At 66.1% G+C, this 56772-nt stretch carries 53 protein-coding genes and 1 tRNA gene (1 of these 54 cut by a window edge); 25 read left to right on the forward strand and 29 right to left on the reverse strand.

The genetic code is table 11. The annotated features are described in order from the left end of the window. Nucleotides 1-50: 50 nt before the first annotated feature. Nucleotides 51-752 (forward strand): uracil-DNA glycosylase, encoded by a 702-nt coding sequence (locus GUY30_RS14635; protein WP_167199111.1) that lies wholly within the window; start codon nt 51-53, stop codon nt 750-752. Nucleotides 753-776: 24 nt separating this feature from the next. Here GUY30_RS14635 and GUY30_RS14640 read toward each other — a convergent pair whose 3' ends face one another. Further along, nucleotides 777-2696 carry a threonine/serine exporter family protein gene (locus GUY30_RS14640; protein WP_167199114.1) on the reverse strand — a complete coding sequence of 640 codons (1920 nt, stop codon included), beginning with the start codon at nt 2694-2696 and terminating at the stop codon, nt 777-779. Next, nucleotides 2693-3973, reverse strand: a complete 1281-nt coding sequence (locus GUY30_RS14645; RefSeq protein ID WP_167199118.1) for an amidohydrolase — start codon at nt 3971-3973, stop codon at nt 2693-2695. The genes GUY30_RS14640 and GUY30_RS14645 overlap by 4 nt, the downstream gene beginning before the upstream one ends. Nucleotides 3974-4278: 305 nt before the next feature. Between GUY30_RS14645 and GUY30_RS14650 the strand changes: the two genes are divergently transcribed. Further along, the gene (locus tag GUY30_RS14650) at nt 4279-5184 is read left to right on the forward strand and encodes an SGNH/GDSL hydrolase family protein (protein ID WP_039208477.1); all 906 of its coding nucleotides are present in this window, start codon (nt 4279-4281) and stop codon (nt 5182-5184) included. Beyond that, complete coding sequence (locus tag GUY30_RS14655; RefSeq protein WP_167199121.1) at nt 5181-5945, forward strand: alpha/beta hydrolase; 765 nt, start codon at nt 5181-5183, stop codon at nt 5943-5945. The genes GUY30_RS14650 and GUY30_RS14655 overlap by 4 nt, the downstream gene beginning before the upstream one ends. A gap of 67 nt (nt 5946-6012) precedes the next feature. Here the strand turns inward: GUY30_RS14655 and GUY30_RS14660 are convergent, their stop codons facing one another. Genes GUY30_RS14660 through GUY30_RS14670 form a run of 3 tightly spaced genes read right to left on the reverse strand, consistent with a single transcriptional unit; the run spans nt 6013 to nt 8446 of the window. Then, complete coding sequence (locus GUY30_RS14660) at nt 6013-6933, reverse strand: tryptophan 2,3-dioxygenase (protein WP_167199124.1); 921 nt, start codon at nt 6931-6933, stop codon at nt 6013-6015. Between the two features lie 17 nt (nt 6934-6950). Then, the gene (locus GUY30_RS14665; RefSeq protein ID WP_167199127.1) at nt 6951-7325 is read right to left on the reverse strand and encodes a protealysin inhibitor emfourin; all 375 of its coding nucleotides are present in this window, start codon (nt 7323-7325) and stop codon (nt 6951-6953) included. Beyond that, nucleotides 7322-8446, reverse strand: a complete 1125-nt coding sequence (locus GUY30_RS14670) for a M4 family metallopeptidase (protein ID WP_167199131.1) — start codon at nt 8444-8446, stop codon at nt 7322-7324. The genes GUY30_RS14665 and GUY30_RS14670 overlap by 4 nt, the downstream gene beginning before the upstream one ends. A gap of 118 nt (nt 8447-8564) precedes the next feature. Between GUY30_RS14670 and GUY30_RS14675 the strand changes: the two genes are divergently transcribed. Both GUY30_RS14675 and GUY30_RS14680 read left to right on the forward strand, forming a co-directional pair. Further along, entirely contained in the window at nt 8565-9200 is a 636-nt protein-coding gene (locus GUY30_RS14675; RefSeq protein ID WP_167199134.1) for a winged helix-turn-helix domain-containing protein, read from the forward strand. Continuing rightward, nucleotides 9197-9496 (forward strand): hypothetical protein, encoded by a 300-nt coding sequence (locus GUY30_RS14680; protein ID WP_039208464.1) that lies wholly within the window; start codon nt 9197-9199, stop codon nt 9494-9496. Before GUY30_RS14675 ends, GUY30_RS14680 begins: the two co-directional genes overlap by 4 nt. A gap of 5 nt (nt 9497-9501) precedes the next feature. On the opposite strand, the gene GUY30_RS14685 is transcribed toward GUY30_RS14680, so the two are convergent. Continuing rightward, on the reverse strand, nt 9502-10704 hold the full coding sequence (locus GUY30_RS14685) for a low temperature requirement protein A (RefSeq protein WP_208091433.1): 1203 nt from the start codon (nt 10702-10704) through the stop codon (nt 9502-9504). A gap of 161 nt (nt 10705-10865) precedes the next feature. Here GUY30_RS14685 and GUY30_RS14690 point away from each other — a divergent pair, with 161 nt between their 5' ends. Continuing rightward, nucleotides 10866-12197, forward strand: coding sequence for an MFS transporter (locus GUY30_RS14690; RefSeq protein WP_167199137.1), 1332 nt, complete (start codon nt 10866-10868; stop codon nt 12195-12197). Between the two features lie 118 nt (nt 12198-12315). After that, nucleotides 12316-14328, forward strand: a complete 2013-nt coding sequence (locus GUY30_RS14695; RefSeq protein WP_167199140.1) for an ABC1 kinase family protein — start codon at nt 12316-12318, stop codon at nt 14326-14328. A gap of 417 nt (nt 14329-14745) precedes the next feature. On the opposite strand, the gene GUY30_RS14700 is transcribed toward GUY30_RS14695, so the two are convergent. The 3 genes from GUY30_RS14700 to GUY30_RS14710 form a co-directional block, all read right to left on the reverse strand. Next, nucleotides 14746-14821 (reverse strand) — tRNA-Thr (locus GUY30_RS14700). Between the two features lie 231 nt (nt 14822-15052). After that, nucleotides 15053-15913, reverse strand: a complete 861-nt coding sequence (locus GUY30_RS14705; protein ID WP_062241313.1) for a DsbA family protein — start codon at nt 15911-15913, stop codon at nt 15053-15055. Nucleotides 15914-16186: 273 nt separating this feature from the next. Next, complete coding sequence (locus GUY30_RS14710) at nt 16187-18325, reverse strand: serine/threonine-protein kinase (protein ID WP_167201089.1); 2139 nt, start codon at nt 18323-18325, stop codon at nt 16187-16189. Between the two features lie 65 nt (nt 18326-18390). On the opposite strand from GUY30_RS14710, the gene GUY30_RS14715 reads away from it, so the two are divergent. Both GUY30_RS14715 and GUY30_RS14720 read left to right on the forward strand, forming a co-directional pair. Continuing rightward, complete coding sequence (locus GUY30_RS14715; protein WP_167199143.1) at nt 18391-19980, forward strand: alpha,alpha-trehalose-phosphate synthase (UDP-forming); 1590 nt, start codon at nt 18391-18393, stop codon at nt 19978-19980. 10 nt (nt 19981-19990) lie between these two features. Next, nucleotides 19991-20893 carry a trehalose-phosphatase gene (locus GUY30_RS14720; RefSeq protein ID WP_167199146.1) on the forward strand — a complete coding sequence of 301 codons (903 nt, stop codon included), beginning with the start codon at nt 19991-19993 and terminating at the stop codon, nt 20891-20893. 108 nt (nt 20894-21001) lie between these two features. Here the strand turns inward: GUY30_RS14720 and GUY30_RS14725 are convergent, their stop codons facing one another. Both GUY30_RS14725 and GUY30_RS14730 read right to left on the reverse strand, forming a co-directional pair. Further along, entirely contained in the window at nt 21002-22069 is a 1068-nt protein-coding gene (locus GUY30_RS14725; RefSeq protein ID WP_167199149.1) for a substrate-binding domain-containing protein, read from the reverse strand. Continuing rightward, complete coding sequence (locus GUY30_RS14730; protein ID WP_167199152.1) at nt 22066-23058, reverse strand: LacI family DNA-binding transcriptional regulator; 993 nt, start codon at nt 23056-23058, stop codon at nt 22066-22068. The genes GUY30_RS14725 and GUY30_RS14730 overlap by 4 nt, the downstream gene beginning before the upstream one ends. 191 nt (nt 23059-23249) lie before the next feature. On the opposite strand from GUY30_RS14730, the gene GUY30_RS14735 reads away from it, so the two are divergent. The 4 genes from GUY30_RS14735 to GUY30_RS14750 all read left to right on the forward strand — a co-directional run bounded on the left by GUY30_RS14735 (nt 23250) and on the right by GUY30_RS14750 (nt 27876). Further along, entirely contained in the window at nt 23250-23957 is a 708-nt protein-coding gene (locus GUY30_RS14735) for an ABC transporter ATP-binding protein (RefSeq protein ID WP_228281396.1), read from the forward strand. A 3-nt stretch (nt 23958-23960) separates the two neighbouring features. Continuing rightward, nucleotides 23961-25193, forward strand: a complete 1233-nt coding sequence (locus GUY30_RS14740; protein WP_167199155.1) for a DUF4032 domain-containing protein — start codon at nt 23961-23963, stop codon at nt 25191-25193. A gap of 146 nt (nt 25194-25339) precedes the next feature. Further along, complete coding sequence (locus tag GUY30_RS14745) at nt 25340-26203, forward strand: SDR family NAD(P)-dependent oxidoreductase (protein ID WP_228281399.1); 864 nt, start codon at nt 25340-25342, stop codon at nt 26201-26203. Between the two features lie 173 nt (nt 26204-26376). Beyond that, nucleotides 26377-27876 carry an amino acid permease gene (locus GUY30_RS14750; RefSeq protein ID WP_167199158.1) on the forward strand — a complete coding sequence of 500 codons (1500 nt, stop codon included), beginning with the start codon at nt 26377-26379 and terminating at the stop codon, nt 27874-27876. Between the two features lie 77 nt (nt 27877-27953). Here the strand turns inward: GUY30_RS14750 and rlmB are convergent, their stop codons facing one another. Continuing rightward, nucleotides 27954-28892 (reverse strand): 23S rRNA (guanosine(2251)-2'-O)-methyltransferase RlmB, encoded by a 939-nt coding sequence (gene rlmB / locus GUY30_RS14755; RefSeq protein ID WP_167199161.1) that lies wholly within the window; start codon nt 28890-28892, stop codon nt 27954-27956. A 60-nt stretch (nt 28893-28952) separates the two neighbouring features. Next, nucleotides 28953-30404 carry a cysteine--tRNA ligase gene (gene cysS, locus GUY30_RS14760; RefSeq protein ID WP_167199164.1) on the reverse strand — a complete coding sequence of 484 codons (1452 nt, stop codon included), beginning with the start codon at nt 30402-30404 and terminating at the stop codon, nt 28953-28955. 247 nt (nt 30405-30651) lie between these two features. Here cysS and GUY30_RS14765 point away from each other — a divergent pair, with 247 nt between their 5' ends. From GUY30_RS14765 to GUY30_RS14785, 5 genes are all read left to right on the forward strand, one after another. After that, nucleotides 30652-32199, forward strand: a complete 1548-nt coding sequence (locus GUY30_RS14765; protein WP_167199167.1) for a sodium-dependent transporter — start codon at nt 30652-30654, stop codon at nt 32197-32199. Nucleotide 32200: 1 nt separating this feature from the next. Next, on the forward strand, nt 32201-32314 hold the full coding sequence (locus GUY30_RS14770) for a methionine/alanine import family NSS transporter small subunit (protein WP_167199170.1): 114 nt from the start codon (nt 32201-32203) through the stop codon (nt 32312-32314). Between the two features lie 342 nt (nt 32315-32656). Beyond that, nucleotides 32657-33748 carry an S-(hydroxymethyl)mycothiol dehydrogenase gene (locus GUY30_RS14775; protein WP_167199173.1) on the forward strand — a complete coding sequence of 364 codons (1092 nt, stop codon included), beginning with the start codon at nt 32657-32659 and terminating at the stop codon, nt 33746-33748. Then, nucleotides 33748-34419 (forward strand): MBL fold metallo-hydrolase, encoded by a 672-nt coding sequence (locus GUY30_RS14780; RefSeq protein WP_167199176.1) that lies wholly within the window; start codon nt 33748-33750, stop codon nt 34417-34419. The genes GUY30_RS14775 and GUY30_RS14780 overlap by 1 nt, the downstream gene beginning before the upstream one ends. Before the next feature lie 207 nt (nt 34420-34626). Beyond that, complete coding sequence (locus GUY30_RS14785) at nt 34627-36039, forward strand: amino acid permease (protein ID WP_228281404.1); 1413 nt, start codon at nt 34627-34629, stop codon at nt 36037-36039. 116 nt (nt 36040-36155) lie between these two features. Here the strand turns inward: GUY30_RS14785 and GUY30_RS14790 are convergent, their stop codons facing one another. From GUY30_RS14790 to GUY30_RS14805, 4 genes are read right to left on the reverse strand one after another with little or no spacing between them, the layout of a single operon-like run. After that, the gene (locus GUY30_RS14790) at nt 36156-37142 is read right to left on the reverse strand and encodes a hypothetical protein (protein WP_167199179.1); all 987 of its coding nucleotides are present in this window, start codon (nt 37140-37142) and stop codon (nt 36156-36158) included. A 16-nt stretch (nt 37143-37158) separates the two neighbouring features. Beyond that, entirely contained in the window at nt 37159-37644 is a 486-nt protein-coding gene (gene ispF, locus GUY30_RS14795) for a 2-C-methyl-D-erythritol 2,4-cyclodiphosphate synthase (protein ID WP_167199182.1), read from the reverse strand. Next, nucleotides 37641-38564, reverse strand: a complete 924-nt coding sequence (locus GUY30_RS14800) for an IspD/TarI family cytidylyltransferase (protein WP_323127788.1) — start codon at nt 38562-38564, stop codon at nt 37641-37643. Before GUY30_RS14800 ends, ispF begins: the two co-directional genes overlap by 4 nt. Beyond that, nucleotides 38558-39040, reverse strand: coding sequence for a CarD family transcriptional regulator (locus GUY30_RS14805; RefSeq protein WP_167199186.1), 483 nt, complete (start codon nt 39038-39040; stop codon nt 38558-38560). The genes GUY30_RS14800 and GUY30_RS14805 overlap by 7 nt, the downstream gene beginning before the upstream one ends. Before the next feature lie 353 nt (nt 39041-39393). On the opposite strand from GUY30_RS14805, the gene GUY30_RS14810 reads away from it, so the two are divergent. Beyond that, complete coding sequence (locus GUY30_RS14810; RefSeq protein WP_167199189.1) at nt 39394-39957, forward strand: hypothetical protein; 564 nt, start codon at nt 39394-39396, stop codon at nt 39955-39957. A 150-nt stretch (nt 39958-40107) separates the two neighbouring features. Here GUY30_RS14810 and GUY30_RS14815 read toward each other — a convergent pair whose 3' ends face one another. Then, nucleotides 40108-40791, reverse strand: a complete 684-nt coding sequence (locus GUY30_RS14815; RefSeq protein WP_039208435.1) for a response regulator — start codon at nt 40789-40791, stop codon at nt 40108-40110. Continuing rightward, nucleotides 40788-42182 carry a sensor histidine kinase gene (locus GUY30_RS14820; protein ID WP_228281406.1) on the reverse strand — a complete coding sequence of 465 codons (1395 nt, stop codon included), beginning with the start codon at nt 42180-42182 and terminating at the stop codon, nt 40788-40790. The genes GUY30_RS14815 and GUY30_RS14820 overlap by 4 nt, the downstream gene beginning before the upstream one ends. A 270-nt stretch (nt 42183-42452) precedes the next feature. On the opposite strand from GUY30_RS14820, the gene phoU reads away from it, so the two are divergent. Then, nucleotides 42453-43115, forward strand: coding sequence for a phosphate signaling complex protein PhoU (gene phoU / locus GUY30_RS14825; RefSeq protein WP_167199191.1), 663 nt, complete (start codon nt 42453-42455; stop codon nt 43113-43115). Between the two features lie 81 nt (nt 43116-43196). Here the strand turns inward: phoU and GUY30_RS14830 are convergent, their stop codons facing one another. Then, nucleotides 43197-44141, reverse strand: a complete 945-nt coding sequence (locus GUY30_RS14830) for an EamA family transporter (protein WP_167199194.1) — start codon at nt 44139-44141, stop codon at nt 43197-43199. Nucleotides 44142-44212: 71 nt separating this feature from the next. On the opposite strand from GUY30_RS14830, the gene GUY30_RS14835 reads away from it, so the two are divergent. Then, nucleotides 44213-45130, forward strand: coding sequence for a LysR family transcriptional regulator (locus GUY30_RS14835; protein WP_167199197.1), 918 nt, complete (start codon nt 44213-44215; stop codon nt 45128-45130). Between the two features lie 75 nt (nt 45131-45205). Here GUY30_RS14835 and GUY30_RS14840 read toward each other — a convergent pair whose 3' ends face one another. Continuing rightward, complete coding sequence (locus GUY30_RS14840; RefSeq protein ID WP_167199200.1) at nt 45206-45949, reverse strand: phosphoglyceromutase; 744 nt, start codon at nt 45947-45949, stop codon at nt 45206-45208. A gap of 175 nt (nt 45950-46124) precedes the next feature. On the opposite strand from GUY30_RS14840, the gene GUY30_RS14845 reads away from it, so the two are divergent. Together GUY30_RS14845 and GUY30_RS14850 are read left to right on the forward strand one after the other, a co-directional pair. Further along, on the forward strand, nt 46125-47168 hold the full coding sequence (locus GUY30_RS14845) for a bile acid:sodium symporter family protein (RefSeq protein WP_228281408.1): 1044 nt from the start codon (nt 46125-46127) through the stop codon (nt 47166-47168). After that, complete coding sequence (locus GUY30_RS14850; RefSeq protein ID WP_167199204.1) at nt 47165-47797, forward strand: GNAT family N-acetyltransferase; 633 nt, start codon at nt 47165-47167, stop codon at nt 47795-47797. The genes GUY30_RS14845 and GUY30_RS14850 overlap by 4 nt, the downstream gene beginning before the upstream one ends. A gap of 18 nt (nt 47798-47815) precedes the next feature. Here the strand turns inward: GUY30_RS14850 and GUY30_RS14855 are convergent, their stop codons facing one another. The 7 genes from GUY30_RS14855 to GUY30_RS14885 form a co-directional block, all read right to left on the reverse strand. Beyond that, on the reverse strand, nt 47816-48196 hold the full coding sequence (locus tag GUY30_RS14855; protein ID WP_167199207.1) for an iron chaperone: 381 nt from the start codon (nt 48194-48196) through the stop codon (nt 47816-47818). Further along, nucleotides 48193-48885, reverse strand: a complete 693-nt coding sequence (locus GUY30_RS14860; protein WP_167199210.1) for a YbjN domain-containing protein — start codon at nt 48883-48885, stop codon at nt 48193-48195. Before GUY30_RS14860 ends, GUY30_RS14855 begins: the two co-directional genes overlap by 4 nt. Before the next feature lie 50 nt (nt 48886-48935). Beyond that, entirely contained in the window at nt 48936-50372 is a 1437-nt protein-coding gene (locus GUY30_RS14865; RefSeq protein ID WP_167199213.1) for a glycosyltransferase, read from the reverse strand. A gap of 85 nt (nt 50373-50457) precedes the next feature. After that, a complete protein-coding gene (locus GUY30_RS14870) occupies nt 50458-51267 on the reverse strand; it encodes an alpha/beta fold hydrolase (protein ID WP_167199216.1) in 810 nt (269 codons plus the stop codon). A 30-nt stretch (nt 51268-51297) separates the two neighbouring features. Next, nucleotides 51298-51609, reverse strand: coding sequence for a DUF2516 family protein (locus GUY30_RS14875; RefSeq protein ID WP_025777370.1), 312 nt, complete (start codon nt 51607-51609; stop codon nt 51298-51300). A gap of 190 nt (nt 51610-51799) precedes the next feature. Then, entirely contained in the window at nt 51800-52276 is a 477-nt protein-coding gene (locus GUY30_RS14880) for an AzlD domain-containing protein (RefSeq protein ID WP_167199219.1), read from the reverse strand. Further along, nucleotides 52273-53106, reverse strand: a complete 834-nt coding sequence (locus GUY30_RS14885) for an AzlC family ABC transporter permease (protein WP_167199222.1) — start codon at nt 53104-53106, stop codon at nt 52273-52275. Before GUY30_RS14885 ends, GUY30_RS14880 begins: the two co-directional genes overlap by 4 nt. 66 nt (nt 53107-53172) lie before the next feature. Between GUY30_RS14885 and GUY30_RS14890 the strand changes: the two genes are divergently transcribed. Next, the gene (locus GUY30_RS14890; protein WP_167199224.1) at nt 53173-53826 is read left to right on the forward strand and encodes a helix-turn-helix domain-containing protein; all 654 of its coding nucleotides are present in this window, start codon (nt 53173-53175) and stop codon (nt 53824-53826) included. Between the two features lie 156 nt (nt 53827-53982). Here the strand turns inward: GUY30_RS14890 and GUY30_RS14895 are convergent, their stop codons facing one another. Next, nucleotides 53983-55131: an FUSC family protein gene (locus GUY30_RS14895; protein ID WP_101543764.1), complete on the reverse strand. Its 1149-nt coding sequence runs from the start codon at nt 55129-55131 to the stop codon at nt 53983-53985. An 85-nt stretch (nt 55132-55216) separates the two neighbouring features. Between GUY30_RS14895 and pepN the strand changes: the two genes are divergently transcribed. Beyond that, nucleotides 55217-56772, forward strand: the 5' portion of a protein-coding gene (pepN, locus tag GUY30_RS14900; protein WP_167199227.1) for an aminopeptidase N. Its footprint extends 1492 nt past the window's final position; only the first 1556 of its 3048 coding nucleotides appear in the window; it begins with the start codon at nt 55217-55219; its stop codon lies beyond the right edge, outside the window.

Here is a 56772-nt window from a genome sequence, read left to right on the forward strand (position 1 = left end):
CCACCATCCCAGTACGACCTCGGCCGCAGGGCATGGCTACACTCGTGCCCATGACGTCGACGCCTCCGCTGACCGAGATCATGTCCCACGATTGGGCGAACGCCCTGGCCGGAGTGGAGGATCGCATCCACTCGATGGGCGATTTCCTCCGCGACGAGAACGCCGCCGGCCGCGCCTACCTGCCCGCCGGAGACTTCGTCTTCCGCGCCTTCGCCGAGCCTCTGTCCGAGGTCAAGGTCCTCATCGTCGGTCAGGATCCCTACCCGACGCCCGGCCACGCCATCGGCCTGTCATTCGCCGTCGACCCCGAGGTCCGCCCCCTGCCGAGGTCACTGGGCAATATCTATAAGGAGCTCGAGTCCGATCTCGGCATCCCACCGGCCCAGCACGGGGACCTGCGGGCATGGTCACGGCAGGGAGTCATGTTGCTCAACCGCGCCCTCACCGTCTCCCCCGGCGAACCCGCGTCCCACCGCGGCAAGGGGTGGGAGGAGATCACGGAACGGGCGATCACCGCGCTGATCGAACGCGATCACCCGCTCGTCGCCATCCTCTGGGGCCGAGATGCCCGGAACCTCGCTCCCCTGCTGACATCGGGCACCGCCGAGGTGGCCATCATCGAATCCGCGCATCCGTCACCGTTGTCGGCCCGGCGGGGCTTCTTCGGCTCCCGCCCGTTCTCGCGCACGAATGATCTGCTCGCCCAGAAGGGCATCGAACCGATCGATTGGGCCCTGCCGGATCAGGTCTGAGCCCGGATCCGGACTGAGCTCAGATCAGGTCTGAATAGGGCCGGTCTCGGTCGCGTCTGCGGCTCCTGATCCGCCGAGTCCACTCGACGCGGCCCCCGATCCGCCGGGACCGCCCGCCTGGGTTCCCGATCCGCCGGGACCACTCGACTGTGTCTTCGCCCCACCAGGCTGCACCGAGTCGATGACGGCGGTCGAAGTCTCGCCGCTGCGGACCTCCTCGACCTTCTCCTCGGCCGAACTCTGGCTCTTGAAGTTCTGGCTCTTGAGGTTCTTCAGCGGCAGCGCCAGATAGCTGCCGAGCACGGCGCCGACGGCGAGAGCCGCATTCGCCAGGATCGCGGTGAACAGCGAGGACAGACCCACGGCGAATGAGACGTTCTCCGAGTCCGAGGCGATCTGATAGACAGCGGTGAAGATCGACAGCCCCTGCAGCAGGGTGTAGATGCCGGGAATCATGAGCACGATCGCCGGCGCTCCCAGCCGCAGCGCCAGCGGCCGGGACAGGAATCCAGTGACGGTGGCCGCCAGCAGACTGGCGAGCACATTGTCGATGTTCAGCAGCGTCAGCGACATCATCGTGATGTGCGAGGCGAGGCCGACGAGCGCCGCCGGCAGAATGAACCGGCGCCTGGCCGACATGGCCACGGCACCGGACATCGACACCACGGCCGCCGCGACCATCGACAGGATCGCCGTGACCACATGCGGACTCGTCTTCGGCACGAGGACTTCGATATGGCCGAGCCCGATGGCTTGACCGCACACGATGCCCAGTGCGATTCCGGAGACGATGCCGGCCAGAGTCATGAACACCCCGACCAACCGTCCTGCCGCGGTAAGCGGGAAGTTCGTCAGCGCATCCTGAACCGCCGAATACAGCGACTGTGTCGGCAGCAGCAGCACGATTCCGGCCGCCACCAGGTACTGCGGAGAGTCGATGATCCCGACATCGCCGGCGATGGTGGCGATGAGCGTCGCCGAGGCGGCCTGAAGCGCCGTGATGAAGAACGCCGGCAGGTGGGTGCGCCCGAGCAGCTTGCCGAGCTGGAAGACGACGATCGCCATCGTGATGCCCAAGGGCACTGCAATCGGCCCTCCGCCGAGCAGTAGGACGAGGGCACCGACCATGAAGCCCCAGGCACCGACGGTGAACCATTCGGGAAACGGCCGCCGCTGCGTCCGGATCGCGTCGAGACGGCTGCGTGCCTCATGGAATTCCAGACGTCCGTCGACGAGGTCGGTGACGAGCTTGTGCACCGAGGCGAGCTTCGCGAAATGCGTGGACTCACCACGGTTGACCCGCATCACCGTCAGCAGGCGTCCGTCCGAGGTCGAATAGTGCACGACGAGGGTGTTCGACGTCAGGTCCACCTCGACTGTGGCCAGGCCGCATGCGGTGCAGGCGGCAATGACGGAGACCTCGACATCGCTGGTGCCTGCACCTGCACGCATCATCATCGCCGCGATATCAGCGGCGAGGTCGAGGATCATCCTGGCTTCGTCTTCGCTCGGCTCCTTCGCCTGCACGGGCGCCTGGTACGGGGTGCCTTTGAGTGCGGTGACGATAGGCACCGGCTGGGTGTTCTCCGTCGTGCCCGAGACGAGTTTGCCGACGGTGCGCCGGGCGACCCTCTGGGCGATGCGCTGGGACGCACCGCGGTGGTCGGTGCGGGGCTTCGACCGTCCGCCGCGTTCGGGCTTCGCCGCCTTCGCCGCCGCGGCCTTCGCAACGTCCTCCGGTTGGGGTTCCGGTGAGGATTCGCGCAGTTCGGCCAGTCGCTGCAGGCGAGTGCGCTCGAGCAGTTCGCGCAGAGCCTGGGATCCGGCCTCCGGATTGCCGCCCTCGACCGGCCCCGGGGACGAACCGCGGACGGGGCCCGGCTCGGTCGGATTCTCGACCCGAACCTCGGCGGTGGTGGCGTCTTCGAGTTCTCTGTCGCTCACGGCTCGCTGATGAGTGTCGGGCCGAGCGGGTCGGCGATGTGCGCGGTTCCTGAGGCGGCGTCGAAGTCGAAGACGCGACGGCCGGAGACGAAGACGATCTCGGCGCGAGAGTTGAGATCGAGCGGATCGCCCGACCAGATGACGATATCGGCGTCGCGGCCCACGGCCAGGGAGCCGAGGCGGTCGTCGAGGCCGAAGATCGCGGCGGGGTTGATCGTCAGCGCTTCGATGGCGACGACCGGGTCGAGCCCCTCCTTCACGGCCAGGGAGGCTTCGTGGATGAGGAAGTTGATCGGGATGACCGGATGGTCGGTGGTCAGCGCGATGCGCACTCCCGCCTCGGCGAGGGAGGCCGCAGTGGCCAGGGTGCGGTCGCGCAGCTCGACCTTCGACCGGGTGGTCATCAGGGGTCCGAGGATGACGTCGATGCCCTTGGCGGCGATGTAGTCGGCGATCTTGTGGCCTTCGGTCCCGTGATTGATGACGAGGCGGTATCCGAATTCCTCGGACAGGCGGATGGCGGTGGCGATGTCGTCGGCGCGGTGGCAGTGCTGATCCCACGCGAGCTTGCCGTCGAGGACGTCGGCCAGGGTCTCCTTGACCAGATCCCGGTCGAACGGGGTGCCCTCGGCTTCGGCGTGAGCACGTTTGGCCTGGTAGTTCCGCGCGTCGACGAAGGCGTCACGGATGATCTTGACGGTGCCCATCCTCGTCGACGGGGTGACCTTCTTCTCCCCGTACACGCGTTTCGGGTTCTCACCGAGCGCGGATTTCACGGACAGATCCTGCGTCACGAGCATCTCGTCGACGATCCGTCCCCAGGTCTTGAGGAAGGCGGTGCGACCGCCGATGGGGTTGCCGGATCCGGGCTTGATGAGCGCCGAGGTGACTCCCCCACGCAGCGCATCCTTGAATCCGAGATCGGCAGGGTCGATGCTGTCGAGCGCGCGCAGGCCCGCCCCATTGGGATCGGTCATCTCATTCGTATCGTCACCGGACCAGCCTTCGCCGTCCTCATGCACGCCGAGGTGGCCGTGGGCTTCGATGAAACCGGGCAGGACCCAGCGTCCGCCGGCATCGATGACCTCGGTGTCCGCTGGGAGGGAAGAGGCGTCGACAGCTCCGGGGGCCACCTCGGTGATGCGGCCGTCCCTGACGGTGAGCGTGCCCGATTCGATCGCCTCGGCGCGGTTGCCGGACGCATCGGCCACGGGCACGATCCGCGCATTCGTGATGACGAAATCTGTGGCTGCGGGGACCGGAACTGACCGATACATTCTGCTCCTAGCGAGGGGGTCGGCGACGACGTCTGGCTGCGGTGTCGAGTCTACGCCACTCGATGTTTCCGCTCAGTGACCACAGGACTGTTCGACGCGTTGGCGAAGAGCCTGCGGCGGGGCGGATTCTCCCCTACTCCCCTCCCCAATTACTACCTGACGGCGGCCCAGCAACCTGGCGCGAGGTAGCTGGGCCGCCGTCAGGTAGTTCTGGGGCGGAGGGGGCCGTGTCAGGCTCGGCGTATAGTCTGGGTGAGTCGCCCGAAGAGCACTGAATGAGTCGTCCGAAGAGAGAAGGATCCCTGATGCTTGAGCCGATCACCTCCTACGTCGCCATCGGAGACTCGTTCAGTGAGGGGCTGATGGATTCCGATCCGCGCGCCGAGGACCGGTACCGCGGCTGGGCCGACCGGCTCGCGCTCATGCTCACCGAGTCGCCGGTGGGCAGCCCCGACCTGTCCTACGCCAATCTGGCCATCCGAGGCCGTCTGCTCGACCGCATCGTCGATGACCAGGTGCCGCAGGTGCTCGAGATGAAGCCGGACCTGGTGAGCCTGTGCGCCGGGGGCAATGACTGCCTGCGTCCGAAGGCCGATATCGATGCCCTGGCTGCGAAGTTCGAACGTGCTGTCATCGCCATGCGCGAGGCCGGCATCGAGGTGCTCATGTGCAACGGCTTCGATACCGAGTTCAGCTCCCCGCTCATCCGCGCGGTCCGTCCTCGAGTGGGTATCTACAACGCCCACCTGTGGTCGATTGCGCAGCGGCATGGCTGCCATATGGTCGATCTGTGGGGCCTGCGTTCGCTCTATGCTGCGGAGATGTGGGCCGACGACCGCATCCACCTGTCGACGAAGGGACACCACCTCGTCGCCGAGCAGGCTCTCGCCACACTGGAGAGCGGTCGCTCGCTGCCAGCCAAGGGCTTCGGGGTTCCTGCTCGTCCGACGCGGGCGATACGCGAAGTGATGAGCGAGGAGTCTCGGTGGGCCCGCGAATACCTGGCCCCGTGGGTCGGTCGCCGACTGCGCGGGCAGTCCTCGGGTGACGCCCTCGACCCGAAGCTGTCGGAGCTCACTCGCGTCCGCGACCTCGTCGAACGTTCTCGCGAGGTCGACCGTGCGCGTGATGCCGGCAATGCCAGTGCTGGCGGTGCTGCCGGACAGACCGACTCCGGTGAGGTGGACGAGCCTCGCGGTTCCGAAGGATGAGCGTCGAGTCCGTGCGCATTCCCGAGCTCTCGGCCGCCGGCGCCGAGGCGGTTCCGGCGTTCCGGCACGCCTACGGGGACGCCCCCGAGCAGTTCGTCGAGGTCTATGGTGACCCGGCCGCCGCCTCGGCGACGGTGATCTTCGTCCACGGCGGCTACTTCCGGCCGCGCACCGATCTTGCTCATTCTCGACCTCTGGCCCGAGCCCTGGCCGAGGCGGGAGTGCTCGTCGCATCCGTCGAATACCGAAGGCTCGGCGGTCAGCCGCTCCTGCTCGACGATGTCACCGCGGCCATCGAGTCGGTGTGCGCCGAACTGCCGCACTGGGGTGTCAGCGAACAGGCAAGGCAGAATCTGGTCGTCTCGGGCCATTCGGCCGGCGGCTGCCTCGTCCTCGCCTGGGCATCGCACCTGCCCGCACAGGGACCGCGCATCCGCCTGCGTCCTCTGGCGCCGGTGACAGATCTGTTCCGGGAAGTAGAGGGCCACCTCGGCGATGGAGCGGTCCTCGACTATATGGGCGCGCTCCCCGAGGACGATCTGGAAGCCTACCTGCACCACGATCCCAGGTCACGGGCGGCGCTCATCCCTGCACGAGTCGATGTGCATTCGATCCATGGGGATGCCGATGCCACCGTCGACGTGGAATTCTCTCGTGTCTTTCCTGCCGCTCTGACAGAGCTGGCGGGGGCGAACCATGCCGATGTCATCGACCCCGATTCTCCGTACTTCGCGCAGGTGAGGGACCTCCTGCTCGGCTGACTTGCCGACAGCCCTGCATGCTGCGGGCCTAGGCGCAACGCGCCCTCGCGCTGGGACGGAGGGAAAATCAGACTCCCCTGTCGCCGATGCCGGGTCCGTTCTCGATGCCGGTGCGGATGTCGAAGAGTTCGGGGAAGAACGTCAGGTCGAGCGCTTTCTGCAGGAATCCGACTCCGCTCGAACCGCCGGTTCCGCGTTTCATGCCGATGATCCGCAGCACCGTGCGCATATGCCGGTAACGCCAGAGTTGGAAGTTCTCCTCGAGGTCGACGAGCTCTTCGCAGCTCTCGTACTCCTGCCAATACTTCTGCGGGTTCTCATAGATGATTCGGAAGACGTCGCAGAGTTCCTCATCGAAGGTGTGGGCGACGGACTTGTCCCGGTCGAGGAGCCGCTGCGGCACCGGAAGTCCGCGGCGGGCCAGGCAGGCGAGGAATTCGTCGTAGATGCTCGGTTCCTCGAGGTACTTCTCCAGCGCCGCCCGCGCGTCTGGATCTCCGTCGAAGACCGGGAGCATGGCCCGGTTCTTGTTGCCGAGCAGAAACTCCACGGCCCGGTACTGCCAGGACTGGAAGCCGGAGGCACGGCCGAGTTGGTCGCGGAACCCGACGTATTCGCTCGGCGTCAGTGTTGCGAGCACGGACCACTGCTCGGTCAGGGTCTTCTGAATGTGCTTGACCCGGGCGATGCGCTTGAGCGCGGTCTGCAGCTCATCGTCGGCGATGAGCCGGCGGGCGTCGAGCAGTTCGTGGATGACGAGCCGGAACCACAGTTCCGTGGTCTGGTGCTGGATGATGAAGAGCAGCTCGTCATGATGCTCGGGGCTGCTGACGGGGTGCTGGGCGCCGAGGAGTCGGTCGAGGTCGAGATACGACCCGTACGTCATCGAATCTTTGAGGTCGGTGTGGACCCCGGCTTCGAGGTCTCGTTCGTTCTTCTCTGCCGTCGTCCGAGCGTCGTCGCCCGGGCCGTGGTTCGTGTCAGTCATGACCTCCAGCATAAGGGTCAGCCGGGTTGTCGCCTCTGCGGTTCGGCGACTTCCCGCACCTCGTCGACCAGCTGCTTCCACTCCGGCGGCAACTGACTCTCGCCGAAGCGCACTCGCCCGTACCGGCTTTCGATGAGGTAGGCGAACCGGTCGGCACCCGCCTGCTGCGGCGCATCCTCACTCTGCCCGCTGTCGGACCAGGGAAGTTCGGCGATGCGCGGACCGAGGTCATCCCGCCGAGAGCTCGCGTCGATGTCGACGTCCCAGACGAGCAGCATCCCGCCGATCCCTCCGGACCGTTCGACGAGCAGACGTCCGAACCGCTCGGCCGGCTGGCCAGAGGAGCCGTTGTCACCGGAATCTCGCGGATCCCCGGCCAGGGTGTCGTTCACCAGCTGCTCCCCTGGTTTCCGCGTGCCGAACCTGAGTGGGAGATGCCCACGGCTTCCCACCCGGATACGATCGCATCGTGAACGTCGGATCCGGCTCCGAACTGGTCGGCCGCCTCGGCGATGGTGAGTTCTGCGAACTCCGCGAATTCTGTGCGCTGCGTGATCTCGGCCCCTGTGAGGACCGAGTACCAGACCTGTCCGACGCTTTCCCAGGCCGGACCGCCCACGGCGATGGCCGCGAGCGCGAACGCCCGGTTCGGGATCCCGGAGTTGAGGTGGACCCCGCCGTTGTCGGAATCGGTGGTGACGAAGTCGTCCATATGCGCAGGCTGCGGATCCTTGCCGAGGACGTCGTCGTCATAAGCCGTGCCGGGTTCGATCATGGAGCGCAGGGCGCGGCCGGTCACATCGGGAGTGAAGATCCCGGCGCCGATGAGCCAGTCGGCGTCCTCAGCGTTCTGTCCGGCGTCGTGTTGTTGGGTCAGCGCCCCGAAGACATCGGCACAGTGTTCGTTGAGTGCTCCCGGCTGGCCGAAGTATTCGAGGTCGGCGGTGTGGCTGATGACGCCGTGGGAGAGTTCGTGGCCGATGATCGACAGCGAACCGGTGAAGCCGGTGAACACTTCGTCATCGCCGTCGCCGAAGACCATGAGTCGGCCGTCGAAGAAGGCGTTGTCGTAGTCCTTGCCGTAGTGGACGCTGGCCATGAGCGGCATTCCCGCACCATCGAGCGAGTCACGCCCGAACACCTCGGAGTACAGCGAATACGAAGCGCCGAGTCCGTCATAGGCTTCGTTGACCGGTTCATCGTCGACGGGTCCTTCGCCTTCGGAGCGGACGAGTTCGCCGGGCAGCACCTCGGTGTTCTGCGCATCGTGGATGAGGCGCTGCAGTCCTGCAGGAGCGGGGGCGGCGAGCGCGGATTCGTCCTTGCCGAGATCGGCCGGAGGGGTATAGCGCAGTCCGGCCAGGCGCAGGTTCCGGCAGCTCTCATCGGACATCCGACAGCTGGCTGCGGCGGCCGCGGCCTTCGGGAATCGCTCGGTGCCGCGCTCGGCGATCGCATCGAGGAGATAAGGCGGGACGACACTGTGAAACGGGACGACGCTCTGAGAGACCATGACTCCAGCGTGCCACTTTCACCTCCGATCCGATAGTGCCTCACTGCCGGCAGCGCCCACCTCGAGAAACTGCAAACAAACTATTGCAAAGCGTTCTTTGCAAGTGTATCTTTGCAATATGAGCGAGGAGACCCCTGACGACAGCATCCGCGAGATCTCTCATCCCGATGGCGTCCGTGAGATCAGCACCTCGGCCCTCAAGGGGCTGGCCCATCCCCTGCGGATGGCGATCTACGATGCCCTGTCCACGCAGGGTCCGCAGACGGCGACGAGCCTGGCCAAACGCCTCGGCGAGTCCTCCGGTGCGACGAGCTATCACCTGCGTCAGCTCGCTCGCCATCAGCTCATCCGCGAGGTCGAGGGCGAGCGGAGCGGTCGGGAGAAGTGGTGGGAGAGGATCCCCGGGGCCATGAAGGTGCCGGGCCCCGAGCGCGAACTCGACCCGTCGGCACGGACGGCTTCCTCCTACGTCAACCGGGAGTTCGCACGCAATCAGCATCGCAATTTCGAAGACTTCATCGACGCGGCCTATGACGAGCAGCGGATGTCGAAATCGTGGATCGCAGCCTCGGTCAGCGAGACGAGCAATCTGCGCCTGACGAAGGAACAACTCGCTGAGATCGCCGCCGAGTTCGAAAGGACCACTATGACCTTCATCAACAAGTACCGCGGCCGCAATGATCCGGGCTCCCGCCCGGTGCAGATCCAGTTCAACGCCTTCCCCCTGACCGATGGAGAGGAAACCCCATCATGAGCACTCTCACCGCACCCATCCGCCCACCTCTCGCCGATTTCGGCGGGGCATCTCATCAGCGCCGCATCGTCGAACGCACGGTCACCGTGACCCGGGAGCTCGTCGTCGACGGCGAGCAGTCGACGGCGACCTCGGCCACCGGCCTCGACGGTCTGGTCCTGCGGCTGGCGCTGTGGCTCATCGAGCGTCGCCGCGTCCGGGCCCTTCACGTGCGGGTCGATTCTGCGGAGATGTCACGTCGGGTCGACGAAGCCAAACGGAGGCACATCGACCGCTATCACGGCCTGCCGTTCTGACGCACTCACCGGACGACCGCCTCGGCGGCGGACTTGCCGTTCTCGTCCAGTGGAGGGAACACGACGAGGGTGATGACGATGATGACCATGAAGAACGTCGTGAGGAACGTCGGGACCGGGATGATCGGGTCGAGAAGGACGAGCAGAGCGCAGGCCGGAACGACGGTGTTGACGACTCCGTTGGCGTTGGCGCGGATCGCGAGCACCCACACCCCGAGGACGAACACGGCGATCGGCACCGAGACCGTGAATGTCGCCAGCCCTCGGTCGAGGGCGCTGGCGCCGAGCTGCGAATCGGCTTCGACTCCGACTCCGGCAGAGAATGCCCCTGCCGCAGCGAAGATGAAATAGTGCCCGTAGCCGTACTTGAGCGATCCACCGAGGCTGCCGATCGCGCGGTGATGCGGCGGCCAGAAGTAGATCCACCACATCGAGGCGGTGACGGTCAGGCACAGGACGCCGAGGGAGACGAGCGGAACGATGTCCTCGACTTCGCCGAGGGCCTCGAAGATCGTGTTCGCCGAGGCCAGAAGGCTCTCACCGAGGACGATGATCGTGAAGCAGCCGTAGCGTTCGGTGATGTGGTCGGGGTGCCACGGCGTCGTGCCGCGCGTTTCCGCGATGACGGGCACCGCCACCTCGGCGAGGATGAGCACACCGACGCCCACAACACTGGACACGGGATCATCGATGCCCAGCCATGCCACCCAGAGAACCTGGACGATGCCGATCCCTGCCGCATACACGATCGTCGTCCATCGCGCCCGACCGGCGCCGCGGGAGGCGCGCAGCCATTGCGAGATCATGATGATGCGCATGAGGACGTAGCCGGCGATGAGCAGCCGGAAGTCACGGTCCTCGAAGACCGGCCCGATGCCGGCGGCGAGGATGAGCACTCCGCCCATCTGCACGATCGCGAGCACCCGGTAGAGCCAGTCATCGGTGTCGAACGAGGTCGCGAACCACGTGAAGTTCATCCACGCCCACCAGATCCCGAAGAACACGAGCAGATAGCTCACCACACCGTCACCGATGCGTCCGGCCGTGATCGTGTCATGCAGGTGTGAAGCCGCGATCGACACTGCGATGACGAAGACGAGGTCGAAGAAGAGTTCGAGTGTGCTCGCTGCGCGGCCCTCTTCGCCCGGGTCGCGCGGACGCATCGGGCTGAGGCGGAGTCGAGGTGCGGCTGAGTTCTGTGCGGTCATGCGGATCCTCAACGGTCGGACTGAGTGCTCGGACATTCTATGGCCGCCCAACCGACTCCGATACCCCGCCGCGCTGGCCCGCCCGGTGATCCGCATACCCACGGCCGCTCTCACCTCGGACTCCGCGACCACCTCACGCACAGCCCAACTAGACTTGCCATGTGCTCAAACCCATCCTGTGGCCGGTCCTCGTGCCGTTCGCGCTCTTCGCTGTCGGCTTGGGCGCGATCATGCCGATCCTCGTGCTCGGGGCACTCTCGCTGGGTTCGACGCAGGCGTTCGCGGCTGCCATCGTCGGCATCATGGGAGCCGTGTCGCTCATGGCCACGGTGCCGGCGGGGATACTCATCGACCGCCTCGGCGATTTTCGTGCGATGTTCGTGGCCACGATTGCGGCGATCATCGTTCTCGGCTCCATCGTCGCCGCCTTCATCTGGGATTCGCCGTACTCGCTGCTCATCTACACGCTCGCGCTCATGGTCTTCGGCCCGGTCTCCGATGTGTGGAGCCTGGCCCGGCAGGCCGTCGTCGCCGAGGTGATGCCACCGGCCGACCTCGCCAAGGCGATGACCGCGCTCGGCGGCACGCAGCGGGTCGGCAACCTCGTCGGACCGATGATCGGCGCCGGCCTCATGCTCGTCTTCCCGATCTGGTCCGTGTTCGTCTTCTCCGGCCTCACCGCCGTCGCCGCGATCGCGATCATGGCACTGCCGATCGCGCAGATCCCCGGCTTCGACGACCACCCCCACCGCGCCGAGGCGGCCCCGACCTCCCTTGCGGACGATCACGTTCCCTCCCCCACGGATGGTTTATCGTCCGCCGAGCCGACCGGCCGTGCGCACGGAGACGCCGCCCGTCCTCGGGGGAGGAAGAAGAAGGATCGCCGACCGCCGTTGGACGTGCGGTGGAAATCGGTCGTCCTCACCGGCGTCACGATCATCGCACTGGCGGCGGCCCGCGCCGCTCAGCCGGTCGTCGTCCAGCTGTGGGGCGTCGAGATCGGTCTGCACAAGTCCTCGATCTCGCTCATCATCGCCTTCGGCGCCGGACTCGAACTCATCGTCATGTTCCTCGGCGCGTACATCAAGGATCACCTCGGCCGGGTCCCGACCCTCGTTGCGTGCCTGTCCATCTTCGGCACCGGGTTCGTCATCATGGTCGCGAAGCCGGATCTCGCCGGGATGGTCATCGCCGCCGCGGTCATGGCCTTCGGCAACGGCCTCGGCGCGGGCGTGAATATGACGATCGGCGAGGACCTCTCCCCCGCGGTCGGACGACCGCGGTTCCTCGGCATCTGGGCGATCTTCAACAACGGCGGCAAACTCGGCGGGCCGACGCTGCTGTCCCTCATCATCACCGTGACCACCCTGCGCTTCGGAGTGCTCTTCCCGGGACTGCTCGCCTTCCTCGGCGCGGTGTGGATCCTCATCTGGGCCCGGCAGGTCGGGCTGCCCGGAAGGCGGAGGCGCCTCGATCCGCCGCGCACGGACTGACTCGACGGATTAGGCTGGAGAGGACCGAATCGACGAAGTTCGGCTGACAGCCCGAAGCTGAAGGCCTGAAGTGGCCGGCTCACAGCTGAGAGTCCGAACAGGATCAGGAGAGTCATCGATGGAAGCACTGGACGTCGGTGGATACGTGCTGGTGAGCCTGGCTGCGCTCGTCTTCCTCTTCCTCCAGTCATGGTTCGCTGCCACCGTGGTCCGCCGCGTCGTCGGCGTTCCCACCGGCTGGCCGCGCACACTGGCCGTCGGCCTCGTCATGAGCGCCGTCGTGGCCGTGACCGTCCAATATCTCTACCGGGCCGGCACCGGGCAGAACACCACCGGGCTCGACGTCTCCCCCGGAGTGGCGGTGCTGTTCATGGTGCTCGCCCTCGGGTGGATCTTCGCCCTGGGCGTCGGTGCCCTCGTCATGCTCGAAGCGGCCTTTCCGACCGGATCCCTGCCGAGCCCGCAGTCGCTCTTCTTCGGGTGGAAGTCCCGCCGTCGCCGCGGCCGCCGCTATGCCCAGGTCGTGTCCATTGCCGTGCGACATGGGCTCGGCTCCCAGCTGCGCGGCTTCGGAGGCGATTCGCCGGGTCGCGACGTCAAGACCGCACGAGCGCTCAAGGAATCCCTCGCCGAGGCGGGGGTGACCTTCGTCAAGCTCGGACAGATGCTCTCCACCCGCAGAGACATCCTCCCGCCGGTGTTCGTCCGTGAGCTCGAGACCCTCCAGACGCAGGTCACACCTGAGCCCTGGTCAGTCATCGAACCGGCCATCGCCGAGCGGCTCGGTCGGCCGATCGGAGAGGTGTTCGCATGGATCGGCTCCACGCCGCTGGCGGCCGCCTCGGTGGCGCAGGTCCATGAGGCGACCCTGCTCGACGGCACGGAGGTCATCGTCAAGGTGCAGCGGCCGAAGGCGCTCAATCAGGTCACTCAGGATCTCGACATCATCCTGCGGTTGGCGGGCTGGCTGAACAAGGCCACGACCTGGGGCCGGGATCTGGGTGTGCAGTCACTGGCCGCAGGTTTCGCGAACACGCTCGAGGAGGAACTCGACTACCGGATCGAGCTGGACAATATGGCCAGCGTCGAGGCCTCTCTCAAACGGTCGGGGAAGTTCGACGTCACCGTTCCACACGGCTACCCGGGCCTCAGCGGCGAACGCCTGCTGGTCATGGATCGGCTCCCCGGACAGCCGGTCTCACGTGCGGGTACGCTGTTGACCGGGCTCAGCGATGCCGAACGGTCCCGGTTGGCCACCACACTGTTGGGTGCCACACTCGAGCAGATCATCGGCGACGGGATCTTCCACGCCGATCTGCATGCCGGCAATATCTTCATCACTCCCGAGGGGAAGCTGGGTCTTCTCGATTTCGGCGCCGTCGGCCGGCTCGATCCGGGCACGCAGACCTCGCTGGGTCTCATGCTCTATTCGATCGACCAGAACGACAGCGCCGGAGCCACCGATGCCATCATCGAACTCCTCGGACGGCCTGATGGACTCGACGATCGGGACGTCGAACGCGCCGTCGGCGAACTGCTGCTGCGCTACGGAGGCGGCATCCGTGCGGCGCAGGGGCAGAAGCTCTTCGATGATCTGTTCAATCTCGTGCTCGCTCACCGCTTCTCCGTGCCGGCGCCGATCAGCGCAGCTTTCCGCGCGATGGCCACGGTGGAGGGTGCGCTGCTGACGATCGACCCGAACTTCGATGTCGTCGCCGTGTCCCGGCAAGAGGGCAACAGACTCGTGCGGTCGAAGCTCAAGGGCACGAAGATCACCGATGAGCTGCAGCGTCGGGCGCTGCAGCTGATGCCGATGATCGACCGCATGCCGCGCCGGATCAACAAGATCACCGAGGATCTCGAGCAGGGCCGGTTCTCGATGAACATGCGCGTGCTCGAGAATCCCTCCGATCGCAGCTTCCTCACCAGCCTGTTCCAGCAGCTCATCGTCGCCGTCCTCGCGGGGGCCGCCGTGGTCGGAGCGATCATGCTCATCACCAGCGACGAGGGTCCGCTGCTGACGAAAGATATCCACCTGTACTCGTTCTTCGGCTTCGTGCTGCTCTTCGGCGGCTTCGTGCTGAGCATGCGCTCCCTCATGCTCGTGTTCAGACGCGACGGGCAGGGCTAGCCGGAGCAGTCCGAGCTCGCACTGGCCCGGTGGCTGACTTCAGGCCAGTATCGGATACTTTTCGCCAACGGAAATGTCCGATGGCGACCCAATTCGATTGCGTCACCCTTCTTAAGCGCATTGTTGGGTCGATCCACGGTGTTTTTGACACGAAAACCACCGTGGATCGACCCAACAAACCAATGCGGGCGGGGTTCACGGAACGACTCGCGGGCAGCTTGGGGCCTGGCGGCTGCTGCCTCACGGGCCGGACGACGGCATCCAGAAGGGATGGGGCGGCCGATCACGGTGACCGCAGTGGGCGTGACACGCCTGCGCTGTACACACATTTTGATCATTAACCCTCGGTCGGCCTCTAATGAGCACAGAAAAAGCCCCGCGCTCACTGTTTCCAGCGATGCGCGGGGCCTTCCCGAGTGGAGCCCCCTGTCAGACTCGAACTGACGACCTTCGCTTTACAAGAGCGGTGCTCTACCAACTGAGCTAAGGAGGCGTGGTGCGCACCGAGCGTGCGCGCCTACACGATAGTAGTCCATGGCCGGGCCCGGCTACAAAACCGCGGGGACGAGCCCCGCAGAACGCCATCACCGAGGCGGCTCCCACCTCAATCCTGGCCACACCCGTCCCGCGGGGTATGAAGAAGGCCGGATCCCACCTCGGCGGGATCCGGCCTTTCTCACCTAGCACCGGTACTCACGTGGCACCGGCCGGGAGACTCAGGCGATCAGCCCTTGAATTCTCCGGTGGCCTTGAGAATCTCGGTGGCCAGGGCCTGCGAGTCGCTGGTCTTGTCGGTGTGCTTGCCGTTGATGAGCACCCACGGGGTGGCTTCGACGCCATCGTCCAGAGCGGTCTGGCTCGACTGCTCGACGAACTTGTCGAAGGTCCGGTCGGTGACGCAGGACTTCACGGTCTGCTCAGGGTCGGCCTTGAGCTTCTTCGAGGTGTCGACACCGGCATCTTCGGCCACCTTGAGCAGCTCCTCATCGGTGCGGCCCTCGGTGCCTTCCTCCGGCTGCTGAGCGAAGAGGGCGTCGAACAGATCGACGGCGACTTCGGGCTGGCTGTCGACGACGCAGGCGGCGAGGTTGGCGGCGCGAGTCGAGTACTCGTTTCCGCTGGACATGCGGTCGAGGAACGACACCGGCTTGTAGTTGACGACGATCGAGCCCTCATTGGCGAGCTTGCGCAGCATGTCTGCATTGCCTTCCTCGAAGGCTTTGCAGCCGGGGCACTGGAAGTCGAGGTAGACGGTGACCGTGGCGGCGCCCTTCTTCGCACCCTCATCGGTCGGAGCCGGCAGATCCGACTCCTCACCTTCGGGCATCTTCAGCGGCTGCACGAGCGTTTTGTCCTTGCCCACGGTGATTCCGTCGGCAACATAGTTCGTGGGGCTGACAGCTGGTTTGCTCTGCTGGAAAACGAGCACACCGACCACGGCCAGCACGGCGACGACGACCACTGCGATCCCGGTGTACAGGATCGTCTTGGCGGTCTTCTCCTTCTTCGCTTGATTCGCCGCGATCTGGCGGGCGTTCTCGCGTGCGCGGTTCCGCTTGTCGTCCGCGGAGTTGTTCTTCGCCATTGTTCCTCACGTTGGATCGTCTGACATCGGTGCGGCCTGAGGCCCGATCGGTGCGGGACGGCTTCCACGACCCGCCGGCACCACTGTACCGAAACAGGTGAGTGGCCGACTCCCAGAAACATTCAAGGTTCAACTACAACGTTCAACTACCTCGACACAGCGGCACTGGTTTCCAGGCGTCGACTGAGGACACAGCGACAACGACCTACGGACGTCGGCGGCAGACACAGCGGCGCTGATCTCCCGACATCGGAGGCAGACTCCCCCGCCGGCTCAGACCGGTCCGGGCAGATAGTCGAAGGGGTTCGTCGTCAGCGGCCACCACGACATGGCCGCCCCCGACTGGATGACCATGACGGCCAGGATGATGAGCAGCGCGACCACGGCCAGGGCGATGAGTCGGCCGAGCTGATTGCGAGTGGCCCCCGAGACGAGCAGCCGCGACCCGAAACGCAGACTCGAAGCTCCCGGCCCGACCCACAACACGAGCGAACCGGCGGCACCGGCCGCCCACACCGACCATTGTTCGGAGGCACCGCTGGGCACGATCCCGGCGATGTCGAGCCGGGTGAGCACGAGCGCGGCCGCAGCCGCGATCGCCGGCAGGATGAGCGAGGCCACTGAGGTCAGGATCGATGCCAGCACGGCTCCCGGCGCCGAGGCGAGCGCCCGGAAGAATCCACCGGAATCCGTTCCGCGGTCGAACCGGTACCGCTGAACCTTCCGATCCAGACGTGTGCCGGTGCGGGCGAGCACCGACCAGATCAGCGCGACGAGGCTGATGACCAGCGGGCCGAGGGGCATGACGGCGACCGCCAAGGCGACGAGTCCGAAGACGACCCAGCCGCCGGACTGCACTCGCCGATTTCCCATCGGCGACAGCGGCTGCCTGCCCTGTTGAATCGGCTGCCTGCCAGGCTGTACCGGCTGACCGTCGGGACCCCTGAGCTGACCGCCGTGACCGGACCGGTCGCCCCACTGCCCCTGCGCGACCTGACCATGCGGTCCGCCGGGACCGCTCGGTCCGACCAGACTCTGTCCCTGACCGGGCTGGGTACCAGGCTGCCCGCCGGGCTGGACGAAGCCGGAACGGCCGAAGTCGGCGCCGGCCATCGGGGAGCCCGGGCCTGCCTGAATGCCGCCGTTGGGGTTGCTGATCGGAGGTGCGGTCGCCTGCTGAGGCGGCTGTCCGTGCATCCGCCCGGAACCATAGCTCGGCCCTTGTCCGGGCCCCGAGCCGTAAGCGGATCCGCCATGATTGGTCGGTCGGCTGGATCCGGGGTACTGCGGTTGCCCGCCACCGGGCGTTCCGCCGGAGGGTCCGGCTCCCGGGTAGCCCGTGCCCGCAAAGTCTCTGCCCTGACCGATAGAGCCACCAGAGCCACCCGGACCACCACGGCCGCCGGGGCCCGCAGCCCCGGCCGCACCGAATCCAGCGGCCGCTCCGGCGGCACCGCCGAGGGCCGCACCGCCGAGGGCCGCACCGCCGAGGGCCGCCCCCGCCGCCCCGGCACCGCCGCGACCGCCGGGGCTGTCATCGACAGCGGGCATGACCGCGGTCCCGCTCGGTGTCCGCTGCGGTCCACCCGCACCGCCGCTGGGGCCCGAACCGAGCTGCGGCGGGCGCCCGGACTCGATGTCGACGAGCGCGTCGAGGATCATCTGCCCCGACGGGCGACGTTCGGGCTTCGGGTCGAGACACGCGGCGATGAGCGGCGCGAAGTTCTTCGGCGCCCCATCGAGATCGAATTTGCCCATGGCCACACGCCCGAGCACCGCTTCCAAGGGCCCGGAGCCATAGGGGTTGCGGCCGGTGGCGGCGAACGCCATGGTCGCGGCCCACCCCCACCAATCGGTCTTCTCGCTCGAGGTCTTGCCGTCGGCGATCTCCGGGGACAGGTAGCCGGGCGTGCCCATGACCAGGCCCGTCGCGGTCACGCGCACCTCATCGGCGACCTGGGCGATGCCGAAGTCGATGACCATCGGCTCGCCGTCCATGATCATCACGTTCGCAGGTTTGAGGTCGCGATGGATGACTCCCGCATCGTGGACGGCGTTGAGAGCGTCGAGGAGGGCGTGACCGAAGTGGACGAGCTCATCCTCGGCGAATGGGCCGTTGTCGCGGACATCATCGGACAGGGTCTGCCCGTCGACGAATTCGGTGATGATGAACGGCTGCGCCGCATCGAGTTCGGCGTCGAGAACCTCGGCGATCCGAGGGTGGCGGATCCGGCGCAGGGTGCGGGTTTCGCGAGCCAGACGCTTCCTGGCGGTCTCGTCATTGGCGATGTGCGGATGGAGGACTTTGACCGCGACCGGGTTGTTTCCGCCGTCGACACCGAGGTAGACGACACCCATGCCGCCCGAGCCGAGCTCCTCGATGAGGCGGTAGCCTCCCAGTTCCTGATCCATCACCTGGCCAAGCCTAGTCGAGCGAGTAGAGTTCATTCCAAGGACCGACTCAGGAGGAGGCGCAGATGAGCACCGTCAACTCTGCCGAGCCAAGCACCGACAACCCCTTCGGCGACAGCGATTTCGTCGTCGTGGCCAACCGCCTTCCCGTCGACCGTGATCCCGACGATGAGAACCACGGATGGCGTACCTCACCTGGAGGTTTGGTCACAGCGGTGGCTCCCGTGATGAAGGCCCAGGAGGGTGCCTGGATCGGGTGGACGGGCGTCGCCGATGAGGACTTCGAGCCCTTCACGATCGACGGCATGCACCTGACCCCGGTGACTCTGACAAGTGAGGATGTCCTCAGGTACTACGAAGGGTTTTCCAACGCCACACTGTGGCCGCTCTACCACGATGTCATCGTCCCGCCCGAGTACCACCGCACCTGGTGGGATGCGTATGTGCGGGTCAATGAGCGCTTCGCGCACACGATCGCCGAGGTGGCCGCGGAGTCCGCGACCGTGTGGATCCACGATTATCAGCTCCAGTTGGTTCCGCTCATGGTCCGTCGAATGCGTCCCGACGTGGCGATCGGCTTCTTCAACCACATTCCCTTCCCGCCGTACGAACTCTTCGCCCAGCTGCCCTGGCGCGATGAGATCCTGCGGGGCCTCCTCGGCGCCGATCTCGTCGGCTTCCAGCGTCCAGCGGACGCGGCGAACTTCCGGCGTGCGGTGCGGGGTCGACTCAACTTCTCGACGAAGGGCTCGACGGTCCTCGTCCCGGCGGGCGAGGCCGTGGCCGCGCACGTCGTCCGCGCCGAGGCATTTCCGATCTCCATCGACACTCCCTATCTGGAGGAGCTCGCGAAGGATCCGGACATCATCGAACGGGCCCGGCAGATCCGTGAGGACGTCGGCAATCCGAAGGTCGTCATGCTCGGCGTCGATCGGATGGACTATACGAAGGGCATCCGGCACCGGCTCAAGGCCTACGGCGAGCTCATCGCCGAGGGCCGCCTCGATGTCGAGGACGTCGTGCTCATCCAGATCGCGACCCCGTCGCGGGAGCGGCTCGAGCAGTACAAGATCATCCGCCATGACGTCGAGCTCGCGGTGGGGCGGATCAACGGCGAACAGGCCGATGTCGGTTCGATTCCCGTCCGCTACCTCCACCATTCCTATCCGCGCGACGAGATGACGGCGTTCTTCCTCGCCTCCGATGTCATGTTGGTGACGGCCCTGCGCGACGGGATGAACCTCGTGGCCAAGGAGTATGTGGCATGCCGGCAGAAGGATGACGGCGCGCTCGTGCTCTCGGAATTCACGGGTGCCGCCGAGCAGCTCACGGGCGCGGTGATGGTCAATCCACACGATATCGCCAACCTCAAGGCCGGCATCCTCGAGGCAGTCGAGATGGATGACAAGTCGCGTGCCCGGCGAATGCGGCAGATGCGGCGGAAGGTCGCCACGGACACTGTGAGCCTGTGGTCGAAGACCTTCCTCGCCGAACTCGACCACCTCAAGCACAATCCCGAGGCCGTCGTCCCCGACCGCCCGGTCGCGCAGAAGAGCCGGACCGCTCCCCCGCCGGATGCCCCCGCGACCCCATCGGGTCGGGCCGATCGCCCCGAGGATGCTGAATGGGTCTCCGAGATCTCCACCTCCCGATAGGAGGATCTCAGTGACGACCGAACCGACCGTGTCCGTGCCCGCCGTCTCGACCCCCGCCGAGGTGGACCTCCGTGATCTCGCCACCGCCGATTCGCTGTTGCTGGCCTTGGATTTCGATGGGGTCCTCGCACCTCTTCAAGATGATCCGTCGACCTCGCGGATGGTCCCCGATTCGGCCGCGGCGATCGCGGCGCTGGCAGATCTGCCGCGCACCCGCGTGGCACTGGTGTCCGGGCGCGATATCGCGACTCTGCGCCGTCTGTCGCAGGCTCCGGAGACGGCCTGGCTCATCGGGTCACACGGTGCGGAGGCCGAGCTCGGGATCGACGCCGACCGCGATGGCGACTCTGCTGTCGTCCGGTCGCCCGAGCTCACTGCGGCCGAAGCGGAGATGCTCGCCGCCGTCGATGCTCACCTCGACGCGTTCGAACACACTCTGCCGGGCGCTGACGACTCAGGCCATGCCGACGGCGCCTCGGACTTCCTCATCGAGCGCAAACCCTATTCGCGGACGGTCCATACTCGTGGAATCGCCTCCGCGGCGGCCGCGGCCCTGCACGGCCACGCCACCGAAGTGGTCGAGGAGTTTCCCGACATCCGCGTCATCGAAGGCCACGACATCACCGAACTCGCCGTCAAACAGGCGACGAAGGGCGACGGCATCCGACTGCTCGCCCGCGCCGGCGGACCCACGGCGATGGGCTACCTCGGCGACGATGTCACCGATGAGGATGCTTTCGCCGCCCTCGACGAACTCACGGACTCCCACGCTCTCGATGCGAGTCTGACCGTCAAGGTCGGGTCCGCACAGACTCGCGCTTCGTGGCGGATCGCCGACCCGACTGCCGTGGCCGAACTGCTCGGCCGCCTCGTTGCCGAACGCACGGATTTCCTCCGCACCGTCCACGGCTGAGGTCGGGCCGCCTCGGCGAGCTTTGCCCGATCGGACGCACCACCGGATCTGACGCATGGGTCGGACCGATGCCACGGTCGGGCCGCCTCGGCGAGGATGGTCGCGACGTCAGCGGCGCTGCGGGGGCACGGCACTGGCACGGAGGACGAGGTCCGGGTCGACCGTGTAGTCGACGTGCACACGGGCGTCGCCGGCGGCGATCATCGCGCGGACCTCGTCGATCGCCGACTGCGCCACGGTCGCCCAGTCGTAGACGACTTGCGACAGGGGCGGTTGGACGACATCGGCGTCGGGGACGTCGCCGACTGTGAGCAGGGACAGGTCCCGGGGCACGTCCAACCGGAGCCGCTGGGCGGCCTCGAGCATGCCGAAAGACAGGGACGGGGCGCAGGCGATGACGGCGGTGCAGCGCAGATCGAGCAGCTCCTCGGCAGCGGCGACTCCGGCCATGGCTCCGCCGGCGGCCTCGACGACGGGAGCCTGATCGCGGGTGGCGGGAATGTGGAGGATTCCGGCCATCGAGCGGCGGAAGCCGGCGATGCGGGCAGGGGCCGCCGAATCGCGCAGCACGGCGAGTCCGATGCGTTTGTGGCCGAGGTGGACGAGGTGGGCCACGGCCGTGTCGATGCCGCCGGTCGCGTCGAGGTAGATGCGGGAGATCCCGTCGTCGTGGCGAGCATTCGAGATGCGGATGAGCGGCAGTCCGCGCTCGGCGAGCATTCCCGCGAGCACCCCGGCAGCGCCCCCGCCGACGACGATGGCCCCGGCGATCGCCGGTCCGCCGTGTTCGCTGCCGAGGACGGTCTCGAGCAGAGTCCCATTGCGTTCGACGATGGCCTCGATGTGGACGACGGCGATGCCGAGTCCGAACATCCGGTTCGTCAGGATCTCCGCGAGCCGCGTATACGGATCGACGTTTCCCGCTGACACCGCGGGTTTGATGAGTGCGATGAGCAGGGGTCCGGAGTCTGCTCCGGTTCCGTCCCCGGTCCCCGGGCTCGGGGTCTGCCCGGTGGCGCCGAGGATCGCCAGCGCCTGGCGTACCTTCGCCAACGACGATGCCGACACCGATTGAGGATCGCGCAGGGCTCGTGAGGCGGTGGCCTTCGAGACCCCGGCGGTGCCGGCGATCTCGGCGAGGCGAACGTGGCGGGGCTCGGGCGGGTGGTCGCTCATTGGCGGGCCGCCGTCGTCGAGGTCCGGGCGACGAGCCGGGGACGGAACACCGGCGGCACCGAGGGCAGGCCCGTCGTCGAGATCCGCAGAGTCTGCAGGGTCGCTGCGATGAGGGCGTTCGACAGCCCTTCGACGTCGAGGCCGAGCACCGTGGCCGGAGGACCCGTGAACTTCATCGTCGGGGAATCGCCGAACCCGACGACCGACATGTCCCGCGGCACCTGCAAGTGCCGATTCCGCAGACCGTGGAGGGCGCCATGCAGCTGCAGAGCGGACTGGACGATCACCGCGGTGCACGTCGCATCCTTGAGTTCGAGCACGGCGCGCGACCCTCCGGAGAACGACTTCGGCACCCGTGAGATCCAATCCTCGAGGTTGAGTCCCAGGTTCCTGGCCGGATGTTCGGCGAGGAAGCGGCGGACGAGCTGAACGGCCAGCTCACCGCTGTCATTGCAGATCAGCCCGATCCGGCGATGTCCGATCGCTCGCAGATGTTCGAAGGCCGTGGTCATTCCACCACCGAGGTCGAGGCGCGCGGCGATGACATCGGCGCCGCCCGACCCGGGCCTTCCGGCCTCCTCGGTGGCGGACTGTTCGTCGACGCGGATACAGGGGATCTCCGTGTTCAGGCTCGTCATCGTCGTGGTCACCAGAGCCACGGCGCCGGCGTCGACCGCGGTCTGCAGCGGCTCCGGGTCGGTCTCGACCAGCGGGCGGGTGACGAGGAGATCATGATCCTGCAGGGCCTTGGCCACGCGGGTGCAGACCTGGACCTGCCAATGTTCGGGGTTGCCGGGGGCGCTGACGGCCACGAGCCGCCTCGGCGCATCATGGAGCAGGGTCGACCGCGAATAGCCGAGCTCGCTCATCGCCTCCAGGACCTTCGCCCGCGTCGACTCGGCGACGGCGCCGCGGCGGCCGAGCACCCGGGAGACCGTGGCCAGAGAGACCCCGGCCCTGGCGGCGACCTCGTCCAACGTGACCTTCATACGTTTCAGTCTACTTTCGGGTCGCGGTATGCGTCGGCGCACAGCCATCGTGCTGAGAATCACTCTACGCTTTGTCGAATTCACAGAGCACCCGAACTCTCCACCCCTTAGGATGAGAGTGACTGAGCATCCCTGCCAGGTCACCGACGACCAGCTGCTCACGGAGTTATACAGAAGTTTTAGGAGGACTTATGTCAACGGTGTCGTTGAATGGCCTCAGTCATGTCTACGAGAACACGACGTCCGAATCCGTCCACCCGTTCAATCTCTTCGTCGATGACGGCGAGTTCCTTGTCCTCTACGGCCCCGCCGCGTCGGGTAAGTCGACGATCCTGCGGATGCTCCACGGTCTGGAGACCCCGAAGACCGGCACCATCCTCATCGACGGTGCCGATATCACCCACGCCGCCGTCAACGACCGCGACGTCACCCTGGCTCTGGAGAGCTACGCGCTCTACCCGCATATGAGCGTGCGCGACAACCTCGGCTTTGCGCTGCGCGTCGACGGTCTGCCGGCCGATGAGATCCGCGAACGCGTCGAATCCGTGATGGACAAGATCGGGCTGAGCGACATCCTCGATTCGGTTCCCGGCGACCTCACCCAGCTGCAACGCCAGACCGTGGCCCTGGCCCGTGCCGTGGTGCGCCGGCCCAAGGTGCTCATCATGGACGAGCCCGTGGTCAACCTCGTCCCCGAGCAGCAGACGGAGACTCTGTCTCTGATCAAACAGCTGCAGCAGGAATTCGGGCTGACGACGATCTATGCCACCTCCGACTTCGAGGACGCGAAGGTCCTCGGCGACCGGATCGCCTTCCTCGACCGCGGACGGCTCATCGGCGTGGAGACACCCGACCTCGCCGAGGCGCTCGTGGCCTCGGTCTCCGACACGGACTCCTGAGCCGTGGCTCCGGAGATCCACACCGTCCGGAACGCCGATCATCAGGCCCTGGCCGAACTCCCCTGGCACCTGCCCCTGGCCGAGTGGCCCGAGACTCTGGTCGGCGGTCTGCCCCGCGGAATCTCCCGCCATGTCGTGCGCTATGTCGAGATCGGGGACGAAGTCCTCGCGATCAAGGAGACCGACGACGCGCAGGCGCTGCGTGAGTTCGACATCCTCGGCGCGCTCGGCAACCTCGACGTCCCCCTCGTCGAACCCCGGGCTTCCGTCGGAGGTCGACGGACCGAATCGGGCGAGAAGCTCAAGGGCGCCCTCATCACCGCTTATCTCGAGTTCTCCCTGCCCTACCGTGCCCTGTTCTCCCGGGACCTGGCCGAGGACACCGGCGGCCGCCTCGTCGACGCTCTGGCCGTGCTCCTCGTCCGCCTCCACCTCGTCGGCTTCTACTGGGGTGACGTGTCGCTGTCGAACACGCTCTTCCGCCGCGATGCCGATGCCTACGCCGCCTATGTCGTCGATGCCGAGACCGGTGAGCTGCACGACCAGCTCTCCGACGGGCAGCGGAACATGGACCTGCGGATCGCGCGGATGAACATCGCCGGGGACTTCCTCGACCTGCAGGCCGCGGGACTCGTCGCCCCCGAGACCGATCCGCTGGCGGCCGGTGAGCGACTCTGCGAGTCGTACAACGCCCTATGGGCGGAGCTGACCCGGGTCGAGGAGTTCAGCGTCAACGAACGCTGGCGCATCGACGAACGCATCCGCCGCCTCAACGATCTGGGCTTCGACCTCGGCGAACTGACCGTGACGACCGACCTCGACGGCATCAGCCTCCTCGTGTCCCCGAAGGTCGTCGAACCCAATCATCATTCGCGGCGTCTGCTGCGCCTGACCGGAATCGGCGCGAACGAGAACCAGGCCCGGGCGATGCTCAACGACCTCGACTCGTTCCGCTCGGCTCCCGAGATCGCCGAATTCGACAAACTCGACGAGTCCCAAGCCGCCCGCCGCTGGCTCGACGAGGTGTACAAACCCCTCATCCAGGCGATCCCGGAGAACCTCACCCGCAAGCTCGAACCCGGGCAGATCTTCTACGAATTCGCCGAACATCGCCGCACCATGGCCCGCGCCCGCCAACGCGACATCCCCACGATGGAGGCCATCGCCTACTTCATCGTCGACTACCTGGCGAACCTCCCCGACGAGATCCGCTACGTCGACAGCGAGAAGTTCTGAACCCTCCCCGAGGCGGCCCTGACCTCAGTCGATGTTCCACAAGGTGAAACGGGAACGGCGGAGCCGCCTCGGCGGGCATAACTTTGAAGTCCACGGAGCGACACCGAGGTCGCTCCAGCACCCCGCCCCGCCCGGAAGGATTCCCGATGTCGACGAACGAGCCGATGCCCACGAACGAGAACAACCCGTCGATCCCGTCCCTGTTCGACCTGAGCGGCCGCACGGTCGTCGTCGTCGGGGCCGGCTCCGGACTGGGGCAGGCCAGCGCGATCGGGCTCGCCGATGCGGGAGCGCACGTCGTCGTCGCCGACCTCAACCTCACCGGCGCCGAGGAGACCGCCGCCCTCATCGCCGGCCGACGCTCCGGGTCCGCCGCCCACGGTGCCGCCGATGGCGGGTCCGATGCCAGTCCCGCCACGGCGGCGGCCGTCGACATCACGGACTCGGCGTCGGTCGATGCGCTCGTCGACGCATGGTCCGATGCCGAGATCCTCGTGGTCACTCCCGGTGCGAACGTGCGCAAGCGGCTGACGGACACCACCGATGACGAGTTCGACCGCGTCATCGACATCAACCTCAAGGGCACGTACCGGCTGATGCGCGGATTCGGCCGCGAGATGGGTGAGCGCGGTCGCGGATCGATCGTCACCTATGCCTCGTTCCGAGCGCTGGCCATCGAACCCGGTCAGGGCCTGTACGCGGCGGCCAAGGCCGGAGTCGTGCAGCTGACGAAGACGATGGCCAGCGAGCTCGGAGAGAAGGGCGTGCGGGTCAACGCGATCCTGCCCGGGCCGTTCGACACTCCCCTGACCCAGCAGATCAAGGCCGACGGAAGGTGGTGGGACGCGTATGCGGACAAGACCGCCCTGGGCCGGTGGGGTCGCCTGCACGAGATCGCCGGGCCCGTCCTCTTCCTCGCCTCGGATGCGTCGAGCTATGTCACCGGGCATTCGCAGCTCGTCGACGGAGGATGGATGGCGCACGACGGTCGGTTCACCCCCGACGTGTGAGGTGTCTGGCGTGTGAGGTCTGAGGTCTGAGGTCGGCCCGACCTGGGACGTGTGAGATCCCCGCCCTGTGAGGGCGTCTGCGATGTGAGATCGGCGACGGTGCGGGGCGGCTTCGCCCGTAATCACGCGGAAGCCTGGCGAGACAATATTCATGCTTATGCAAGAATATTCATATGACCGTTTCGCAGACACCGTCCACCCCGCCGACGCACACTCCCACCGGAGTGCTGCGGCAGCTGGGGCGACGCAAGTCGATCAGCGCCATGACCGCCGAGGCCCACACCGATGCGCAGACCGCGCAGTCGGGTGGACTGCGGCGGACGTTCGGCGTCTTCCAGCTGACGATGATCAGCGTCGGTGCCACCTTGGGCACGGGAATCCTCGTCATCCTCGGCGAGGCAGTTCCCGTGGCCGGCCCCGCCGTCTGGATCGCTTTCGTCCTCGCCGGAATCACGGCGCTGCTCTCGGCAGTCAGCTACGCCGAGATGGCCGGAATGGTGCCGGTGTCCGGGTCGAGCTACTCGTATTCCTATGCCACCCTCGGTGAGGGCGTCGCCTGGGTCTGCGGTTGGTGCCTCGTCCTCGAGTACGCGGTCTCGGTCGCAGCGGTCGCCGTCGGCGCCGCCGACTACGTCAACGAGACCCTGCGCGTCTTCGGCCTCGAGCTGCCCGCGTCCCTGACCACGGGGCCTGGCCTCGCCGAGAACCCCGATGGGATCGTCAACGTCTCGGCTCTCATCGTCGTAGCTCTGGCGACCGTGCTGCTCATGCGCGGCGCCCGCGAATCCGGTGTCGTCAACACACTGCTCGTGTTCGTCAAGATCGGCATCCTCGTCTTCTTCGCCATCGTCGCGTTCACCGCGTTCAAGGCCGGCAACTTCGCGCCGCTGCTGCCGATGGGAGCCGCCGGTGTCACCGCGGCCGCCTCGAGCGTGTTCTTCTCCTATATCGGCTTCGATGCCGCATCGACGGCCGGCGAGGAAGCGAAGAACCCGCGCCGGGACCTGCCGCGGGCGATCATCTTCTCGATGCTCATCGTCACCTCGATGTACGTGCTCGTGGCCGTCACAGCGATCGGGGCACGGCAGTGGCAGTGGTTCGAAGGTGCCCACGCCCCGCTGGTCCAGATTGTCGAAGAGATCACGGGGTCGAACATCGCGGTGCTGCTCTTCGCCGTGGCTGCGGTGCTCGCGATCTTCTCCGTCGTCATCACAGTGCTCTACGGTCAGTCGCGGATCCTGCTGACGATGGCCAGGGACGGAATGGTGCCGAGGATCTTCGGAGTCGTCTCCCAACGCACGGGGACTCCCCTGATCGGCACTCTGATCGTCGGCGGACTAGTGGCCATCACTGCGGCGTTCATCCCGCTCGGCGAACTCGCCGATGCCACGAGCATCGGCACCCTGTTCGCCTTCTGCCTCGTCAATATCGCCGTCATCTACCTGCGGTTCAAACGCCCGGACCTCGACCGTTCATTCAAGGTTCCGTTCGGGCCGGTCGTGCCCGCGCTGGGAGCCTTGGCGTGCGCATTCCTCATGGTCAACCTCGGCGGGCGGACCTGGCTCGTTTTCGCTGCGTGGATGGCCGTCGGAACCATCGTCTACTTCACCTACAGCCGCCGCCACTCGGTCGTCGGCCAGCTCAGCGAAAACGACTACCAATCCACCCTCTGAAAACCCTAATTACTACCTGACGGCGGCCCAGCAACCTCGCGCGAGGTTGCTGGGCCGCCGTCAGGTAGTAAGGAGGGTCAGGGGCGGCGGGCTCTGGCCACCTCGTAGAGGGAGACAGCCGCGGCGATGCCTGCATTGAGCGACTCCGTGGTCGCGGCGATCGGGATCGACACGATCTGGTCGCACTTCTCCGAGATGAGCCGCGACAAGCCCTTGCCTTCGGAGCCGACGACGATGCACAGCGGGTCGCGGGTGAAGGTCAGTTCAGGCAGGTCGACGTCGCCGTCCATGTCGAGACCGACGACGAAGACGTTCTGCTTCTTCAGCTCATCGATCGCCCGCGCCAGGTTGACCACCTGCGCCACGCGGATGCGCGAAGCGGCACCGGCAGAGGTCTTCCACGCCGCGGCCGTCATCGAGGCGGCGCGACGTTCGGGAATGATCACGCCGTGGCCGCCGAAGGCCGCCGTCGACCGGACGATGGCACCGAGGTTGCGCGGATCCGTGATCCCGTCGAGGGCCACGAGCAGCGGAGTCTCGGCGCGGTCCGCCGCGTACTCGAGCAGTTCGGCCGGGTCGGCGTAGTCGTACGGCGGGACCTGCAGGGCGATGCCCTGGTGGATCGCGTCGTCGGTGAGCCGGTCGAGGTCGGGCTTGCTCGCCTCGAGCATCGAGATGCCGCGCTGAGTCGCCAGAGTGATGGATTCGCGCACGCGATCATCGGAGTCAATGCGCCCGGACACGTACATCGCGGTGGCCGGAACGCCCTCGCGCAGAGCCTCGAGGACCGAATTGCGCCCGGCGACCATATTCGGTCCGAGCTCCTTCTTCTTCCGCTTCGCCTGCGCCGAGGCGTTCGAGCTCTTGCGCTGCTGCGCGGCCTTGTGCGCCTTGTGATAGACGCGGTCCTCGGCCTTGGGCGTCGGCCCCTTGCCGCGCAGGCCGCGCTTGTTCTTGCCGCCCGACCCCTTGGTCGGGCCTTTCTTCGAACCGCCGGAGCGGGGATTGGAAGCCATCTGAATCCTTCGAATTCGTTGGGGTCGCGAGCTCATGCCCGTGACCGAAGATCGTCGTCCTCAGCCCTCGCCGAGGTGGTAGCGGTACCCGTCGGCCGTGTCCTCGATGATGACGCCGGCCGCGGCCAGTTCGTCACGCAGGGCATCCGCGGTGGCGAAGTCCTTCTCCGCCTTCGCCTCGGCCCGCCGCTTGGCCATGGTGGCCACAAGGGAATCGAGCGCGGACTCCGCCTTGGCATCGGCCGCCGATCCAGCCCAGACCGCTGCGCTGGGATTGACCCCGAGGACGTCGAGCATGAGCTCCACCTCGGCGACGATCCGCGCCAGCGCCGCCCGATCGCTTCCGGAGTCGAGGAGCTTCGCCCCTTCGCTCACGGAGGCGAAGACCACGGACAGCGCACGCGGCACACCGAGGTCATCGTCGAGGGCGGCGGCGAATTCGGCGGGAACATCGACGCTGCGTCCGGCGTAGGCGTCGCTGACATCCGGCAGTGCCGGAGCGTCCGCGCCGAGTGCCTGGCGAGCGCGCTGCAGGAAGTTCCGGAGTCGTTCGAGTGAGGCCGCGGAGCGCTCCATCGCCTCGTTCGAGAAGTCGAGGATCGACCGGTAGCCGGCACCGGTGAGGAAGTAGCGCACGGCCAGCGGGCTGAACGTGTCGAACAGGTCGGAGGCGAAGACCGAATTGCCCAGCGACTTCGACATCTTGTCCCCGCCCACGTTGAGCAGGCCGGAATGCATCCAGATGTTCGCGAACTGATCCCCGGCGGCTCGGGACTGCGCCAGTTCGTTCTCATGGTGCGGGAAGCGCAGGTCGAGTCCGCCGCCGTGGATGTCGAAGTTGGACCCGAGGTACTTCGTCGACATCGCCGAGCACTCGATGTGCCAGCCCGGTCGGCCCCGTCCCCACGGCGAGGGCCATGAGGCGGTGATCGGTTCGGAGTCCTTATGCGCCTTCCACAGCGCGAAGTCCCGGGCGTCCCTCTTTCCGCGCAGTTCAGCACCCTCGGACAGTTCCATGTCCTCGAGCTTCTGGTTCGTCAGGGCCCCGTACTCGCTCCACGAGGCGGCGTCGAAGTAGACATCGGCACTGCCGTCGAGCGCGGGGTAGGCATGACCTGCCTCGATGAGGCGGGTGATGAGTTCGATCATCTCGGTGATGTGTCCGGTCGCGCGCGGCTCGCTGCTCGGCGGGAGCACGTCGAGAGCATCGTAGGCGGCGGTGAAGGCGCGTTCGTACTTGTACGCGTGAGCGAACCACTCCCGCCCCTCTTCGACGGACTTCGACAGGATCTTGTCGTCGATGTCGGTGACGTTGCGGATCATGGTCACCCGGTAGCCGCTGTAGAGCAGCCAGCGTCGGAGAGTGTCGAACACCGAGGCCGACCGCAGGTGGCCGATATGCGGTTCGCCCTGCACCGTGGCGCCACAGACGTAGATACCGACCTGACCGTCATTGACGGGACGCAGTTCTTCGGTCGTGCGGCTGGCAGTGTTATAGAGCGAGATAGTCACGCCCCAAGTCTACCGGGCCTGGGGCTTTTCGCGGTTTCCGCGAATTCGATACCAGACTGTTATGCGGCTCACGTGATGCGCGGCACATCGCACAGAGAATTCCCAGTAAAATGGGATCAAGCAACGAAGCTCGCTTCGAGAGTCCTTCTCGCTATACGGACTTCACACCGGACCTCCGGTCTCACAGACGAGACTTCGGTGGCCACATTCAGTCGCGATGATCCGCGACTGGTCAAGAAAGGACACCATGTCGACCACAGCCACACCCCAGAGGGAGGTCTTCGCCACCCGCGGCGCGTTCATCTTCGCTGCCATCGGTTCGGCGGTCGGCCTCGGCAACATCTGGCGCTTCCCCTACATCACCTATGACAACGGCGGCGGCGCGTTCCTCATCCCCTACCTCGTCGCACTCCTGACAGCAGGCATCCCTCTGCTGTTCTTCGACTACGCGATGGGACACCGTTCACGCGGCTCCGCCCCCTTGGCATTCCGCATGGCTTCGAAGGTGACCGAGCCGATCGGCTGGTTCCAGACCGGCATCGCATTCGTCATCGGCATCTACTACGCAGCGATCATCGCGTGGGCCGGCTGCTACATGTTCTTCTCACTCAACCAGGCGTGGGGAGACGATGCCGCCGGATTCTTCACCGGCTCCTTCCTCAAGGCCGGCGACCCCGGCGTCTCGTTCGAGTTCGTCCCCGGAGTGCTCATCCCGGTCATCATCGTCTGGATCGTCACCCTCGGCATCCTGCTGGCCGGTGTGCAGAACGGCATCGCCCGCTTCTCGAAGATCTTCATCCCGCTGCTCGTCATCCTCTTCCTCGCGCTCGTCGTCAGGGCCCTGTTCCTGCCCGGTGCAACTGAGGGCCTCAATGCTCTGTTCACCCCGGACTTCGCAGCACTGGGCGACCCGGCAGTCTGGATCGCGGCATACGGCCAGATCTTCTTCTCACTGTCGATCGCCTTCGGCATCATGATCACCTATGCCTCATACCTGAAGAAGAAGACGAACCTCACCGGTTCGGGCCTCGTCGTCGGCTTCTCGAACTCCGCGTTCGAGATCCTCGCCGGCATCGGCGTCTTCGCAGCACTCGGCTTCATGGCCGCAGCTCAGGGCTCGCAGGTCTCCGAGGTGGCCGACTCGGGCATCGGCCTGGCCTTCATGGCCTTCCCGACGCTCATCTCCGAGATGCCCGGCGGCGGAATCTTCGGCTTCGTGTTCTTCGCCTGCCTCGTCTTCGCCGGTCTCACCTCGCTCATCTCGATCGTCCAGGTGCCCATCCAGGCGGTGCGCGAGAAGTTCAGACTCAGCAACAAGACCTCGATTCTCGTCATCGGCGGAGCCATGGCGATTATCTCGATCCTCCTGATGACCACCATCACCGGCCTCTACGTGCTCGACACGATGGATGCCTGGGCCAACAACATCGGCATCGTCGGTGCCGCAGTCGTCGGTCTCATCGCCGTCGGTTGGTTCGCGCGCAAGCTGCCCGTGCTGCGGGATCACCTCAACGCGATCTCGAGCTTCAAGGTGGGCTGGTTCTGGATGATCATCCTCGGCGGTGTCACCACCGTGGTGCTCGCCTACATGCTCATCTCGCAGATCATCACCTACTCGACCAAGGGCTACGAAGACTATCCGATGGGCATCATCGGCGTCTTCGGTTGGGGCATGATCGGCCTGCTCATCGTCCTGGCAATCGTCTTCACGCTCATCAAATGGCCGAAGAAGACGCTCGACGAGGCAGAAGCTTCAATCGCCGACTCCGTCGAACAAGAGAAGAAGGGAGCCTGACATGGGCACTTCAGCAATCATCATGATGGCCATCGCCATGGTCACGGTCTGGGGTGGTCTGATCGCATCGCTGCTCCACCTGCGCAAGCACCCCGACGAGGAAGCGGCCGAATGATCTGTTCGGGGTGAACCCCACCCCGTGATCACGTCCGGCTGAGTCGGATCCGCAGTGCCGCCTCGGCGACGCGGATCGGCTCACCCTCACCGAGGCGGCCCGATGCATCCCCAGCATCGGGCCGCCTTCGTCGTTCCACCTTCACCCGTCCTTGGGGAGTCCACCACCGGACCTGCCCCGCCCGTTTCCAGCGCATCGTCTCACCACCGCATCCGCCACTGGTCGAGCCCAGCGTGCTTGGTTAGGGTGGGGATTGTGAGCACCCCGTCCGGGGGTGCACTCAGTCCACGTCGGGTGTTCCCACCAGTCGGACCCCGTCGCCGAAGACATTTAGGAGACGCAATGCCACAGACCGTCAAGGGCGTCATCTCCCGCAGCAAGGGAGCCCCAGTCGAACTCACCGACATCGTCATTCCGGATCCGGGTCCGGGCGAGGTCGTCGTCGATGTGAAGTCGTGCGGCGTCTGCCACACGGACTTCCACTACCGCGAAGGCGGAATCAGCGATGACTACCCGTTCCTGCTCGGCCACGAGTCCGCCGGAGTCGTCTCCGAGGTCGGCGAGGGAGTCACCGAGGTCGCGGTCGGGGATTTCGTCATCCTCAACTGGCGCGCCATCTGCGGTGACTGCCGTGCCTGCAAGCGCGGCGAGCCCTGGTACTGCTTCGACACCCACAACGCTTCACAGAAGATGACCCTGCCCGACGGCACCGAACTCGAAGCCGCTCTGGGCATCGGCTCGTTCGCCGAGAAGACGCTCGTCGCCGCCGGCCAGTGCACGAAGGTCCCCGAGGCGGACCCGGCAGTCGTGGGTCTGCTCGGCTGCGGAATGATGGCCGGGATCGGCGCCGCCATCAACACCGGTGAGGTCACCCGCGGCAAGTCCGTGGCCGTGATCGGTGCCGGCGGTGTCGGCTGCGCGGCGATCGCCGGTTCGGCGCTGGCCGGAGCGAACACGATCATCGCCCTCGACATCGACGAGAAGAAGCTGTCCTGGGCCACCGACTTCGGTGCCACGCACACCGTGTCGACGAAGGGCATGAGTGAGGACGAGGTCGTCGCCGCGATCCAGGAGCGCACCGGAGGCTTCGGTGCCGATGTCGTCATCGACGCCGTCGGACTCCCCGCCACCTGGCGGCAGGCCTTCTACGGCCGCGACCTCGCAGGCACCGTCGTCCTCGTCGGCGTGCCGACCCCGGAGATGGAGCTCACGGTTCCGCTGCTCGACGTGTTCGGCCGCGGCGGCAAGCTCAAGTCCTCGTGGTACGGCGACTGCCTGCCCGACCGCGACTTCCCGATGCTCGTCGACCTCTACCAGCAGGGACGCTTCCCGCTGGAGAAGTTCGTGTCCGAACGCATCGGCCTCGGCGACGTCGAATCCGCTTTTGAGAAGATGGCCAAGGGCCAGGTCCTGCGATCGGTGGTGGAACTGTAATGACAGCTATTGAGCATCTCGTCACGTCGGGCACCTTCTCCCTGGACGGGGAGACGCACAACGTCGACAACAACGTGTGGATCATCGGCGATGATTCCGAGGTCATCGTCATCGACCCCGCCCACGACGTCAATGCGATCGCCGAGGCGGTCGGATCCAGAGACGTCAAGGCCGTTCTCCTCACGCACGGTCACGACGACCACGTGGGAGTCGTCCGCGACTTCGCACAGCGGGTGGGCAACCCCACTGTGTACCTCAATCCCGATGACTATGTCCTGTGGGATATGACCTATGAGAACTACCGTCCCGAGGGACAGATCGCCCACGGCGACACCTGGACCGTCGGCGGAATCAAGCTCAAGGCCCTGCACACTCCCGGACATTCCCCCGGTTCGACGTGCTTCTTCGTCGAGACCGGTCTGCCGGCTCCGGCCTCGGCCGGTGCCGGTCGGGCCGTCGGTCCGGTGCTGTTCTCCGGAGACACTCTGTTCAACGGCGGTCCCGGAGCCACGGGACGTTCGCATTCGAGCTTCGAGACGATCACCGAATCGATCCGCGACGTGCTCTTCCCGCTGCCGGAAGCGACCGTCGTGCTCACCGGACACGGTGATTCGACGTCGATCGGCGCCGAGAGCCCGGCCCTCGAGGACTGGATCAAACGCGGACACTGATCCGCAGCTGACCGTCCGCTGACGGCTGACCGTCCGCTAACGGCTGACCGTCCGCTGACGGCTGGCCGGTCCTGACGCAGATCGCGTCACCGGTCGGCCGCTGAGCAGGGCCGGATCACGCAGTGCAACTCGCAGACGCGGGTCGCGACCCACACGGGTCAGCGACCCGCGTCTGCGCTTTCCGACCCTGACGGATAGACTCGTCGGGTGCCTGAATCACAGTCTTCGCAGCCCGCCGAGTCAGCGTCCGCCTCGGCCCCCGGCGCTTCCGCCACGACGTCCACCGGTCTCAAGGTGGGGATGAAGCCCCGCCACCTGGTGATGATGAGCCTCGGCTCGGCCATCGGCGCCGGTCTCTTCGTCGGCTCCGGTGCCGGAGTGCAGGCGGCCGGACCCGCCGTGCTCATCTCCTACGTCGTCGCTGGCCTCATCGTCATCTTCGTCATGCGGGCTCTCGGCGAGCTCGTCGCCGCCGATCCGAACCCGGGAGCGTTCTCGCACTATGCGGGCAAGGCCATGGGCCCGGCCGCGGCCTTCGCCGTCGGTGCCCTGTGGTGGGTCCAGCTCTGCCTCGTCGTCGCCGCCGAGGCCACTGCCGCCGCGCAGATCGCGGCCTCCTATATTCCGGTCGTCCCCCAATGGGTCATCGCCTTGGCGATCATGCTCATCTTCACGGCCATCAACCTCACCACCTCGGGCAGCTTCGGTGAGTTCGAGTTCTGGTTCTCGCTCATCAAGGTCGCCTTCGTCGTCCTCTTCGTCGGCCTCGGTGCCGCGTACCTGTTCGGGTGGACTCCGGCCGAACCGCCCGCGCAGATCTTCGCCGACGGGTTCATGCCCACCGGCATCTCCGGCATCGCCGCCGGTCTGCTCGTCGTCGCCTTCGCCTTCGGCGGCATCGAGATCGTCGCCGTCGCCGCGGCCGAGACCGCGAACCCCCAGCGCAGCGTCTCCCAGGCGATCAAGACGATCGTGTGGCGCATCCTGTTCCTCTACATCGGGTCCGTGGCGATCATCGTCCTCGTCCTGCCGTGGACGGACGACAGGCTGGCCGAGTCCCCGTTCGTGGCCGTCCTCGACACCGCCGGACTGCCGTTCATCGCCTCGCTGCTCGCCGCAGTCATCGTCATCGCGCTGCTGTCGTCGATGAACGCGAACATCTACGGCGCGTCCCGGATGTCGTTCTCGATGTCGCAGCGGTCCATGCTTCCGCGCGGGCTCGGCCGCACCAACCGCCGCGGAGTGCCCGTACCTGCGGTGTTGGCCACCTCGGCGTTCGGTTTCGTCGCCGTCGCGCTCAATTACTTCTGGGCCGCCGAGGTCCTGGGCGTACTGCTCAACATCGTCGGCTCGACGCTCATCGTCACCTGGGTCGCGACGTTGGTCTCGCAGATCGTCCTGCGTCGTCGCGCCGAGGCGGCCGGGCAGTCCCTGCCGCTGCGCATGTGGGGCTACCCCTGGCTGTCGTATGTCACCTTGGCAGGAATCGCCGTGATCATCGGGCTCGGCCTGACCGTCGAATCCGTGCGCTTCCAGATCGTCGGCACGCTCATCTTCGTCGCCGCGCTCTACCTCGTCGGCCTCATCGTCACGAAGCGCCACCCCAACGCGAAGGTCTGAGTCCGGCGCTCACCGCCACCGAGGTGGCTGTGGACTTCCGAGCTGAGGCCCTGGCAGCCTCCCGTGGCCCCTGTCATATCCCCCTCGGCCCAGTTCAGTCCCCCGCGGGCCTCAGTTCAGTCAAAGCTCTCGTCAAGCGCAGCGATGAGCTCCCGCAGTGCCTCCGCGGAGTCGGCGCCGTCTGCGGACAGGGCCCACCCGGAGAGCATGTCCCGGGTCTGACCTCTGTGCCGGGCGAAGTGTCTGCCCGCATATTGTGTGACGTCGATCGGCACGGTGCGCTCCAGTGCTTCGAGCACGATTCGGGCGGCGAACCCGAACACCGGGATCGGCACCCCGAGTCGAGCACGCACGGCTTCACTCGCGGCTTTCGCGGGTCGGTCGAGATGCGATTTCAGTGCGGCCCAGTTCCCATCGCGGACGCTGAGTTCGGCAACGAAGGGAATGAACACCGTCGGAGGCAGCACCACGGTCGCCATCGGCACCGGCAGGACGAGTCGCCCCAGTCCGCGAGCGAGCGATCGCACCGCGTTCCACGGGCCGGCGACGAGGAACCGCGGCGCACCGACCGGCGCCCAGAAACTCACTTCCCGCCTCGCCTCCAGCCGTTCGGACAGGAACGCGGGTCCGAACACGACCACCTCGGCGTCGGGGAATTCGGCACGTGTTCGCTCGAGGTCCCCTTCGACCTGGCTCGTGGTCGCGATGAACGCCGGTGCGATGTCCCGGATCGCCGAGGCTACCTCCGGATCGAGATCACCCGGTCGCGTCGTGAGCACGATGAGATCCCAGCGTCCCGCAGCGGCGGCTTCGGCCCGGCTTGTAATCGTCACGCGCCGAGTCGTCGCCACGCGAGTCACCGACCAGCCATCGCCGTTACCTGCGCGTCTGCCTATGGCTCGCCCATTCTCTCCCTCGCACCTGCCGGGTCCGGCCTGAGGACGGTCGGAATCGGTCGGGTCGAGAACGCTCACGCGCCGCGGAAAGGCTGCCTGCGTATTGGGGCCGTTTACGCGGGAGACTACAGCGACCTCGTGGGCATCGGTGAAGAGCGCGGCCCCGGCGATGCCGACGGCCCCGGCTCCTTGGAAGAGGACTCTCACTGCTGGCTCTCCTCACTCAGCGCGTGTAGATCAGCGCGGTGGCGATGGCGGCGACTCCCTCACCGCGACCGGTCAGCCCGAGACCGTCAGCGGTCGTGCCCGACACCGACACCGCTGCTCCCACCGCTTCCGACAGGACTTGCTCGGCCTCGGCACGACGGGCGCCGATCTTCGGTCGATTGCCGATCACCTGGACGGAGATATTGCCGATCTCGAATCCGGCGGCGCGGACGATTCGGGCCGCCTCGGAGAGCAGCATCGAACCCGAAGCACCGGCGAATTCGGGGCGGTCGACGCCGAAATGCTCACCGAGGTCGCCGAGCCCAGCTGCGGAGAACAAGGCGTCGCAGCAGGCGTGGGCGGCCACGTCGGAGTCCGAATGCCCGTCCAGCCCGGGTTCGCCCGGCCACTGCAGTCCCGCGACCCACAGTTCGCGTGCGGGATCGGCAGCGAAAGCATGGACATCGACACCCATCCCAGTACGGGGAATGACCTGATTCATCGTGGCTCCTTCGCCGAATCCGGCTCACCTGTTCCAGGGACGACAGCTCCGTCACGCATCCGGGCGAGCTGCTCTGCGAGGATGAGGTCGAGCGGGTACGTGATCTTCAATGCCTCTTCGTCACCCTCGACGGCGAGGACATCGACGCCCAGTCGTTCCACCAGCCCTGCATCGTCCGTCGGTGCAGCACTGGCCGCTTTCCCAGCGCCATCGTTCGCAAACCGCTCATAGGCCCGCAGAAGCACCTCGGCGCGGAATCCCTGAGGCGTCTGCACTCGTCGCAGCTCGGACCGGTCGAGATCTCCCCGAACTGTTTCGCACGGGCCAGCACCCTCAGCCCTCGCCGGATCCGAATTGTTTGGTCGATCCGCGGTGATATCAGCGTCAGAACCGCCGTGGATCGACCAAACAATTCCGTTGGATGCGCGATCCGCGACTGCACCCGTGTTCGTGTCCGCACGCACAGCCGGGTCAGAAACTGCCCGCCTGACGGTGTCGATCATCGGCAGCACCGGAATCACCGCTTGGGCGCCGGAGCGCAATCCGGCAACCACTCGGGTGAAGACATCGGGCGGGGTCAGACACCTCGCGGCATCATGGACGAGAACATATTCGGCATCGCCGCTTAGTTTCAAGGCCGTTTGCACTGTGGAAATGCGATCATGACCACCTGCTACGGCTGTAATTGAAATTTCGCATTTCCGCCCAACCGATACTTCAGCGATTTCTTCGCATGCGCGCAAAAGAAAATCCTCGGGAGCGGCCACCACGATTGTGGTGGCGACTCCCGAGAAGATGATCGCCTCGAGGCTGCGAGCCAGAAGCGTCCGTCCGTTCACACGGACGAAGGCCTTCGGCTCACTGCAACCCAGACGGGATCCCGACCCAGCGGCCGGGATGATGACACAGGTGCTCAGGATGCGAGAACTTCGTCCAGCAGAGCTTCTGCTTCGGACTCTTCCTTCTTCTCGGCCAGCGCGAGTTCGGAGACGAGGATCTGGCGAGCCTTCGAGAGCATGCGCTTCTCACCGGTCGACAGGCCGCGGTCCTGCTCGCGACGCCAGAGATCACGGACGACCTCAGCAACCTTGATGACGTCACCGGACTGCAGCTTCTCGACATTGGCCTTGTACCGACGGGACCAGTTTGCGGGCTCTTCCACGAATTCGGCACGCAGGACGTTGAAGACCTTCTCAACGCCTTCTTCACCGACGACGTCTCGCACACCCACCAGATCGCAGTTCTCTGCCGGGACCTCGATCACGAGATCGCCATGGGCGACCTGGAGCTTGAGATACAGCTTCTCCTCACCTTTGATGGCACGGTTCTTGATTTCTTGGATTGTCGCTGCACCGTGATGTGGATAGACAACAGTGTCGCCGACCTGGAAACTCATATTCTCTTCAAACCCCTTTCGCGGAATACCAGTTTACCATGAGGCTCGCCACAGAAATCGTTCAGGGTAGCGAATCTTCATGCTAGGCTCCGCCTCTGCCCCGCCCCGATCTCAGTACTTCTGATGCCACAGCCAGCGAGAACATGGGCGAGAGGGCGCATTGTCGCGAAGGCCGGAAGAGAACTTCGACCGACGGCGGTGTGAGCCGGACTTCGCTCCCTCTTCACCGAAACTTCAGCCGCGACGCGCCCGGGGGTCGCGGAACTCCGTCCACTCCGAGCACTCGGTTCTACAGCAGGTCAAAAACCGGGTAGTATACAGACTGATCTTGTATTGCCACTTCAAGGAGCATAATGAAACGGCACAACCGCGCGGCTCTCGCCGTTGCCGCACTCGCTCTCGTTATCCCCGTCAGCGGATGTGCAAGCCTGCTGTCTCCCCACCAGACTGCCGAATATCAGTACAACGGCGGCGATGGGGCTTCGGGGTCCGTCGGCGAGGTCGAAGTCCGTGGGCTCCTGCTCATCACGGACCAGGAAGCCTCCGGCCCGGCTCAGCTGTTCTTCACCCTCATCAACAAAGGCGACTCCACTGCCAAGGTGTCCATCGAGATCGGCGACACCACGGTGAGCGAGTCGGTCAAGGCAGGCGACACCTTCGTCCAGGATCCGAAGAGCCCTGAGACCTCCTCCACGGAAGTCGTCACCGTCGACAGCCTCAAGGCTGAGCCCGGAGACCTCGTCGACGTCACCGTCAAGAATGGCAGCGACGAGAAGGTCATCGAAACTCAGCTCCTCACCGACGCCCTGCCGTACTACGAAGAGTACGTTCCGTCCGAGTCACCATCCGAGTCCCCGTCGGACATGCCCAGCGAGGATGCCGGTGCCGCGGAGGGAACCGCGACGGCCAACGGCTGATCAGCCCTTCTCTCGCACCAGGCCCAGTCCCTCGCGAGAGCACAGAAGGAGCCGCTCACATCATGTGAGCGGCTCCTTCCGCATTCACCGCCGACCCGTCGGTCCCGACTTCACCAACCGTGCGATTCCGACCGGCGCCGGCAGTCGCCCTCAGGCCTCGAACTTGTACCCGAGTCCGCGCACCGTGGTGAGCAGACGCGGCTCCGAGGGATTCTCCTCGATCTTCGCACGCAGGCGTTTGACGTGGACGTCGAGCGTCTTCGTATCGCCCACGTAATCCTCACCCCAGATCCGGTCGATGAGCTGACCGCGGGTCATCACGCGACCGGAGTTGCGCACGAGGATCTCGAGCAGCTCGAACTCCTTGAGCGGCATGGACTGCTCTTCACCGCGCACGGACACGACGTGGCGTTCGACGTCGATGCGCACTCCCCCGGCCTCGAGCACGGACTCGTCCTCGAATTCCTCGGTCTCGACATTGCGGCGCAGCACCGCTCGCACGCGAGCCAGCAGCTCTCGTGAGGAGTACGGCTTCGTCACGTAGTCATCGGCGCCGAGCTCAAGCCCCACGACCTTGTCGATCTCCGAATCCTTGGCCGTGAGCATGATGATCGGCACATTGGATTTCGCCCGCAGTTCGCGGCACACCTCGGTGCCGGAAGCACCGGGCAGCATGAGGTCGAGCAGGACCAGATCGGCACCGGTGCGATCGAACTCCGCCAGAGCCTTGAGCCCGTCATCGGCGACCGTCACCTCGTACCCTTCCTTACCGAGCAGGTACGACAGCGGGTCCGAGAACGAATCTTCGTCCTCGACAAGCAGAATACGAGTCACGTTGTGAGCTTCCTTTGTTCGCTTTCTTCGGTCAGATTCTTGGGTGAGTCGGCGGTCGCCCCGCCGTCTCCATTATCTCCAGCGGAGGCTTCCTTGTCGCCGTTCGGTCCGCCGACGGTCGCCGAGGCGGTCCCAACCGGACCGTCGTCGTCCGCCGAAGAGGCGCCCGTGGGCCCGTCCTCTTCCGCCGAGGCGGTCCCAGTCGAGTCCGCGGAATGCTCGATGAGAACCCCGGCTGGGGCCGAATCGGCGGCGGAGCCGTCAGCTGCGGTTCCGGCCAGAGGGAGCACGATGGTGAACGTCGAGCCCTTGTTCAGCCGGCTCCACACCCGCACCTCACCTCCGTGGGTGGCGACGATGTGCTTGACGATGCTCAGTCCCAGTCCGGTGCCTCCGGTGATCCGAGACCGGGCCGGGTCCACTCGGTAGAAGCGTTCGAAGACGCGTTCGGTGTCCTGAGCGGTCATGCCGATGCCCTGGTCGGTCACGGCGATCTCGATGCGCTCGTCGACGAGGTCGACTCCGACGCCGACGCGGGTGCCCTCCGGCGAGTAGTTCACCGCGTTGTCGATAAGGTTGCGCACTGCGTTGACGAGCAGTTCGTAATTGCCTTCGATGAGCAGGTCGCTCGGCGGGGAGACCTCGATATGGATGTTCTTGCCCTCCGCCCCGGTCCGGGCACGGTCAGCGGCATCGTCGACCACCTCGGCGACGGAGATCTTCTCGGTCGTGGCAGGAGCGGCGTGGTCCTGGACGCGGGAGAGGTCGATGATCTCCTGCACCAGCTGGGTCAGCCTCTTCGACTCCCGCTGCATCCGTCCACCGAAGCGTTCGACGGCGGCCGGGTCGTCGGCGAAGTCGGTGACAGCCTCGGCGAGCAGTGCCATCGCACCGATCGGTGTCTTGAGCTCGTGGGACACGTTGGCGACGAAGTCGCGGCGGACGGCGTCGACGCGCTTGGATTCGGTCTGATCGTCGCAGAGGACGAGGACGAAGGAGGTGCCCAAGGGGGCGACGCGGGCATGGAGATAGCGGAGCACGGATTCGGAGTTCTCCCGTGTCTGCTCGAGATCGATCTCTTCGATGAGACCGCGGGCGCGGACGCGGCCGACGACCCGAAGCATCTCTGGAGACGCGAGCGAGTGGCCTCTGACCAGGCCGAACGTGTACGCGGCAGGGGACGCTTTGACGACATCGTCACCGGCGTCGATGACGATCGCCGCCGACGGTAGGACGGCCAGAACTTCGGCGATGCCCTCGGGCAGATCGTCCTCGGAATGCAGATCGGCAGCATCGCGGGAGCGTTCACTGAATCGGAACGCAAGAATTCCCGCTATACCCAGGCCCAGGCCGACGACGCCGGTCAGGACCGCCACTACTAAGAGATCCACAGTCTCCAGCTTAGGCGTTGTCCATCGTCCCGGCGCACCGAATTCACTTCTGCTGGCAGTATTTGCCGAGGAATTCACCTTCTCGTCTGGAGTAGTTCACCCGATCGTGCGATGCTGACGTCTGTGTGCCTGCGTTCCCCATCGTTCCCGCCTTCCGCTTTCCCCCGCTGAGGGTGCGGACCGGAAGCGCCGGCACTCCTCAAGACACCACCAAGCACCACCGACAGTCACCCCCGATTGTCACGATCAAGAGTTAGGGAACCGCAGTTCATGCGCGAAGTCTTCAGAAACGAACTGGACGATCTGGCCACCCAGCTGGTCGGCATGTCCACCAAGGTCCTCGAGGCCATCCGCCTGGCCAATCAGTCGCTGCATTCGAATGATCTCGAGCTGGCCGAGCAGGTCATCGAGGCCGACTCCGTCATCGACAATATGCAGTTCACGCTCGATCAGCAGGCCGCCGAGATGCTCGCCCTGCAGGCTCCGGTCGCCGCAGATCTGCGAGCCGTCATCGGTTCGCTGCGGATGTCGGCATCGCTCGAGCGCATGGGCGACCTCGCCCGCCACATCGCGCAGCAAGTGCGCATCCGCTATCCGGAGTCCGCGATCCCCGACCTCTTCGAACCGACGTTCGTGCGGATGGGCGAGTCCGGTGAGAAGATCGCCGAGGCGACGCAGAGCCTGCTCTCGAACCCCGGACTGTCAGCCGTGCCCACGATCAACTCCATCGACGAGGAGCTCGACGAGCTCCACCTGAGCGTGTTCGGGAAGCTCGGCGAGGCTTCGGCAGGCTCGCTGGCTCCCCGGCATATCGCCGATGTCACCCTGCTCTCGCGCTACTACGAGCGCTTCGGTGACCACGCGGTGTCGGTGTCGCAGAAGGTCGAGTACCTGCTCACCGGCAACTGGGAACCCTACCTGTCGAAGAAATAAGACCCCGCTCGACGAAGCACGAATCCAGCGAAGCGCCCCGGCAGTGCCGGGGCGCTTCGCATATCCGGACCCGCCGAACCCTCAGCTGGAGGCGGACACCTCTTCCTGCGTCTGACTCACGACGACCTTTCGGCGCCGTCTGGGCCCGTTCCTGATGCCGCGTGCCAGGGTCTTGAACACTCCCGTCGTCACGGCGACGCCGATGAGCAGGAGCACTCCGCCGATGAGTTCGGCGATGCTCGGACGATCTCCGAGCACGATCCAAGCGGAGAGCACTCCGACCGGCGGGACGAGCAGCGAGAACGGGGCAACCTGGGAGGCCGGGAAGCGGGCGAGCAGCGAGTTCCAGATGACATAGCCGACGAGCGATGCCAGTCCGGCGGTGTAGACGACCGAGGCGACGACACCCCAGGTCGGGTGCATAATTGCGTGCGCCACCTCGGCGGGACCATCGATGAGCGTCGACAGTGCCACCATCGGAATCGGGACGACGAGAGCCGACCACACGGTCATCTGCACTCCGTTCGTGCCGAGTTTCACACCGCGGGCGATGACGTTGCCGGTCGCCCAGGAAAGGGCGGCGCCGACGGCGACGAGGAAGGCGACGATCGGCACGGAGGCCTGCAGGCTCAGACCGATGACGGACAGGCCGACGAGTCCGATGAGGATGCCGATGATCTGGCGCCGAGTCGGGATCTCGTGCAGCACGAGCGCCGCGACGATGACGGTGAACGCGGCTTGGATCTGGATGACGATCGAGGTCAGCCCGGCGGGCAGACCGAGCGCCATGGAGGTGTAGAGAAGACCGAACTGACCGGCCGACATGAAGGCGCCGATGAGGAGGATGCGGCCGAAGGAGCCGCGGGGAAAGCGAACGAAGAAGATCGCCGGCACCACGACGAAGGTGAAACGGGCGGCGACGAGGAGCAGCGGGGGCCAGTCGCGCAGGCCGAAATCGATGAAGATGAAGTTGACGCCCCAGAGCACGACGACGAGGAGGGCGAGCATGTAGTGGACCGAGCGCATGACTCAAGCATTCCAGCCATGTCGTCAAATTTCCATTGAAAGTCCGTCCACTGTTTCTTTAAGATAATTTGATGATCGATACTGTCGCGCTGCGCACCCTCGTCGCCCTCGATTCGCTCGGCTCGGTCACGGCGACGGCCGAATCCCTGGGGTATACGCCGGCGGCCGTGAGCCATCAGCTGCAGAAGCTCTCGCGCACCCTCGGCGCACCCGTGACCGAGCGGACGGGCCGCGGCATTGCGCTGACCCCGGTGGGGCGGGAGCTCAGCCGGCGCGGGGCCGGACTCCTGGAGGAGCTGGAGAGTCTGGAGACCGCGGCCCGCGCGCAGTCGGGTGAGCCGCGGGGGCGGATCACGGTCGGCGGGTTCTCGACGGGGATCCGCGGACTGCTCGTGCCCGCATTGCCGCGGTTGGCCGCCTCGGCGCCGGAGCTGACGGTGTCGAACTTCGAAGAGGAGCCGGACGAGCTCATCGAGATGGTCACGGCCGGGAGGATCGATGCCTCGCTCGTCTTCGGCTGGGACTCGTCCTCACTGCACCTGCCCGCGACGCTGATCTCGGAGCGGATCACCGTGGATCGGGCCGATATCGTCATGCACCGCGATCATCGGCTGGCCGCCTGCGCCGAGGTGACCCGCAGTGATCTGCTCGGGGAGATGTTCGTATCGGCTCCGCGCAATGCCGTGTGCCATCGCTGGCTGACGGCACTGTTCGAAGAGTTGGGCAGCAAACCGCGGATCGACTATTGGGCCATCGAATATGACACGCAGATCGAGTTCGTCCGTGCCGTCGGGGCGTTGGCGCTGGTGCCGCGGTTGGGCAGGCCGCATCTGCCCGATGATGTAAAGGCGGTGCCGCTCGATGATCCGAGCATTGCCCGCACGATCTCATTGGTGTGGCGGAAGTCGATGTCGGCCTCCCCCGCGATCGCCCTGCTCCTCGAGGAGATGAAGGCGATCGCCGGGCAGGCCGACACGATCAGCGCATGAGTCCGGGCCGAAGGCGTGCACCCGAGCCCGGACCGAACCCGCCCCGACCCCGGTGGGAACAGGACGGGACGAGGCTCAGCGCCCCTGGTTGGCGACTTGGCCGATGGCCGCCGCGGCTGCCTCGGCGTCGAGGTAGGTTCCGCCGGGCGTGACCGGGGTGAACTCCTCGGTGAGTTCGTAGTGCAGCGGAATGCCGGTGGGGATGTTCAGCCCCGTGATGTCGGCATCGGAGATCCCGTCGAGGTGCTTGACCAGTGCGCGCAGTGAGTTGCCGTGGGCGGCCACGAGCACGGTCTTGCCGACGGTGAGTTCGGGCACGAGGGTGTCGTACCAGTAGGGCAGGAGGCGGTCGATGACGTCGGCGAGGCATTCGGTGCGGGGCAGCGCGTCGCCGAGGTTGGCGTAGCGGGCCTCACCGGCCTGCGAGAATTCCGAGCTGTCGGCCAGGGCCGGCGGCGGGGTGTCGAAGGAGCGGCGCCAGGTCATGAACTGCTCTTCGCCGAACTCGTCGCGGATCTCCTTCTTGTTCTTGCCCTGCAGCGCGCCGTAATGGCGCTCGTTGAGGCGCCAGCTGCGGTGGACGTCGAGCCAGGACAGGTCGGCGGCCTCGAGCGCGATGTTCGCGGTCAGGATCGCCCGCTTGAGCCGCGAGGTGAAGACGACGTCGGGGATGAGGTTCTTCTCGCGCAGGAGCTCGCCGGCGCGCTTGCCTTCGGCACGGCCTTTGTCCGTCAGGGTCACGTCGACCCATCCGGTGAACAGATTCTTCTGGTTCCATTCGCTCTCGCCGTGGCGAAGCAGGATGAGGTTATACGTCATGGCTCCATTTTGACACGACCTCTCCGGCGGGGTCGTCGGTGACCGTCGGCGCCACCGTCCCTTCCACCTGCCGAGGTCGCCGGTGGACGCCGGCGCCTCCGCCCTCCTCATCGGTGCGATCTCAATTTCTGGGCATGCGTCTCGAATGGCAAAACGGACAGAGTAACCTGTACCCATGTCACACACGCCAGCACACCAGGCTTCCGGAAGCGCCGCTGCTCCCGCGGCCGACCGCAGTTCGATCATCGCCGTCACGGCTCTGCCGGTTCTCGTCGTCATCGCCGGGGTCCTCGGATTCCTGCTGCCCGATGCGTTCACGCCTCTGGCGCCGTCGATCACATGGGCGCTCGGCGTAGTCATGTTCTTCATGGGGCTGACCCTGACGCTCCCGGACTTCGCTCGCATCGCGAAGCGGCCGTGGATCGCCGTGCTCGGAGTCGTCACTCAGTTCGTGGCGATGCCGCTGCTCGGTCTCCTCGTCGTGACCGTGTACTCGCTTCCGCCAGAGATCGCCGTCGGAGTCATCCTCGTCGGCTGCGCTCCCGGCGGCACCGCGTCGAATGTCGTGACCTACCTGGCGAAGGGCGATACCGCGCTGTCGGTGTCGATCACGTCGCTGTCGACGCTGTGCGCTCCCGTGCTCACCCCGCTGCTGACTCTGTGGTTGGCGGGCTCGTACATGGACGTGCCGTTCTGGTCGATGTTCGTCTCGATCTGCCAGACCGTGCTCGTACCCGTCTTCGTCGGTGTGATCGTCCGCGTGTTCGCGTCGAAGTTCGTCGACGCGATCGCGCCGGTGCTGCCTTGGCTCGCCTCGATCGCCATCGCCTATATCGTCTCGATCGTCGTCGCCGGCTCCGCGGGTTCGATCGCCACAGCCGGTGTGCTCGTGCTGCTGGCGGTCGTCACGCACAATCTGCTCGGACTCGGCGTCGGCTACGGTGTGGCCGCGGCCTGCCGCCTCGACACCCCGACGCGTCGCGCGCTGTCCTTCGAGGTCGGACTCCAGAACTCCGGCTTGGCTTCGACCCTGGCCACCACGTACTTCTCGCCGCTGGCTGCGTTGCCGGGAGCCGTCTTCAGCGTGTGGCACAACGTCTCCGGCGCCGTTCTCGCTTCCCTCTTTGCACGCCGTCCCTACAGCAAGCCGCCGGTCGATGCTTCCGGCCGTGAACCCGCGGCCGCCGGTGCGACGTCCGCCGGGACCACGAGTCGATGACCACCGAGGCGGCCCGGCGCGACGAGCACTCGGGCCGAGGCTTCGACGGCTTCTCCCCGGAGACCCTCGACCTGGCGGGTCGGACGTTCCGCATCCGCCGGGCCACCGAGGCCGATGTGCCGGACCTCGTCGCGCTGCTGCGTGATGACGTGCTCGGGGCCGCCCGGGAGTCCGCCAACGAGGAGGCAGACGTCTATGCTCGTGCCTTCGCACTCATCGAGGCCGATCCGAATCAGCTCCTCATCGCCGTCACCGAAATCACGGACAGCACTGATCCTGAAGACCAGGCCGAGACTGCCGAAAAGCCCGAACCAGCGGATCAGACTGATTCAGCCGGCCGGCCCGACAACGGATCAACGATCGTCGGGACCCTGCAGCTGAGTCTACTGCCCAGCCTGTCCCGCCGCGGCACTCTCCGCCTGCAGATCGAAGCGGTGCGGATCGGCGCTTCGGCTCAAGGCATCGGGCTCGGCACAGCGGTCTTCGAATGGGCTCACGACTGCGGACGCCGCTTCGGCGCCGGGCTCGCTCAGCTCACCACGGACCGGTCGCGCACCGATGCCCAGCGCTTCTACGACCGGCTCGGCTATATCGCCAGCCACGAGGGAATGAAGCTGCCGCTCGACTGAGACCAGCTCGCCCTCACCTCACATCCACTTCACTCCGTCGACCTCGAATTCGCGGATTCGGTGGGCGATCATCTCGGTCAGCAGTTCGGTCGGAATCTCGTCGCCGTAGGGCAGCTTGATCGAGCCCTTTCCGATGTCGAAGTCCTGCAGACGATCGGCGAAGGCTTCCTTCGTGCTGGGTGTGAAGACGACGTTCGCGTGCTTCTTATAGCCGGCGAACACGAACAGGATCGAGTCGAGGGCGTAGGCGGGGCTGCCCCATCTGAGGCTCTCCTCGGCCTGCGGCGCGGCGGCACGACTGAGCTCGCGCAGCCTCGTGAGGAAATCTCGGTGCTGTTCGTCGTCGAACGAGGCGATGTATTCGTCGACGCTGGCGGGCTTGGGCGTCTCGCCGCTCATGAACGCGGGCCTCGGCTCTGATCGCCGGCGGAGTCTTCCGTAGCGCCCTGCCCAGCCGCGTCGCTAGACTGACCCGCTGCCTCGTCCACCGACCCGGCCATCTCGCTAGACGCCCCATCCCCGTCGCTCTCCCGATCGGCCGTGACCGCCGGAGGTTCGGCATCGGCCTCGCCGAAGGTGCCGAGGAATTCATTGTCATCGCCGCTGAGCACCTTCTCGAAGGCCGCAAGGTTGCGCGTCGACTCGCCGCGGCCGACCCTCCACGCCCATTCCTTCTTCATCCCGGTGAGGAATCCGATGAGGAGGAGTTCGTTGAACGAGGAATCCGCCGTGGCGAGCATCGCCCCGAGCAGTCCATCGAGTTCATCGAGCAGATGTTCGCGGGGCACGCTCGCCCGCAGATACACATCGCCGAGGCTGTCGATCGCAAACGACACCGGCCCCGGTTTGAGATTCTTCTGCAGCAGCCACCGATTGAACTCGGCCGAGTTCTCGTCGGGGTGGCGGATGACGAACGCCTGCAGATGCGCGGTGCGAGCGAAGACGCTGATCGCCACGTTCGTCTTGAGCTTCTTCTCCCCCGGAAGGGTGACGACGATCTCCGTGTTCTCGATCGAGTCCACGGGAACGTCGTTGCTCTCGGCCCAGGTGCGCACTCCGGCCAGGATCGCCTCGGTGTCGGTGCTCATGCTCTCACGCCTTTCGCTCGGCTCTCGTGCTCACCGCCGACTCTAGTCGTTCAGCACGCTCCGAGCGGCTCCGTGGGCCGCGATGCTGCGCCGGAGGTCTCGGGCAGGGCGTCGAGGACGGCCGCGACGGTCCGGCCCCAATCGAAGCGTTCGGCGCGGTCGACGGCGTGGCCGGCGAGTTCGGCTCGCAGGTCCGTGTCGGTGAGCAGGGTTTCGATCGCCGTCGCCCAGTGATGCGGGTTGTGATCGGCGATGAGCAGTCCCGAATGTCCGTGTTCGACGATTTCCGGGAGTCCTCCCACCGCCGAGGCGATGGCTGGCAGACCTGAAGCGGCCGCTTCGGCGGCGACGAGTCCGAAGGATTCGCTCCGCGAGGGGACGATGAGTACGTCCGCGGCCCGGTAATAGTCGACGAGGACGTGGGAGGGAACGGGTGGGCGGATCTCGACGCTGGGTTCGTTCGCGATCGCCGCGGTCAGCTCCTGCAGGTAGGTCGACGACGGTCGGACCGCTCCCCCGCCTGCTTCGACACCTGTCCCCGAGGCGGCGCCGAGGAGGATTCCGCGGGTCCGGGAGGCCAGGTGCGGGTTGCGTTCTCGCAGTTCAGCCAGGGCGTCGACGGCGACGTCCGTGCCCTTGATGAATTGCATGCGCCCGACGTAGAGGACGATCGCCTCGTTCGCGGCGAATCCCAGACGCTCGCGTGCTTCCGACTGTGAGTCCGGCGCGTAGAGACCATGGTCGACACCCGGTCGGGCGACGACGACCGAGTCGGGATCGGCGTGGAGTTCGGTCACGAGGTCACGGCGTTCGGCGGGGGTGGCTGCGACGAGCAGGTCGGCCCCAGCGGCGATGCGCTCTTCCGCTTCGAGCCGCTGAGGGCGTTCGTGGCTGGTCTCCGAATCGCGGTTCTTGACGGCCCCGATGGTATGCATGCTCACCGAGATCGGCGCCCGCCTCGGACGGTCCTGCCCAACCGCGGATGCGGATCTCTCGTCATTTCCGATGTCGGTGTCGGCGCCGATGTCGATGTTCGTGTCGATGTCGGTGTCGAGGGCGATTCCACGGCCACGCAGGGCCGCCTCGGCGGATATCCAATAGTGGGCCCAGATGAAATCGGCGGCGCGGAAGTCGGGGTGGGCAGCAAGCAGTTCAGCGAGTTCGTCGAGCGCGTCGGCGAGTTCGTCCTTCGTCGTGGCGCCGACCGGCAGATGGTGGAGGGTGATGGAGTCGGTGATCTCCAGCTTCGCGCCGTCACCCGTGTCGGCGGTGCTGCCGCTGGCACCGACTGTGCTGCCGCCAGTATTGAATGCGCTGCCGCCCGTGCCGTCGAGGCCGCCGGGGTCGGCGGTGAACACGTCGACGCGGTGTCCGGCTGCGGCGAGTGCGCGCACGGATTGGTCGACGTAGACGTTCATCCCTCCGGCGTCGCCCTGCCCGGGTTGGGCGACGGGGGAGGTGTGGAGGGAGAGGACAGAAATGCGCACGGAGACAGTCTAGCCAACGACCTCGGTCGGGCGACGAGTCGAAGACAGTGCCAAATCAATGCCCGCGCCTCACCGACGCCAGTCCCTATCCGAAGAACGTACCGAGGATGCGCCGCACTTCGTGACGCCCACGCCACAGGATCGATCCGGCGGGAAGCACCTCGAGGCGGGAGGTCGGAATCGCACGGTGGATATCCTCGGCGATGGTGACCGGGTGTGCCGGGTCGTCTTCGTGGGTGAGGACGAGGACATCACCGGCGAAGGAGCGCAGGTTCTCGGCGGCTGCGTCGGTGTCCGCGACGGCGATTTCGAGGGCGAGTCCGAGCCCGTCGGACATGTCCGTGTGGACGAGGTTCTCGGCCTTCGCCTTCGTCCAAGCTCGCGCGGGGAGCATCTGGGCCACCTCGGCGGGTTCGCGGGAGAGCATGAGTTCGACGATGCCGTCGATGTCCTTATCGGCGACGAGGCGACGCAGTTGCTCCAGGTAGGATCGGTTGGCGGCGGTCACCTCGGCGGGGAATCCTGTGAAGGAGGCGGGGAGGACGAGGGCGACCTTGTCGAGGCCGCGGGTGACGGGGTGGGCGATGCTCAGCAGGTGGAGGAGTCCTCCGGCGGACATCGAGACGCCCAGCGCCCGGCTCGCCGAGGTGGTGCTCACGGCGTCGGCGAGCACCTCGGCGATCTGCGGGTAGGTCCATCCGGGGCCGGGTGAGGGGCGGCCGCCGTGGCCGGGCAGGTGGAGGAAGTGGCGGGTGCCGGTGATGCCGGTGCCGAAGGGGCGGGTGTCGCGGATTGCGCCGGCGAATCCGAGGCCGAAGAGGGTGTGCGGGCCGCCGGTTCCGAACGTGGCGATGAAGCCGGATTCGGGACCCGGCAGATTGAGGTCTGTGCTCATGCGGTGAGTGTGGTCAGCCGGTTCGCGGCGTCAGCGCTTGCGGTAGCGCGGGTCGACGGCACGGACCTTCGGACGCACATCGGTGAGGTAGACGATGCCGGCGACGAGGGCGATGATGTTGAGGAAGATCATGCTCATGCCCATCGGCGGCAGGGCGATGAGGGCGAGCGCGAGCCCGACGCCGAGGAGGATGACCCAGAACTTCTTGCTCTGCTTGTCCACGGCGCGGTAGTTCTCGTCCTTGAAGCGGAGGCAGTCGATGAACGCCCAGAGCTGGACGACGAATGCAGCCACCGTCAGGGCAAGAAAGACGAGACGCTGAAAGCCCGCGATGTATTCCATGGCCCCAGCCTAGCAATCTCGCGCTTTCGGGGCAGTTCCGGCCCGGAGATCCTCGGCAATTGCCCACCCGCAACCCACGGCTTTCACAGTGGGTGCTGGGTGCCCCGAGGCTGCAGTCCGTGGACCGCGCCCAGGCCCACGCTGGCAAGTTCGTCGACCTGCACTCAGTTCAGGCCGACGCTGCCCCAGCTCAGAGGATCCCGGTCGTGCGGATGAGGGCACACACGCCCATGCCGATGACCACGGCGAGCAGCATCGGCACGCGCAGGATCGCGGCGAGCACTCCGGCACCGACGCCGATGAGGCGGGCGGGATCGGCGATGTCCTTGCCGTCGAAGACCGCGGTCGTCGCGAAGACGGCACCGATGAGCACGACCGTGGCTCGGTCCATCCACATCGTCACGCGTTCGGTCGAGTCGGCTGAGCCCGAGGACTCCCCGGGTGCGGAGGTCTGGGCGAGTGTGGAGGATTCGCCAGACGGGACGGACTGGCCGGACGCCGAGGATTCTCCATGCTCGGAAGATCCGGCTCCCACCGAGGCGGTCGACAGGGTACGTCGACGACCCCTCACAGCGATCGCCGCTCCCACCTTCACTCCGGCGAAGCGCATGAGATAGGTTCCGAGACTCAGCCCAGCCAGGGCGATGAGAAAGCTGACGGCGCTCATCGGTGCCCCTCCCCTCGAGTCGCGGATTGCGTTCGGTCGTCACTGCGCTGTTCGGCACCGGGCAGTTCAGCATCGCCCTGATCGGCACTGCGCTGATCGACACCGTGCTGTTCGGCGCGGTTGTCTCCGGAGCGGCGGCGGATGAATGAGCGCACGGCCCAGCCAGCGGCGACGAAGACGAACACGGACAGCGAGGTCACTGCCCCCAACCCGAGCGGCAGCAGCGGGGTCAGACCCACGGCGATGAGGATGCCGATGACGGTCAGCGAGAGCGTGACCTTGTTCTTCAGATCCCCGCGGATGAGGCAGAAGAGGATGATCGGGAAGGCCGCGTCGAGTCCGAGCAGGTCCGCGTTGATGACATTGCCCAGCCACTGTCCGACCATGGCGCCGCCGGGCCACATGATGGCGATTGCGGCACCCATGAGCAGGAACGCATGCCATTTCGCGCGATCGTTGTGCCCGGTGCGCGAGATCGCGGTGGATTCGTCGTTGATCCAGTGGGAGGCGATGAGAGCTCGCCAGTCCTGCGGGAAGAAGGGGCCGACGGCAACGCCGAAGGCGAAGTTCCGGGAATTGACGAGGAGCCCCGCGAGCACCGCGAGAATCGGGGCACCGCCGGCTGCGATGACGCCGACGAAGGTGAACTCGGCGGCACCGCCGAGAGCGAACATCGCCAGCAGCAGCGTCTGCCACCAGGCGAAACCGGAGACCGCGGAGATCGCCCCGTACGACAGCGCGACGGCGATGATCGTGATGGTGACGATGGCGACCGCACGATAGGTCGAGCCGGGGAGCACCCGATCAGCCGTGCGAAATAATGAACCCATGTTCTATACAGTGCACCCTCGAATATCGTTCGTCAACCCGAACGATCGACCCGCTATAGTGAACCCATGACTTCTCGAAGCAACGATGATTCGCTGAACGACTCGCAAAGCAGTGCCGACCCCGCTTCCACCTCAGATTCCGACCCCGCTTCCGCCCCTGTTGCCGGCACCGGGCTCTCGCCGAGTCAGCAGATCGCTGCGGCCCTGAAGCGCGAACGGCTGCGCGCCGGACTCTCTTTGTCCGAAGTCGCCAGAAGGGCAGGAATCGGGAAGTCGACGTTGTCCGGACTCGAGACGGGAAGCGGCAACCCGAGCCTGGAGACGATGTGGGCACTGGCCGCTGCGCTCGATATCCCTCTCGCTCGCCTACTCGACCCTCCCCCGCATGAGGTGGCGCTGCAGCATGTCGGCGATATGCCCAGCCTGCCGTCGACGACCGCGAACTATGTGGCCACTCTGCTCTCACCGTCGCCGACGAATGCACGTCGCGACGTCTACTTCATCCAGGCCGAACCGGGTGAGCCGCGCGAGTCTCAGCCCCACCCTCAGGGCACGATCGAACATGTCATCCTCGGTCGCGGGTCCGCACGCATCGAGGTGCTCGGAAAGTCGTATGACTTAGGGGTCGGCGACTACCTCACTCACCCGGGCGATCAGCCCCATCGATTCACGGCTCTGGTGCCGGGCACGAACGCCGTCTTCGTCGTCGAAAGCAGCTGACCGCACCTCAAAGCCCATTCGTGGCACGGCCTGTCAGTCGCGGACCCCATTCGAGCTCCGCCCCGTTCGGCGCACGGCCGGCAGAGTGGGCCCACACAACGCGCGACGCCCAGCGCTTTAAGCGCACTATCCGCAGATCGAGAGCGGCATCACCGACTATTCAACGGCCGGCCCGTCTTCCTCATCGGCGTTCACGGCCAGCGGTGGAAGCCGTGACTGGGCTTCCTCACGTGTCAGCCCTGCGGCCTGCAGCAGGTCGACGGCGACAGTCCGCAGGAGCAGGACCATCGACTCGTCGTGGATGTCCCAATCGGGCTTCGCTCGCGGATCCAGAGCCCCCGCCGCCTCGGACAGGGCCGCCTCGGCGAGGGAACGGTCGGTGCCGCGGCGCAGAGCGATCTCGAGCTTCTTCGCACCGTCGGCCAAGGATCCGACGTAGTCGGCGATGACGGGTTTGGCGACGCCGAGCTCGGTGATGCCGACGACGCGGCGGGCGATGACTCGCATGGTCCGCATCGCGCGGTCGGAGAAGGTGTGGGCACGTGACAGGCGCGTGACTTCGGCCGCATGCCGGCGGGCACGTGCGTTGATCTTCGCGGCTTCGCGGGAGATCCGCAGGGATGAGCCCCAGGAGTCGATGATGTCCTGGGTTTCGCGAGCGCGCTCGAGGGCTCGGCCGGCCATCGTCACATCGGCTTCACGCAGGGCTCGTTTCATCATCCTGAGGACGGCGTCGACCTCCTCGAGCATGTCTGCTGCCAGGCGCCGCGGGACCTTGCGAGCGTCGCGCGGGATGAGCAGGGCCAGCAGAATCGCGCAGACGGATCCGGTGAGAGCATCGAGGGTGCGCGGGAACGGCATGGTGGTGGCGGTGGCAGGGACAACGACGACGTAGACGGATTGGACGGCGATCTGGGTGATGAAGATGCCGCCGGAGTTGAGGATCGTGCCGATCGTCAGGCCGATGATCAGGGTCAGGGCGAGCTGCCAGGTGCCGGAGCCGTATAAATTGACGAGTATCTCGCCCACGAGCACCCCGAACGTCGCTCCGATGCCGATCTCGAGAGCGCGGCGCAGGCGACGGTCGACGACAGGGCCGATGCCGACGGCGGAGGCGACCGCGGCGAGGAACGGATACGGGTGGCCGAGCACGTAGACGCAGAAGGCGTAGGCTGCGGTCGCGGCGATGGGGATCTGGATCAGCTGACCGGAGTTCACCCACACCCGCTTGAGTCCTAAGCGCAGGCGGTGGGCGACGACGTTGAACCCTCGCCGAGGCAGTTCGCTGACCCGTTTGTCCGCCATCAGTCCCCTCTGCCGTTCGCTGGTGCTGTACTCAGAATACCGGAAATGTGGCATGCTAAAGTCTGTCCGCCGAGGAGGCTATTGAATGACAACGAATCTCACCCGAAGCGAAGCGCAGAGTCGAACACAGCTGCTCGAGGTCGATTCCTACTCAGTCCACATCGACGTCAGCAACGCCGAAACCGATGCCGACACGTACCTGTCTCGCACAGTCGTCGACTTCTCCGCCCGCTTCGTCGATTCGACATTCATCGACCTGATCGCCGACTCCGTGTCCTCTGTTCTGATCAATGGCGAGAGCCTCTCCCCCGCCGCGGCGTTCGACGGTGCGCGGGTCACGTTCCCCGTCCGCGCCGGCCGCAATTCGCTGACGATCGAGGCGCAGGCGCGCTATTCCACCTCGGGCGAGGGACTGCACCGATTCACGGATCCGGCCGACGGCAAGACCTACCTCTATACGCAGTACGAACCCACCGACGCCAGACGCGTGTTCGCGAATTTCGACCAGCCCGATCTCAAAGCCGAGTTCATCTTCACGGTCACCGCTCCCGCGCATTTCCAGGTCCTGTCGAACCGCACCGAGGCGAGGACGGAACCGGCCGATGGCTCGGCGGGCGCCGCCTCGGCGAACGGGTCCGACTTCGCGACGTCGGCGGGGTCCGAATCAGCCGGCGCGGTGACACACTATTTCGAACCGACGCTCAAGCAGTCGAGCTACATCACCTGCATCACGGCGGGCCCCTATGAGGGGGCGACGGATGAGTGGACGGACCCGCGCACCGGGCAGACCGTGCAGCTGGGTGCGTGGACGCGGGCGAGCCTCGTCGATCACCTCGACGCGGACGATATCTTCGGCGTCACGAAGGCCGGTCTCGAATTCTTCACCTCCGAATTCGACTACCCCTACCCGTGGGGCAAGTACGATCAGATCTTCGTTCCCGAGTACAACCTCGGTGCGATGGAGAATCCTGGTCTGGTCACGTTCACGGACAATCTGATCTTCCGCGACAAGGTCACGGACGCGAACTACGAGTCACGCGCCAATGTCATCCTGCACGAGATGGCGCATATGTGGTTCGGCGATCTCGTCACGATGAAGTGGTGGGATGACCTGTGGCTCAAGGAGTCCTTCGCCGATTTCATGGGCGGACTCGCGCTGGCCGAGGCGACGCGGTTCACCGACGGCTGGGTGACCTTCGCGCTGCGCCGCAAGGCGTGGGCGTACACCCAGGATCTGTATCCGACGACGCATCCGATCGTCGCCGACATCCCCGATGTCGAGGCCGCGAAGCTCAACTTCGACGGCATCACCTACGCCAAGGGCGCGTCCGTGCTCAAGCAGCTCGTCGCGTTCGTCGGCCGGGAGGCGTTCTTCGCCGGGTCGAGGCTGTACTTCAGACGGTTCGAGTACGGGAACACCGAGCTCGCGGATTTCCTCGAATGCCTCGCCGAGGCGGCTCCCGACCGGGACATCGCGAACTGGGCGGCCGCGTGGCTGGGGACGTCCGGGGTCTCCGAACTGTCTCTGCAGCTGACCACGTCGGATGGTTCGTCTTCATCTGCAGATGGTTCGGCCGGGTCCTCGACTGGGTCTTCGTCGGCTGCCGCCGTCGCTGCGCAGAGCGGGGGCCGCGGGAGGCT

Origin of the sequence: Brevibacterium pigmentatum (genome assembly GCF_011617465.1) — a bacterium.
GTDB lineage: Bacteria > Actinomycetota > Actinomycetes > Actinomycetales > Brevibacteriaceae > Brevibacterium > Brevibacterium pigmentatum.

Excerpts from the sequence above, each read along its gene's own strand:
- GUY30_RS14635 (WP_167199111.1), top strand. The coding sequence starts at position 51 with ATGACGTCGACGCCTCCGCTGACCGAGATCATGTCCCACGATTGGGCG.
- GUY30_RS14645 (WP_167199118.1), bottom strand. The coding sequence starts at position 3,973 with ATGTATCGGTCAGTTCCGGTCCCCGCAGCCACAGATTTCGTCATCACG.
- GUY30_RS14650 (WP_039208477.1), top strand. The coding sequence starts at position 4,279 with ATGCTTGAGCCGATCACCTCCTACGTCGCCATCGGAGACTCGTTCAGT.
- GUY30_RS14655 (WP_167199121.1), top strand. The coding sequence starts at position 5,181 with ATGAGCGTCGAGTCCGTGCGCATTCCCGAGCTCTCGGCCGCCGGCGCC.
- GUY30_RS14660 (WP_167199124.1), bottom strand. The coding sequence starts at position 6,933 with ATGACTGACACGAACCACGGCCCGGGCGACGACGCTCGGACGACGGCA.
- GUY30_RS14670 (WP_167199131.1), bottom strand. The coding sequence starts at position 8,446 with ATGGTCTCTCAGAGCGTCGTCCCGTTTCACAGTGTCGTCCCGCCTTAT.
- GUY30_RS14675 (WP_167199134.1), top strand. The coding sequence starts at position 8,565 with ATGAGCGAGGAGACCCCTGACGACAGCATCCGCGAGATCTCTCATCCC.
- GUY30_RS14680 (WP_039208464.1), top strand. The coding sequence starts at position 9,197 with ATGAGCACTCTCACCGCACCCATCCGCCCACCTCTCGCCGATTTCGGC.
- GUY30_RS14685 (WP_208091433.1), bottom strand. The coding sequence starts at position 10,704 with ATGACCGCACAGAACTCAGCCGCACCTCGACTCCGCCTCAGCCCGATG.
- GUY30_RS14695 (WP_167199140.1), top strand. The coding sequence starts at position 12,316 with ATGGAAGCACTGGACGTCGGTGGATACGTGCTGGTGAGCCTGGCTGCG.
- GUY30_RS14705 (WP_062241313.1), bottom strand. The coding sequence starts at position 15,913 with ATGGCGAAGAACAACTCCGCGGACGACAAGCGGAACCGCGCACGCGAG.
- GUY30_RS14710 (WP_167201089.1), bottom strand. The coding sequence starts at position 18,325 with ATGGATCAGGAACTGGGAGGCTACCGCCTCATCGAGGAGCTCGGCTCG.
- GUY30_RS14715 (WP_167199143.1), top strand. The coding sequence starts at position 18,391 with ATGAGCACCGTCAACTCTGCCGAGCCAAGCACCGACAACCCCTTCGGC.
- GUY30_RS14725 (WP_167199149.1), bottom strand. The coding sequence starts at position 22,069 with ATGAGCGACCACCCGCCCGAGCCCCGCCACGTTCGCCTCGCCGAGATC.
- GUY30_RS14730 (WP_167199152.1), bottom strand. The coding sequence starts at position 23,058 with ATGAAGGTCACGTTGGACGAGGTCGCCGCCAGGGCCGGGGTCTCTCTG.
- GUY30_RS14735 (WP_228281396.1), top strand. The coding sequence starts at position 23,250 with ATGTCAACGGTGTCGTTGAATGGCCTCAGTCATGTCTACGAGAACACG.
- GUY30_RS14745 (WP_228281399.1), top strand. The coding sequence starts at position 25,340 with ATGTCGACGAACGAGCCGATGCCCACGAACGAGAACAACCCGTCGATC.
- GUY30_RS14750 (WP_167199158.1), top strand. The coding sequence starts at position 26,377 with ATGACCGTTTCGCAGACACCGTCCACCCCGCCGACGCACACTCCCACC.
- rlmB (WP_167199161.1), bottom strand. The coding sequence starts at position 28,892 with ATGGCTTCCAATCCCCGCTCCGGCGGTTCGAAGAAAGGCCCGACCAAG.
- GUY30_RS14765 (WP_167199167.1), top strand. The coding sequence starts at position 30,652 with ATGTCGACCACAGCCACACCCCAGAGGGAGGTCTTCGCCACCCGCGGC.
- GUY30_RS14770 (WP_167199170.1), top strand. The coding sequence starts at position 32,201 with ATGGGCACTTCAGCAATCATCATGATGGCCATCGCCATGGTCACGGTC.
- GUY30_RS14775 (WP_167199173.1), top strand. The coding sequence starts at position 32,657 with ATGCCACAGACCGTCAAGGGCGTCATCTCCCGCAGCAAGGGAGCCCCA.
- GUY30_RS14780 (WP_167199176.1), top strand. The coding sequence starts at position 33,748 with ATGACAGCTATTGAGCATCTCGTCACGTCGGGCACCTTCTCCCTGGAC.
- ispF (WP_167199182.1), bottom strand. The coding sequence starts at position 37,644 with ATGAATCAGGTCATTCCCCGTACTGGGATGGGTGTCGATGTCCATGCT.
- GUY30_RS14805 (WP_167199186.1), bottom strand. The coding sequence starts at position 39,040 with ATGAGTTTCCAGGTCGGCGACACTGTTGTCTATCCACATCACGGTGCA.
- GUY30_RS14810 (WP_167199189.1), top strand. The coding sequence starts at position 39,394 with ATGAAACGGCACAACCGCGCGGCTCTCGCCGTTGCCGCACTCGCTCTC.
- phoU (WP_167199191.1), top strand. The coding sequence starts at position 42,453 with ATGCGCGAAGTCTTCAGAAACGAACTGGACGATCTGGCCACCCAGCTG.
- GUY30_RS14830 (WP_167199194.1), bottom strand. The coding sequence starts at position 44,141 with ATGCGCTCGGTCCACTACATGCTCGCCCTCCTCGTCGTCGTGCTCTGG.
- GUY30_RS14835 (WP_167199197.1), top strand. The coding sequence starts at position 44,213 with ATGATCGATACTGTCGCGCTGCGCACCCTCGTCGCCCTCGATTCGCTC.
- GUY30_RS14840 (WP_167199200.1), bottom strand. The coding sequence starts at position 45,949 with ATGACGTATAACCTCATCCTGCTTCGCCACGGCGAGAGCGAATGGAAC.
- GUY30_RS14845 (WP_228281408.1), top strand. The coding sequence starts at position 46,125 with ATGTCACACACGCCAGCACACCAGGCTTCCGGAAGCGCCGCTGCTCCC.
- GUY30_RS14850 (WP_167199204.1), top strand. The coding sequence starts at position 47,165 with ATGACCACCGAGGCGGCCCGGCGCGACGAGCACTCGGGCCGAGGCTTC.
- GUY30_RS14855 (WP_167199207.1), bottom strand. The coding sequence starts at position 48,196 with ATGAGCGGCGAGACGCCCAAGCCCGCCAGCGTCGACGAATACATCGCC.
- GUY30_RS14860 (WP_167199210.1), bottom strand. The coding sequence starts at position 48,885 with ATGAGCACCGACACCGAGGCGATCCTGGCCGGAGTGCGCACCTGGGCC.
- GUY30_RS14870 (WP_167199216.1), bottom strand. The coding sequence starts at position 51,267 with ATGAGCACAGACCTCAATCTGCCGGGTCCCGAATCCGGCTTCATCGCC.
- GUY30_RS14875 (WP_025777370.1), bottom strand. The coding sequence starts at position 51,609 with ATGGAATACATCGCGGGCTTTCAGCGTCTCGTCTTTCTTGCCCTGACG.
- GUY30_RS14880 (WP_167199219.1), bottom strand. The coding sequence starts at position 52,276 with ATGAGCGCCGTCAGCTTTCTCATCGCCCTGGCTGGGCTGAGTCTCGGA.
- GUY30_RS14885 (WP_167199222.1), bottom strand. The coding sequence starts at position 53,106 with ATGGGTTCATTATTTCGCACGGCTGATCGGGTGCTCCCCGGCTCGACC.
- GUY30_RS14890 (WP_167199224.1), top strand. The coding sequence starts at position 53,173 with ATGACTTCTCGAAGCAACGATGATTCGCTGAACGACTCGCAAAGCAGT.
- GUY30_RS14895 (WP_101543764.1), bottom strand. The coding sequence starts at position 55,131 with ATGGCGGACAAACGGGTCAGCGAACTGCCTCGGCGAGGGTTCAACGTC.